Below are 57,671 nucleotides of genomic sequence, written 5' to 3'. Positions count from 1 at the left end.
TCGCCGTGGTTGGTCTTCAGGGTGGCGTAAAGCTGCTCAGCCACGATGTGCCTTCCGTTGTCCTCTGTGACTCCCTGATCCTCGCACGGTACGCGCCCGGAGTCGTCCGGCCACCGCTTCTCGGCCCGCATCCGCGGTGTGTTCCCCCGGCACACCCCGGGCGGCTGAGCGCCCGGCCGGAAAGATCCGGAACCGGGCTCCGGGCCGCCACGGGCTCCGGCCCGGAGTCCGTGGGAGCGGAAATCAGGCCGGGTCCTCCCGTCACGGGGGCGCGGCACGGCGATCCGTGGCATTGTCGGGGACAAGCTCCTGTTGCCCCTATTCATCCGCTATCGCGCGTGATCAGCCGATGCACATGATCGCCCCGTCCGTCGTCGGTCCGGCACCGGCCCGAGGCGCCCCGTGTGGCTCCTCATGGGCCTTGTGACCCGGATGCCCGTCCTCGCATGCTCGGGAGTCCTTCGAGAGGCATGATCCGTAAAAGGCGGGAAAGTCGAATGACCGTACGCCACCGAGGAGGAGGAATCCCGTGACCCGCATCGACAGCGTGCGCGCCGCGACCGGTTCGGCGAAGGACAGCGTGCTGCATGCCGCGGAAGTGGTGGCGCCCTACGCCGACACGGCCAAGGACAAGGCAGCGCACTACGCACACGAGGCGCGCGTGCGACTCGCACCCCGGGTGTCGCAGGCCGCCGAGCAGGCTCGTATCCAGTACGGCGCCCACCTCGCCCCGCGACTGGAACAGGCCCGCACCCATGTGCCGCCCAAGGTGGACCATGCCGCGCAGGAAGCAGCCGCCTACACCCTCAAGGCCGCCCGCCAGGCAGCCGACTACTCCCGCCCGAGGATCGAGCAGGCGGTCGCGGTCGCCGGTCCTGTACGGGAGGAGGCGGCGGCCCGTGGAGCCGCGGCGCTGGCCGCGCTACGCGGTCAGGTCACGCCCCAGCAGGTCCAGAAGCTGGTGCGCCGGCAGCAGCGGCGGGCCAGGGTCGGCCGTGCCGTCAAGGGACTGGGGCTGCTGGGTCTGCTGACCGCCGGGGCCTTCGCCGCCTGGAAGTGGTGGGACAAGCAGGCGAACCCGGACTGGCTCGTGGAGCCGCCCGCCGCGACCGAGGTCCCGCAGGACGACCGTCTGACATCGGTGGACGGCACCGACGCGCTGGACCCGGAGGTACAGGCGAAGCAAGCCGAGGAGGATTCCCCGGACAACGACGACCGCCGCTGAATCCGGCCGGCTCCGCGCCGGATTGATCTCACCACCCTTGTGGGGCAGGAGACTTGAACGCCTCCTGCCCCACAGTGCCGCCCTGGCGATGTTTCACGTGGAACGGCGTGCGAACCCGCACACGTCCCGGAGACAGCGGAAGATTCCCTCTCACCCCGGCGGGCGTTCACACTTTCTCCGCGTGATGACGTTTGCAACGCCTCATGTGTGCACATTCCGTGGAGACTTCACTTACGGAGCGCATCCCCACGCTTACGCACCTCCGGGCACACCGGCCCCCACAAGATGTCTCAAACCACCCCGCACCACCCGCCGGCCCCACCGGCCCCTCACCCCCGGAGCCCGGATTTCAACACGGGCCGATATCGTTTGCGCAAAGAAATGCAATGCCTGCAAACGAGCGGGAGTGGTGCAGGTCACCCCCCAAAGCAGAACCGGCCAGCCGCCGCGAGGGAGTCTGACCGGTCCGAGACGTGGAGCCTAGGGGAGTCGAACCCCTGACATCTGCCATGCAAAGACAGCGCTCTACCAACTGAGCTAAGGCCCCGAGTACGCACGTCCGGCCGACGCGGACACACATCGCCGGGCGCTGCGCACCAGCGTACCGGGTCACCCCCGGAATCTCGCAAAAAAGTGGGGGGTCCCCGTGGACGACCACTCTCCGTAAGATGCTCGTCGTGGTTCGCGACAGCGAACCGCAGTACTTGGGGAAGCGATGGGGAGACGCAATGGACGCCGCACAGCAGGAAGCCACCGCAAGAGCGCGGGAGCTGCAGCGGAACTGGTACGGAGAGCCGTTGGGGGCGCTCTTCCGTAAGCTCATCGAGGATCTCGGCCTCAACCAGGCCCGTCTCGCCGGTGTACTGGGCCTGTCCGCGCCGATGCTGTCACAGCTGATGAGCGGTCAGCGCGCCAAGATCGGCAATCCCGCGGTGGTCCAGCGGGTGCAACTGCTGCAGGACCTGGCGGGGCAGGTCGCGGACGGCAGCGTGAGCGCGGCCGAGGCGACCGACCGGATGGACGAGATCAGAAAGTCGCAGGGGGGCTCCGTGCTCAACAACACCACGCAACCGACGAGCAGTTCCGGAGTGCCCACGGTCAAGCGGGTGGTCCGCGAGATCCAGTCACTGCTGCGTTCGGTGGCGGCGGCCGGCGACATCATCGAGGCGGCGGACACCCTCGCCCCGAGCCACCCGGAGCTGGCAGAGTTCCTCCGGGTGTACGGCGCCGGCCGCACTTCCGACGCGGTCGCCCACTACCAGTCCTACCAGAACTAGCCGAGACCTCGGCCGCCGGGGGCTCCCGCGCCGGGGGGTGCGCGGGAGTCCCCGACGCCGTCCGGAAGGGGGAGCGACGTACGACCATGGGTGAGGTCTTCGCCGGACGGTACGAACTGGTCGATCCCATCGGGCGCGGGGGAGTCGGCGCGGTCTGGCGCGCCTGGGACCACCGGCGGCGCCGCTATGTGGCCGCGAAGGTCCTGCAGCAGAGAGACGCCCACGCGCTGCTGCGCTTCGTGCGCGAGCAGGCGCTGCGCATCGACCATCCCCATGTGCTCGCCCCCGCCAGCTGGGCCGCGGACGACGACAAGGTCCTGTTCACCATGAACCTGGTCGCCGGGGGCTCGCTGGTCCATCTCGTCGGGGACTACGGCCCGCTGCCTCCCGCGTTCGTCTGCACCCTGCTCGACCAGCTGCTGTCCGGGCTCGCCGCCGTGCACGCGGAAGGGGTCGTGCACCGGGATATCAAGCCCGCCAACGTGCTTCTGGAGGCCACCGGCACCGCCCGGCCCCGGCTGCGGTTGTCCGACTTCGGCATCGCGATGCGCCTGGGAGAGCCGCGGCTGACGGAGACCGACTACGTGGTCGGGACCCCCGGCTATCTCGCACCCGAGCAACTGCTGGGCTCGGAACCGGACTTCCCGTCCGATCTGTTCGCCGTGGGCCTGGTCGCGCTGTATCTGCTCCAGGGCGCCAAACCGGACGCCAGGGCCCTGGTCGAGCACTTCGCCTCCCATGGCACCCCCGGGGCGCCGCGCGGCGTTCCCGCGCCCCTGTGGGAGGTCGTGGCGACGCTGCTGCAACCGGACCCGGCCGCGCGCTTCCGCACCGCCACGGGGGCACGCAAGGCCCTCGGCTCGGCCAGGGAGCTGCTGCCCGAGCCGGGCGACGACGACGAACGGGTCGAGATCTTCGACCAACTCGGGCCGCTCCCGGCGGGGTTCGGGCCCGAGGGACCGCTGGGTACGGCGTCGGGGGTGACGCAGGCGACGGGACGCGCGCGCACATCGGGGACCACGGCCGGGGCATCCGGCCCCGCACTCGACGCATCGGGCGGCGCGGCCGGTGGCACGGGAGCGAGCGACTCGCGGGCGAACGGCTCGGGAGCGAACGGCGCCGCTTGGACGGCGTCCGCCGGGACCGAGGGGGGACCGGCACGGCTCACGACCGGCGCGATCCCCCCACGCCCGACCACCGCACCCACAGCGTCCGGCACGCCCGTGCCCGCCGCCCCTCCCACGCCCCCTCCCCCCGGCCCCGGCACCCCCGCCGCGGCACCCGGGCCGCCTCCCCCCGCCGTACGCCCGCAGGCCGCGCCCGTCGGCGTACCGCCCAGGCCGGCCGCCGATCCGACGCCTCCCGCGCGGCCGTCCACGATGTCGGACACCGGGAGCTTCCCGCTGCCGCCGCCGCTGCCACGAACGGCACTCGGTGCGGTGCCGGGCCCACCCGGACAGCCGCCCGCGCCCCCCGCCACCGTCGTGGCCCCGGCTCCGGCGCCCGCGTACACGGCCCCCGCCCCGCATCACGAACCCACGTGCGTGCCCACCCCCGGCCCGCACACGGCCCCGGCGGCGGCCGCCGCCGGGCAGAGCGCCCACGCGAGCGCCGTGCCGTCGCCGTACGCCCCCACCCGGCCACAGCGGGTCGCGCGGCACGGCAGAAGAGCGGCTCCCCGGCCGGCGGGGCCGCCGGCGAAGGTCGCCGTGCCGGTCCTGCTCCTCGCGCTCGTCTGCTTCGCGGTGGGCTTCTGGGCCCTGACCCGCATCTGAGCGGCGCTCACCCCGCCCGGCGGCGCTCCCGCCGGCGGGCGGCCACGGTCCACAGGCCGAGCCACAGGACCAGCGCACTCCCGGTGCCGATCCCGCCCACGGCGACCATCGTCATCGCGCGGGGATCCGCCGCCGCCACCTTGCGGATGCGGGTCGGAGCGGTGCTGGGCGAGGACCCGCCCGAGCCGTCGCCCGGGCTCGCGTCGGACTGCGTCCCGGTGCCCGCCGTCGCCTCCTCCCGATCCGCGGACGTGACCAGGAACACATCGCGCGGCACGGACCGCCCGGCGTACACCGGCCCGGGCACCGGCTTCCCGCTCACCCGCACCCTCAGGGTCAGCCCGAACGGGCCGCTGCCGAACCGTTCCGCCGTGGGTGCCCCGAGGTGGACGGCCAGGTAGTACCAGCCCGCGAACCGCATGCCGCCCGAACGGCTGCCGACGGCCCCGCGGTTGGCGTAGTCGACGGGCGGCAGCGGATCCAGTACGGCCGAGGTCTGCGCGCCGCTGTACCCGGCGTCGGCGTCCTCGACGTAGGCCCGGACGGGGTTGTACAGCGACATGGCCAGAGCGGTGCCGACATAGCCGTCGCCGCCCCCGGAACTGCCCATCTCGACACTGGCGGAGAGCTGCTGTCCCCAGTCGACGGGCACCTTGTAGAAGAGGGTCTCTCCCGGCTTGATCGCGTCCTGCCAGACGCCCTGCCCCACCGCGCTCGCCGTGGCGAAGCCGACCCCTCCCGCGCGCCGCGCGGCCTCCCCGAGGAGGGGCTCCGGGGGCGCGGAGTTCCAGGTGCCGGGCGGGGTGACGGCCCCGGCCCGGCGCGGGGCCGGTTCGGAGACGTAGTCGAGCTCCAGGTCCCAGCCGACGGGCAGGGCGGCGGTCAGGTCGCGCCGTTCGACGACCACGTAGTACGGCCCCGCCCCCTTGCACCCGTAGGTCCCGGGGCCGGTCTCGCGCGAGGCCCAGGCGGCGATCGGGTGCGGGCTCTGGGTGGGGCCGAAGTGTGCGGTGTCCGAGGAGCAGGTGGTGCCGTCGGCGTCCTGCACGGACACCTTGAGTCCGTCGGAGGAGGTGACCCGTGCCCCCGCCCGCGGCACGGCCGTCGCGGAGACGTAGGCGTTGGCGGCGGCGTCGAGGTCGAGCCGGTAGTAGCGCTTGGAGCCCGGGGGCAGTGCGCTGCGGTAGAGGTGCCCGGGATCCAGGCGTACGGCGTCCGTGGTGCCCGTCGCACCGGTGATCGCGCGGGCGCCGGGGGCGAACGCGTACGGGGCGGGCGGGCCGTCGTCGGCCGCGGCGGCCGGTGCGGCCTGCGCGGGGGGCGCCGATGCGGTGCCGAGCATCATCGCCGCGCACAACGCCAGGGCCGCGTGCGCCGGCGTACGACCGCGCCGCGGGGATCCGCCTCCCGCTTCCGTACGCCGCTTCCTCACGCTGCACCCCCGCCGTGCTCCGCTGTCCCGGGCCCCCGCCCATCCTGCCCCGGGGGCCACGGCGGCATCCCGGTATTACGTACGAGCGGCCGAAACGCTCCCCCGAGGAGGCGGGGAAACACAAAACCCCGACCGCACCGGCGGTCGGGGCCTGCTCTGATGTCTGTTGTCCGTGAGGACTCACGAACCCGTGGGCACGGAGTCGGTCGCCTCCGTCCACAGATCCTGCTCGGCGCGATCCGCCTGGATCTGGCGGTACACGAGGAGCCCGCCGATGGCGGCCAGTGCGACCAGGAGAAGCTTCTTCACCGCGCGACCTCGTCTTTCCTTGACGTAGGGGACCTCTGGCGCCCGACTATACACACCGATCGATATCGATCGGTGACCTGAGCCGGTGCTCAACTCCGGTCCGGCAGACCCGAGTACGGCCGGGCGTCCCCTGTCACATCTCCGCGTGAGCACCCTTCACAGAGTGTGATGTTCGACGCCCTCCAGCGCCTTTCCTGACTTTTCCGGGTCTTGTGCGTCCATCCGAGTGGTGTTCATCCGAAGATCGACGCGCCACGGGCGTCGGTCCACCACTTCGCGACCCTCATACACATCATGAGGAAAGTACGCAAATCGCTCGACCCGAAAGTGAGAGGTCATGGCCCGTAACACGGTCTTGAAGCTGTGGACCGCCGTCGTCACCGCCTTCCTCGCGCTGTTCACCGCGCTGGGATTCATCACCACGACCACCGCCGCCGCGGAGGTACCCCAGCACCAGCCGGCCCGCAACACGGCCGACGCCCAGGTGACACCGGCGCGACCGGTCCACGCACGATGGCCCCGCGACCGGTCACTGCCCCCCACGATGAAACAACGGATCAGCGCCGAGGCCCACGGTTCCTCCCCGGCCTGCCGCGGCCGCCTGCCGGTCTCCGCCCCGACGCTCCGTCTGGCCCGCTGCGCGCTCAGAGCCCCCAGCCGGCCCGCCGACCCTCCCGAAACGACCGTGCGGCTCCAGCACTGACCTGACCTCTCCGACCGCGCGCCACCGTCCCCTCAAAAGCGTCGCGGCCCCACCCCGGGCGATCTTGCGTACAACAACACCCCCTGGGCGAACGGCCCGGCACCTGCTCCCAGGTGCCGGGCCGTTGACACATGCCGCGAACCAGATGCCGTCCTTTCCCACGGGAATGCCCGTGGGATCCCCGAGTGGACATCAAACCCTGCCCGTCCGCGGAACTCCGGATCCACCGGCACGAAATCGCGCACTCTCGGCCTCAGCACGACGTCGATCACCTCGCCGACTCCGGGCGGGAGGCATCAGAACAGGTAACAGGCGACGCGAGGCGGATTTCTCGATGCAAGCCGCGCCTCGGCCGATCGTTCAGTTGGGTCCGGTCTCGACCGCTGCCGTTCGCGCTTGTCGGTGTCAACCCAGGCCCGCCCCGGGGTCGGCTCTCACCCGGCCGTCGAGACTGCCTCCCGGCCTCAGATCTGTTCTCGTCCGATAGCGTCACGTGTCGTCTTCAGGGAACCACCAGGTCACGGAGGCAGCACATGGCACCAGTGATCTCGAACCGCGGTCCGTCACGGCCGGCGAACCCGGCCCAGCGGTCGGCGTTCTCTGTCCTGTTCGCGCTGATCGGGGCCGGGCTGACGACCTTCGGCCTCTACCAGGGAGGCCACGCCCTCGGCCTGCTGGGCGAGCCCGGCACGCTCACAGTCGCATCCTGCGCACGGGTCGGCCAGCCGAAGCCCGAGATCTGGTGCAGCGGCATCTTCCGGTCGGACGACGGCCGCTCCACCGACCCAGCGGCACGCTTCACCGCGAACCCGTCCTTGGCCCCAAGACAGATCGCCCGCCTGGACCGGGTCCCCCCCCGGCTCCTACGTGGGGATCAGCCCGGCCCGCGCTGAAGGGTACGCGGCACTGACGCTGTTCGGCATGGCGCTGCTCGCCTTCGGTGGCGCCGGACTCGCCGGCTGGACGAACTCCGCGGCCCGACCGGAGTTCCGCGTCGGCCGCGCCGGCCGTGCAGGGCTGCGAATCGGCCAGGCAGGAGTCCTCCTGCTGCTGGGCGCGGGGCTTTGCGTGATCATCGCGTTCTCCAGCTCGATGCTGGTCGGCTGACGCAGTCGCCCCAGGTGGCGCGCTGCCCGCTCCTTGGGCCGCAGCACGTCACGTTCCGCGCGACTGCCCAGCAACCCCCACTTTCCCCGGCTCCCGTCCCGTCCGCCGTCGACCACACCGTGGAGCGGGCGTGGTTCATGGCGTCCAGGTGGAGCGCGCCACTGGTCGCAGGAGCCGGACCATGACCTGATCTTCTCGTCGGAGTATGGCGGCATGATCGACACGGTGGGCTTCTCCCGGACCTTCGCCGAGCTGCTGGAAGATCCGCTCATCGGCCGACCATCGCTGTTGGTGTCAACCGTTCATGCCAAAAGACCCCCGGCCGTAATGGGCCGGGGGTCTTTTCGCTGGTGGGGCTAACAGGATTTGAACCTGTGGCCTCATCCTTATCAGGGATGCGCTCTAACCAACTGAGCTATAGCCCCGCCGCGCTTTGCGGTGTGTGTCCCGCGCGCTGACCCCTGAAGATTAGCGCACGACGTGGGAAGTCCCAAAATCGGTTACCCGGGGGCGGACGGCCGGGCCGTCACGCCCCTTCAGGTCCCGCTCACTCGTCCTCCGCCAGCGTCAGCTCGACGCCGCCCACGAAGCCCGCCGAGAGGTTGTAGATGAACGCGCCAAGCGTCGCGAGGGCGGTGGCCAGGATCACGTCGATGACCGCGATGACCGTCGTGAAGATGAGGACGTTCGGCAGGGACAGGAACGACTGGAGGTCGAAGCCGTTCGAATCGTTCGAGCCGGTGGCCTCCGAGATCGTCCCGCCGACCGTGGAGAAGACGCCCATGGCGTCCATGACCATCCACAGCACCGCGGCCGCCACGATCGTGCAGATGCCGAGCGCGAGGGAGAGCAGGAAGCTGACCTTCATCACCGACCACGGGTCGGCCTTCGCCACCCTGAGCCGCGCCTTGCGGGTGCGGGGAGTGGTGCTCGCGCCGGTCCGGGGACGGCGCACGGCGCCCGCCGCCGGCTGCTGCGCCTGGTAGGCCTGCGGCGGGTGGTAGGGCCCCGCGGCCTGCTGCGACCGGCGCTCCCCCGGCAGGGGCGAGGCGTCGGCCGGTGCCGCGGCCGGCTGTGCCTCCGGCGCGGCCTGCTGGCCGCCCGGAGCGGCCGGGCCCGCTCCAGCCTCGTACTGCTGGGTCTGCGGGCCTCGGGTGTCCGTCACAGTTCCCCCCTGGGATCCATGAGACTCATGGGAGTGCGTCGAGTCCGTGGCGGAGCCACGGCCGCCGCCGTCCGTGTCCGTGCCGGTCGATCCGGCGCCCGTGGCTCCGCTCACGCTGACTCACTCCTCGTGCTACTCGGCCGAGGGCGCCAGACCCTCGTCCGTGCCGGTGGCCGCGGCCTCGGCGGTCTCGTCCACGGCATCGTCACCGTCGACCTCCTCCGCCTCACGCCCCGCTTCGGCGTTACGTGCGATACCGACCACGGCATCGCGCTTGCCCAGGTTGATCAGTTGGACGCCCATGGTGTCACGGCCCGTCTCCCTGACCTCGTTGACTCGCGTACGAATCACACCGCCCGACAACGTGATGGCGAGGATCTCATCGGTCTCCTCGACCACCAGCGCGCCGACGAGCGAACCACGGTCCTCGACGATCTTGGCAGCCTTGATGCCGAGGCCGCCGCGACCCTGGACGCGGTACTCGTCGACGACGGTCCGCTTCGCGTACCCGCCGTCGGTGGCAGTGAACACGAACGTACCGGGTCGAACAACATTCATCGAGAGAAGCTCGTCCCCCTCGCGGAAGCTCATGCCCTTGACGCCCGAGGTGGCACGGCCCATCGGACGCAGGGAGTCATCGGTCGCGGTGAACCGGATCGACTGAGCCTTCTTGCTGATCAGAAGCAGATCATCATCGGGCGACACCAGCTCGGCCCCGATCAGTTCGTCATCGGAACCGTCCTCCATCTCGCGGAGATTGATCGCGATGACGCCGCCGGAGCGCGGCGAATCGTAATCCTTCAGAGGCGTCTTCTTGACCAGTCCGCCCTTGGTGGCGAGCACCAGGTACGGCGCGGCCTCGTAGTCGCGGATGGCGAGGATCTCGGCGATCGCCTCGTCGGGCTGGAAGGCCAGCAGGTTCGCGACGTGCTGGCCGCGGGCGTCCCGGCCGGCGTCCGGCAGCTCGTAGGCCTTGGCCCGGTAGACCCGGCCCTTGTTGGTGAAGAACAGCAGCCAGTGGTGCGTGGTGGACACGAAGAAGTGGTCGACGATGTCGTCCTCCTTCAGCTTCGTGCCGCGCACGCCCTTGCCGCCGCGCTTCTGGGCGCGGTAGTCGTCGGTCTTGGTGCGCTTGATGTAGCCGCCACGGCTGACCGTGACGACGATGTCCTCCTCGGCGATGAGGTCCTCGATGGACATGTCGCCGTCGAAGGGCACCAGCTGGCTGCGGCGGTCGTCGCCGAACTTCTCGACGATCGCGGCGAGCTCCTCGCTGATGATGCCGCGCTGGCGGACGGGCGAGGCGAGGATCTCGTTGTACTCGCGGATCTTCGCCTGGAGCTCGTCGTGCTCCTGGACGATCTTCTGGCGCTCCAGGGCCGCGAGGCGGCGCAGCTGCATCTCGAGGATGGCGTTGGCCTGGATGTCGTCGATCTCCAGCAGGCTCATCAGGCCGTCGCGGGCGATCTCGACGGTGTCGCTGCGCCGGATCAGCGCGATGACCTCGTCGATGGCGTCCAGGGCCTTCAGCAGACCGCGCAGGATGTGCGCGCGCTCCTCCGCCTTGCGCAGCCGGAAGCGCGTACGGCGGACGATGACCTCGATCTGGTGCGTCACCCAGTGGCGGATGAACGCGTCCAGGGACAGGGTGCGCGGCACGCCGTCGACCAGCGCCAGCATGTTGGCGCCGAAGTTCGTCTGCAGGTCGGTGTGCTTGTAGAGGTTGTTCAGCACGACCTTGGCGACCGCGTCGCGCTTCAGGACGATGACCAGGCGCTGGCCCGTGCGGGACGAGGTCTCGTCACGGACGTCCGCGATGCCGCCGATCTTGCCGTCCTTGACCAGGTCGGCGATCTTCTGCGCGAGGTTGTCCGGGTTGACCTGGTACGGCAGCTCGGTGACCACCAGGCACTGGCGGTTCTGGATCTCCTCGACCTCGACGACCGCGCGCATGGTGATCGAGCCGCGGCCGGTGCGGTAGGCCTCCTCGATGCCCTTGCGGCCCACCACCAGGGCGCCGGTCGGGAAGTCGGGGCCCTTGATGCGCTCGATGAGGGCATCGAGCAGCTCCTCGTGCGAGGCCTCGGGGTTCTCCAGGTACCACTGGGCGCCGGCCGCGACCTCGCGCAGGTTGTGCGGCGGGATGTTGGTCGCCATGCCGACCGCGATACCGGCGGAGCCGTTGATCAGCAGGTTCGGGAAGCGGGACGGAAGGACCGTCGGCTCCTGGGAGCGGCCGTCGTAGTTGTCCGTGAAGTCGACGGTGTCCTCGTCGATGTCGCGGACCATCTCCATCGACAGCGGCGCCATCTTGCACTCGGTGTAGCGCATGGCCGCGGCGGGGTCGTTGCCCGGGGAGCCGAAGTTGCCGTTGGAGTCCACCAGCGGCATCCGCATCGACCACGGCTGCGCGAGGCGGACCAGCGCGTCGTAGATGGAGGAGTCGCCGTGCGGGTGGTAGTTGCCCATGACGTCGCCGACGACGCGGGCGCACTTGTAGAAGCCCTTCTCGGGCCGGTAGCCGCCGTCGTACATCGCGTACAGGACGCGGCGGTGCACGGGCTTGAGGCCGTCCCGCACGTCGGGCAGCGCACGCGAGACGATGACGGACATCGCGTAGTCGAGGTACGAGCGCTGCATCTCCGTCTCGAGCCCGACAGGCTCGATGCGGAGGGTGTCGCCGCCCTCTTCAGGCGTCACGGGGGTGTTCTCGTCGGCCATTGCTGGTGAAGATCCTTCCTGGTGCGGTCAGCTGAGACCGACTCAGATGTCGAGGAAGCGGACGTCCTTGGCGTTGCGCTGGATGAACGCGCGGCGTGCCTCGACGTCCTCGCCCATCAGGACCGAGAAGAGGTCGTCGGCCTGGGCCGCGTCGTCGAGGGTGACCTGGCCGAGGACACGGTGGTCGATGTCCATGGTCGTCACCCGCAGCTCCTCGGCGTTCATCTCGCCGAGGCCCTTGAAGCGCTGCACCGAGTCGTCCTTGATCCGCTTGCCGTTGCGGCGGCCCAGCTCGATCAGCGCGTCCCGCTCGCGGTCCGAGTACGCGTACTCGAAGTCGTCCCGGCCCCACTTGATCTTGTAGAGCGGCGGACGGGAGAGGAACACGTGGCCGGCCTCGACCAGCGGCCGCATGAAGCGGAACAGGAAGGTCAGCAGCAGGGTGTTGATGTGCTGGCCGTCGACGTCGGCGTCCGCCATCAGGATGATCTTGTGATAGCGGAGCTTCTCGAGATCGAAGTCCTCGTGCACGCCGGTGCCGAACGCGGAGATCAGCGCCTGGATCTCCTGGTTCTGCAGGATCTTGTCGATCCTGGCCTTCTCGACGTTAAGGATCTTGCCCCGGATCGGGAGGATCGCCTGGTACTGCGGGTTGCGGCCGGACTTGGCCGAGCCGCCGGCGGAGTCTCCCTCGACGATGAAGATCTCGCACTTGGTCGGGTCGTTGGACTGGCAGTCCGAGAGCTTGCCCGGCAGGGACGCGCTCTCCAGCAGGCCCTTGCGGCGGGTGAGGTCACGCGCCTTGCGGGCCGCGACGCGCGCGGTGGCCGCCTGGATGCCCTTGCGGACGATGTCCGCCGCCTCGTTCGGGTTGCGGTCCAGCCAGTCGTTGAGGTGCTCGTAGACCGCCTTCTGGACGAACGTCTTCGCCTCGGTGTTGCCCAGCTTGGTCTTGGTCTGGCCCTCGAACTGCGGCTCGCTCAGCTTGACCGAGATGATCGCTGTCAGGCCCTCGCGGATGTCATCGCCCGTGAGGTTGTCGTCCTTCTCGCGGAGCATCTTCTTGTCGCGCGCGTACTTGTTGATCAGCGAGGTCAGCGCCGCACGGAAGCCCTCCTCGTGCGTACCGCCCTCGTGGGTGTGGATGATGTTGGCGAAGGAGTACACGCCCTCGCTGTATCCGCTGTTCCACTGCATCGCGACCTCGAGGGACAGGCTCTTGTCCTTGTCCTCGGCCTCGAGGTCGATCACCGTCGGGTGCACCACGTCTCCCTTGCGGGAGTTCAGGTACTTCACGAAGTCGACGATGCCGCCCTCGTAGTGGTACGTGACGGCCTTGACCTCGTCCTTCTCATCGGCACCGGCCTCGTCCGCCCCTGCGGTGGCCTTCGCCGACTCCCGCTCGTCGGTGAGCCTGATCGTCAGGCCCTTGTTGAGGAACGCCATCTCCTGGAAGCGCCGCGAGAGCGTCTCGAAGGAGTACTCGGTGGTCTCGAAGATGTCCGGGTCGGCCCAGAAGGTGACCGAGGTGCCGGTGTCGCCGGTCTCCTCGTGCTGGGCGAGCGGGGCCGTCGGGACGCCCATCTTGTAGTCCTGCGTCCAGCGATGGCCGTCGGTCCTGACCTCGACCGACACCTTGCTGGACAGGGCGTTCACGACGGAGACGCCGACGCCGTGCAGACCGCCGGAGACCGCGTAGCCGCCGCCGCCGAACTTGCCGCCCGCGTGCAGAACGGTCAGCACGACCTCGAGGGCCGGCTTGCCCTCGGAGGGGACGATGCCCACGGGGATGCCGCGGCCGTTGTCGACGACGCGCACGCCGCCGTCGGCCAGGATCGTCACGTCGATCGTGTCCGCGTGGCCGGCCAGGGCCTCGTCGACGGAGTTGTCCACGACCTCGTACACGAGGTGGTGCAGGCCACGCTCACCGGTCGAGCCGATGTACATGCCAGGTCGCTTGCGGACCGCGTCCAGACCCTCGAGGACGGTGATGGCGCTGGCGTCGTACGACGCGGTCACCTCGCCGTTCGCGCTGGTCGCCGCGCCGGCGTCGGTGGAGGGGATGTTCTCGTTGGGGTTGCCGGAATCGGCCACGAAGCGCCCTTTCTGGCACAGCACAAGCCAGGCTCGTCGGCGGTTGCCGGAGCGGCTGCGGCATGTTGCGTTGGTAAGCCTTGATCAGCGTTGCTCAGCGTTACCCGGACGGTCCCCACGATCGGGGCGGGATTGTCACCCAGTCTACCGGTAGCGCCGACAGTGATGGGGGTTTGCCGGTACCTGGATCCGCATGTGCCGCCCTCAACCGGTCTCGCCCGACTCCCCATATGCGGAACGGGTCCCCAAGGGGCTCTACGCGGCACTCAGCGCTTCCGGCTGTCAACCCTTGGCAACGTCGGAGTCCGGCGGGTGTTCGCAACCGCGCGCGGGCACAGTGAAAGGGCCGCCGGCGCATGCGTCCGACGGCCCGACGTGATGTCGGTCACCCGTAGGTGTCGCCGGGGCCCGTGCTCCCCGGGGCGCGCAGGGGGCCGAAGCGGCGGGCGGGGCCGCCGGGGCCATGAACCTTGATCAACCGGACCGTTCCGTGCCCGAGATCCTCGTTCAGCCGCGCGACCAGTTGCGGGGCCAGCAGCCGCAGCTGTGTGGCCCAGGCCGTGGAGTCGCAGCCTACGGTCAGGACGCGCTCGTCCTCGTCGTACCGCTGCGGGACGCAGTGCTTGGCCAGGTCGTCGCCGACGATCTGCGGCCAGCGGCCCATCACACCGCCCACCGCGGCCGGGGTCTCCCAGCCGCGCTCGGTGATCAGCCGGTTGATGGCCGCCCCGAGCGCCATGGGGTCGCGGCCGTCGGCGCGCGCGCCGGAGCGCAGGCCGCCGCGTCGCGCCTGCTTCTTCTGCTGCGCCGCGTCCCCCCGCGCGCGTGCCTGTTCCTTGGCCGCCCGGAGCGCCACGCGCGCGAGGTCCACGCCCGACAGCTCGGGGGTCTTCTTCGGTGCGGGTTCGCCGGTGCTCATGCGCGCTCCACGGTGCCGTCGGACACGGTGTACCGCGTCCCTGCCAGTACATGCGGTACGTCGTCGTCGACCGCGGCGGTCACCAGGACCTGCTCACCGGGCGCCACCAATTCGGCGAGGCGCTCGCGGCGGCGGGTGTCCAGCTCGGCGAAGACGTCGTCGAGGACGAGGACCGGCTCGTTGCCCTCCGCACGGAGGAGGTCGTACGACGCCAGGCGCAGCGCCAGCGCATAGGACCAGGACTCGCCGTGGGACGCGTACCCCTTGGCAGGCAGCTGACCGAGTTTGAGGAGCAGATCGTCGCGGTGGGGCCCCACCAGGGTGACGCCGCGCTCGATCTCCTGCTTGCGGGCCTCGGCGAGCGCGGCCGTCAGCTGCTCGTAGAGGGCCTCGCGGGTGTGGGCCTCGCCGGGCGCTGACGGCTTGTACTCCAGGGCGAGGGGGCCGCCGCCGGGGGCCAGGTGTTCGTACGCCTTGTCGGCGAGCGGCTGGAGCGCGGCGATCAGGTCCAGGCGCTGGGCGAGCAGCTCCGCGCCCGCGCGCGCGAGGTGCTGGTCCCAGACGTCCAGCGTGGACAGGTCCATGGAGCGTCCGCCGTGGCGGCGGGCCAGCACGGCCGACTTGAGGAGGGTGTTGCGCTGCTTGAGGACCCGGTCGTAGTCGGAGCGGACGGCCGCCATGCGCGGGGAGCGGGCGGTGATCAGCTCGTCCAGGAAGCGGCGGCGCTCGCCGGGGTCGCCCTTGACCAGCGCGAGGTCCTCGGGCGCGAACAGCACGCTGCGCACGATGCCGAGCACGTCGCGCGGTCTGACCTGCGAGGACCTGTTGATGCGGGCGCGGTTGGCCCGGCCGGGGTTCAGCTCCAGTTCGACCAGCTGCCGTCGGTCGCTCTGCCGGACCTGCGCCCGGATGATCGCCCGCTCGGCGCCCATCCGGACCAGGGGCGCATCGGAGGAGACGCGGTGGCTGCCGAGGGTGGCGAGATAGCCGACCGCTTCCACGAGGTTGGTCTTGCCCTGGCCGTTGGGGCCGACGAAGGCGGTGACGCCCGGGTCGAGCGGGACCTCGACCCGGGCGTACGAGCGGAAGTCGGCCAGCGACAGATGCGTGACGTGCATGGTCGTTCGCCGACCTCCCTCAGGGGTGTGGGGACCGCCGGGCGGTCCCGTGGATCACTTCTTCTCGACCGCGTGGCCGCCGAACTGGTTCCGCAGCGCCGCGATCATCTTCATCTGCGGGGAGTCGTCCTGACGGGAGCTGAAGCGCGCGAACAGCGAGGCGGTGATGGCCGGCAGCGGCACCGCGTTGTCGATGGCCGCCTCCACGGTCCAGCGGCCCTCGCCGGAGTCGGCCGCCCAGCCGCGCAGCTTGTCCAGGTGCTCGTCCTCGTCGAGGGCGTTGACCGCGAGGTCCAGCAGCCAGGAGCGGATGACCGTGCCCTCCTGCCAGGAGCGGAAGACCTCGCGGACGTTCTCCACGGAGTCGACCTTCTCCAGCAGCTCCCAGCCCTCAGCGTAGGCCTGCATCATCGCGTACTCGATGCCGTTGTGGACCATCTTCGCGAAGTGGCCCGCGCCGACCTTGCCCGCGTGCACCGCGCCGAAGGCGCCCTCGGGCTTGAGGGCGTCGAAGACCGGCTGCACCTTGGCGACGTTCGCGGCGTCGCCGCCGTACATCAGCGCGTAGCCGTTCTCCAGGCCCCAGACGCCGCCGGAGACACCGCAGTCGACGAAGCCGATGCCCTTGGCCGCGAGCTCCTCGGCGTGCTTCTCGTCGTCCGTCCAGCGGGAGTTGCCGCCGTCCACGACGACGTCACCGGGCTCCAGCAGCTTGGCCAGCTCGTCGATCGTGGACTGGGTCGGGCCACCGGCCGGGACCATCACCCACACCACCCGCGGGGTCTGCAGCTTGTCCACAAGCTCTTCGAGGCTGTGGACGTCGGCGAGGTCCGGGTTGCGGTCGTATCCGATGACGGTGTGGCCTGCGCGGCGGATCCGCTCGCGCATGTTGCCGCCCATCTTGCCGAGGCCGACGAGACCGAGCTCCATCAGTTGTTCCTTAGGTTGCGATGTGGCATGAGGGCACTTTCGTACCTGTGTCCGAGCCTAAACCCGGGTCCTCATGCACACCTGTGGGCCCACGCGCTCATGCGTAGCCCCTCTCACCTGCGGCTTTGCCCGGCGGGCCCGGTGATCCACCGGGCCCGGGGCGTCCTGTGGACAGCCGTCAGCCGCTGAGCCGCACCGGCATGATCAGGTACTTGTACGCGTCGTCCGCCTCGGCGTCCAGGGCCGGCTTGCCGCCGAGCAGCGCGGGCTTCGTGGACGTCGTGAAGGACAGCTGGGCCACCGGGGAGTCGATGGCGCTCAGACCGTCCAGCAGGAAGGTCGGGTTGAAGGCGATCGAGATGTCGTCGCCCTCCAGGTTGGCGTCGACCCTTTCCACAGCCTGTGCGTCGTCGCTGGAGCCGGCCTCCAGGATCAGCACGCCCTGCTCGAAGCTCAGCCGCACCGGGGTGTTGCGCTCGGCGACCAGGGCCACGCGCTTGACGGCCTCCACGAAGGGGGCGGTCTCGATGGTGGCGACCGAGTTGAACTCCGTCGGGAACAGCGTGCGGTACTTCGGGAGGTCGCCCTCCAGCAGACGGGTCGTCGTACGACGGCCGGCGCCCTCGAAACCGATGAGGCCCTCGCCCGCGCCCGAGCCGGACAGCGCCAGGATCACGGAGTCACCACTCGTCAGCGCCTTGGCGGTGTCCAGGAGGGTCTTGGCGGGCACCAGGGCGACCGCGGACGCCTCCGGGTTCTCCGGCTTCCACAGGAACTCGCGGACCGCGAAGCGGTAGCGGTCGGTGGAGGCCAGCGTGACCGTGTCGCCCTCGATCTCGATGCGGACACCGGTGAGCACGGGCAGGGTGTCGTCGCGGCCCGCGGCGATGGCGACCTGCTGCACGGCGGAGGCGAAGACCTCGCCCGGGACCGTGCCCGTCGCGTTCGGCATCTGGGGCAGCGCCGGGTACTCCTCCACAGGGAGTGTGTGGAGGGTGAACCGCGAGGAGCCGCAGACCACCGTCGCCCGTACACCGTCTGTGGAGATCTCCACCGGGCGGTTGGGGAGGGCGCGGGAGATGTCGGCGAGGAGGCGGCCGGACACGAGGACCGTGCCCTCCTCCTCGACCTCGGCCTCCACCGACACGCGCGCCGAGACCTCGTAGTCGAAGCTGGAGAGGCTGAGCTGACCGTCCTCGGCCTTCAGCAGCAAGCCGGCGAGGACAGGCGCCGGCGGACGGGCCGGGAGGCTGCGTGCCGCCCAGGCCACTGCCTCCGCGAGTACGTCGCGTTCCACCCGGATCTTCACCTAAGCCGCCTCCTGCTGTTGCCGGCGTTCTCGCCCTGCTGGCCTTCTCGTCTGTCTCGGTGTCGAGAGCCCCTGTGACGGGAAGGACACCGGGGACCAGTCTGACGCACACCGCTGACAGTCGGTGCCTCTCGCGGTCAAGTCGTGATGAGGCGCGGTCGGCGGCCGGAGAGCGAGTTGTGCACAGGACCCGCTTCCAGACGAATTCCCCGGACTCTCTGTGTAGGGGTAGTAGTAGGGCCTGTGGAAACCGTGGATAACTGTGTTTTCCCAGCTCAGCGGCCAGATTTTGTCCACGGACCCTGTGGGCGGCGGCGGTGGACAACCAGGCGTATCTGTGGAGAACGGAAAGTTCTGCACACCCCGTGCACAGCCGAGGGCCACTTCTCCCCAGTGCCGTCCCCAGCTTTACCCACCTTTCCCACAGCCCAACCAGGCATCTTGGTGTGACGCCTTTCACTCCGTCCGGTGAGAAGCCGCGTCACGTTGCCGAACAGTGGACAGGCATGTGGAGAAGCTGGGGAACACTGGGGACAACCGGCCACAGCCTGTGGGTCGTCGGTGGACAACTTCGTACACAGCCTGTGGATCTTCGTTTCGTCCACAGACTGTGGAGATCGTTCGTCCACCAATCCACAAGCGGCTGACCTGGCCGGACGGTCTTTCGACAGGCCGGCCTGTGGATGCGATCTGGACAACTCGGTAGTCCCCAGCATGTGGACGGAGGAAAGTCGCCGTATCTGTGGAGAGTGGCCGTAACCCGGCAGGTATTCGAACAGCAGGTTGCCGACGTGGTGCCCGCGGAAGGGCCCGCTTCCCCGGGAGCGGGCGGACACGGGGGCCTGAGGACGGGACGAGAGGGTGCCCGGAGGCGTCCGAAGACGTCCGGCCGGCGCCCCACAGGGTGCGCGGGAACGGCGGAGGGCGCCCCTGGGGAAGATTCCCGGGGGCGCCCTCGGCGGTGGTGCGCGGGTGCGGCCGTCAGCCGTTCTTGATGCGGTTCGTCAGCTCGGTGACCTGGTTGTAGATGGAGCGCCGCTCGGCCATCAGCGCGCGGATCTTGCGGTCGGCGTGCATCACCGTCGTATGGTCGCGGCCCCCGAACTGGGCGCCGATCTTCGGCAGCGACAGGTCCGTCAGCTCACGGCACAGATACATCGCGATCTGCCGGGCGGTCACCAGGGCGCGGCCGCGCGAGGTGCCGCACAGGTCCTCCACCGTCAGGCCGAAGTAGTCGGCGGTGGCGGCCATAATGGCCGTCGCGGTGATCTCGGGGGCCGAGTCCTCGCCGCCGGGGATCAGGTCCTTGAGCACGATCTCCGTCAGACCGAGGTCCACGGGCTGACGGTTGAGCGACGCGAACGCCGTCACCCGGATCAGCGCGCCCTCCAGCTCCCGGATGTTCCGCGAGATGCGGGAGGCGATGAACTCCAGTACCTCCGGCGGGGCGTTGAGCTGCTCCTGCACCGCCTTCTTGCGCAGGATCGCGATACGCGTCTCCAACTCGGGCGGCTGGACGTCGGTGATCAGGCCCCACTCGAAGCGGTTGCGCAGCCGGTCCTCAAGGGTGACCAGCTGCTTGGGAGGCCGGTCCGAGGACAGCACGATCTGCTTGTTGGCGTTGTGGAGCGTGTTGAAGGTGTGGAAGAACTCCTCCTGCGTCGACTCCTTCTGCGCCAGGAACTGGATGTCGTCGACCAGCAGGATGTCCATGTCGCGGTAGCGCTTGCGGAACGCGTCCGCCTTGCCGTCGCGGATCGAGTTGATGAACTCGTTGGTGAACTCCTCGGAGCTCACGTACCGCACCCGGGTGCCCGGGTAGAGGCTGCGCGCGTAGTGGCCGATGGCATGCAGCAGATGCGTCTTGCCGAGGCCCGACTCGCCGTAGATGAAGAGGGGGTTGTACGCCTTCGCCGGTGCCTCGGCGACGGCGACCGCGGCCGCGTGCGCGAACCGGTTCGAGGCGCCGATGACGAACGTGTCGAAGAGGTACTTCGGGTTGAGCCGCGCGGTCGGCTCGCCCGGTCCGGTCGCCGGCGCGGGCTGCGCGGCCAGCGGTCCGGGCGCGCCGGTGGGAGGCAGGCCCGGACCGCCCCGGTGTCCGTGGCCGCCGCCGGAGGGCGGCTCCGGCAGCTCGCGCCGGTCCGGGCGCGGCTGGCCGAAGTCGGAGCGCGCGCTGTCGTAGTCCGGGCGCTGCTGCTCGTACGGCGAGCGCTCCAGTGACTGCGTGCGGTAGTCGGGCGCCGGCGTCGCGTACGGGTCGCGCTCGGGAAAGCCGAGACGCTGCTGCTGCCAGCCGTAGTCGTCCTGCGACGAGCGCGGCCAGGCGCCGGGCTCGGGGCGCTGGTACTCCCCCGGATACGCGGGACGGGCGTGCGGCAGCTGGTCGGCGCGGGTGTGCGGGAGCTGGTCCGTGCGGGCGGCCGGGGACTGGTCCGCGGGGGCGGTGGGCAGCTGGTCGGGCCGGCCCGACCGGTGGTCGTCCGCACGGTGGCGGCCGTATCCCTCGTAGCCGCTCTGGGAGTCGTAGGGGTCGCGGCCGGGGAGCTCGGGCTCCTCGTAGCGCGACTGGGCGGGCGGGGCCGGTGCCGGGGGCTCGCCCGCGGAGTCGTCGACGGTGATCGCGATGCGGATGGGGCGGCCGCACTCACGGCTGAGCGTGTCGCTGACGATCGGCGCCAGCCGGCCTTCCAGGACACCCTTCGCGAACTCGTTCGGCACCGCGAGCAGGGCGGTGTCGGCGACCAGCGCCAGCGGCTGGCAGCGCCGGATCCAGTGCTCGTCCTTCGCCTCTACCCCCGGCCCACGCCCCTCACCGAGGAGCTGCTCGAGTACTCGTGGCCACACTGCGGCAAGATCGGCAGGTACGTCAGCCACAGGGCACGCTCTCTCACAGGTCCCACGCGCACGCGGTCGCGGGAAGGTCGGAATAAAGGTCGGGCTGGTCGGGCCCGGGACGAAACAGCTGGGTCGGCGGCAAGGGAACGAATCGGAGTCCAGTCACGGTAGTCAGGGCGACCGGCGTGGTTCAAGTTGTTGTCCCCAGCCTGTGGACAAGTGTCACTCATGGCTCGCTGGTTTGACCGAACGGCGCGGGCCCGCGTACCGTAACCAGGTCGAGTTGTCGATGGCTGCTGCCGCCTGCCTCCGATGGGCACAGATCACGTACCAGTTCCGACCAGGGAACATGTCGGTGATCGGGAAGCGGTGCACTCGGGCGTAATGCGAGCTACTCGTGGGCGCACGGTGACAGCCAGGCGACACCCCGCCAACCACCGAATCATTACTGGAGCCCCCGAGTGAGCAAGCGCACCTTCCAGCCGAACAACCGTCGTCGCGCGAAGACCCACGGCTTCCGGCTGCGTATGCGCACCCGTGCCGGCCGCGCCATCCTGGCGTCCCGCCGTAGCAAGGGTCGCGCCCGTCTGTCCGCCTGATCGCGCACAGGTCATGACGTGCTGCCTACCGAGCATCGGCTGAGGCGGCGCGAGGACTTCGCGACCGCGGTACGCCGAGGACGTCGGGCCGGACGCCCGCTTCTCGTCGTCCACCTTCGTAGCGGTGCCACGGACCCGCACGCGCCTGGGAAGAGCGCTCCCCCGACGCGTGCGGGTTTCGTCGTGAGCAAGGCCGTGGGCGGAGCGGTCATACGTAACAAGGTGAAGCGCAGGCTTCGCCATCTCATGCGAGACCGAGTGGCCCTGTTGCCCCCCGGTAGCCTGGTAGTCGTACGAGCGCTGCCCGGATCGGGTGACGCCGACCCTGCACAGCTGGCCCGAGACCTGGATGCCGCCCTGCAGCGGCTGCTGGGAGGAGGGGGCGCGCGATGAAGTACCCACTGCTGGCCCTGATCAAGATCTACCAGTGGACGATCAGTCCACTGCTGGGGCCGGTGTGCAAGTACTACCCCTCGTGTTCTCACTACGGCTACACAGCCATCGACCGGCACGGTGCGATCAAGGGAACGGCACTGACCGCCTGGCGCATCCTGCGATGCAATCCGTGGTCGCTCGGCGGTGTGGACCATGTCCCGCCGCGCAAGCGCCCACGGTGGCACGAAATGCTGCGCGACGCCTGGCGCGCACGCAAGGGCGGGCCCTCCGCCGCCGAACCGGCCACCGAGGGGACTCTCTCCTCGAGCCCGGCCGCAGAGACCTCGTCCCATGCCCAAGGAGCATGATTAGTGGACACGATTGCCAGCCTCTTCAGCTTCATCACGACACCTGTCTCCTGGGTCATCGTCCAGTTCCACACGGTGTACGGCGCGATCTTCGGCGCTGACACGGGTTGGGCCTGGGGCCTGTCCATCGTGTCCCTGGTGATTCTGATCCGTATCTGCCTGGTCCCGCTCTTCGTGAAGCAGATCAAGGCGACTCGGGCGATGCAGACGCTGCAGCCCGAGATGAAGAAGATCCAGGAGCGCTACAAGAACGACAAGCAGCGCCAGTCCGAAGAGATGATGAAGCTGTACAAGGAGTCGGGTACCAACCCGCTCTCCTCGTGCCTTCCCATCCTGGCGCAGTCCCCGTTCTTCTTCGCCCTCTACCACGTGCTCAACGGCATCGCGACGGGCAAGACGATCGGCGTCATCAACGAGCCGCTGCTCGCCAGCGCCCGTAAGGCGCACATCGTCGGTGCCCCGCTGGCCGCGAAGTTCACCGACGGTGCGGACAAAGTCGCCGCCCTCGGTGCCTCGCTGACCGACGTGCGGGTCGTCACCGCGATCATGATCGTCCTGATGTCGGCGTCGCAGTTCTACACGCAGCGCCAGCTGATGACGAAGAACGTCGACACCACGGTGAAGACGCCGTTCATGCAGCAGCAGAAGATGCTGATGTACGTCTTCCCGGTCATGTTCGCCGTCTTCGGTATCAACTTCCCGGTCGGTGTCCTCGTCTACTGGCTGACCACCAACGTGTGGACCATGGGCCAGCAGATGTACGTCATCCACAACAACCCGACCCCGGGTTCCAAGGCTCAGGCCGCCTACCTGGAGCGTCTGACCAAGCACGTCACGCACCACGGCAAGATCCGCAGGCGGAGCGAGAAGGCCATCATCAAGGCGATCGTCGCCAAGGGCCGTGACCGCAACGAGTTCGAGCGCAAGTTCATCAACGGTCTCACCAAGGCGGGCCTCGCGGCCCAGGCCGACGGCACCGTGGAGAAGAGCGAGGCCGTGGCCGTCGCCACCGTCGAGGACGGTACGCCGAGCACCGGGGCCCCCAAGCGCCAGCAGCCCAAGCGGCAGACCAAGTCCCAGCGCCAGTCCGGTGGGCCCAGGGCGGCGGATGACTCCGAGGAGTCGGCCTCGTCGCCGTCACTGACCAAGTCCGACGAGCCGCAGGACGCCAAGCCGGACGACGCTGCCAAGAAGAAGCAGCCCGGCTCCAGTACCCGCAGCAGGGCTCAGTCCGGTCAGCGCAAGGGGCCGCAGCGGCCCAAGTCCCCGTCCAAGAAGTAAGAAGGAGTCCATCCCGTGACGGAAGGCACCACCTCCGCGGCTGCCGAGGGTGCAGACACCCTGACCCGCCTGGAGCAGGAGGGCGAGATCGCGGCGGACTACCTCGAGGGTCTGCTGGACATCGCCGATCTCGACGGCGACATCGACATGGACGTCGAGGCCGACCGCGCGTCCGTGTCGATCATCAGCGACACGGCCAGCCGGGACCTGCAGAAGCTGGTCGGTCGTGACGGCGAGGTGCTGGAGGCCCTCCAGGAGCTGACGCGCCTGGCCGTGCACCGGGAGACCGGCGACCGGAGCCGGCTGATGCTGGACGTCGCCGGCTACCGCGCCAAGAAGCGTGCGGAGCTCTCGGAACTCGGCGCCAAGGCGGTGGCCGAGGTCAAGAGCTCCGGCGAGCCCGTCAAGCTCAAGCCGATGACGCCCTTCGAGCGCAAGGTCGTCCATGACGCGGTCAAGGCCGCGGGCCTGCGCAGCGAGTCCGAGGGCGAGGAGCCGCAGCGCTTCGTTGTCGTGCTGCCCGCCTGAATCGGTTCGCAGCTTTTTCCGGCCCCGTCTGTTGAGCAGGCGGGGCCGAACTTTGTCAGCCTGGTAGTTCCTGGCGGCTGCGTGCCCGACAGCCGGCAGTCCCTGATAGTTCTGGTGGTCTGCGCTCAGTGCGCTCGTGCGGTACGGAAGGACGGTCCCCGTGACGGAGGCAGCAGCGCTTCCCCCTGCGCCGGAGCAGGCGCGCGAGGTGTTCGGCGATCGCTTCGCGGACGCGGTCCGCTATGCGGAACTGCTCGCGGAAGCGGGTGTGCAGCGCGGTCTCATCGGCCCGAGGGAAGTGCCCCGGCTGTGGGAGCGCCATCTGCTGAACTGCGCGGTGCTCTCGGAGGTCGTGCCCGACGGGGTCACCGTGTGCGATGTGGGCTCCGGTGCCGGACTGCCCGGCATTCCCCTCGCACTCGTCCGGGAGGACCTGAAGATCACGCTGCTGGAGCCCTTGCTGCGGCGCACCAACTTCCTCAGCGAGGTCGTCGAGCTGCTGGGGCTGGACCATGTGACCGTCGTCCGTGGCCGCGCCGAGGAGGTCATGGGCAAGATCCAGCCGGTTCATGTGGTCACCGCCCGTGCCGTTGCCCCGCTGGACCGTCTGGCCACCTGGGGCATCCCCCTGCTGCGCCCCTACGGGGAGATGCTCGCCCTGAAGGGTGACACGGCCGAGGAGGAGCTGAAGAGCGCCGCCACCGCCCTGACGAAGCTCGGTGCAGTGGAGACGTCCATCCTCCATGTCGGTGAGGGCATTGTGGAGCCGCTGTCGACCGTGGTGCGCGTGGAGGTGGGGGAAAGTCCCGGCGGCGTGCGCTTCGCGGCCAAGCGGGCGAAGGCGGCCCGTACAGGGCGGACGCGACGGCGTCGCTGATCGGGCGCGCAATCTCGATGAGCCGTCGTACTCCACACAAGCTGCCCCGTCTACGCATCTCGGAGTGTCGCGGAGGTCCGGTCAGGGCCGCTGTGCATCGTGTTTCACGTGAAACGTCGCTCACTCCTGCACGGCATCATCAGTCGCGGCCGGGCTGCGGCCGAACCCCGCGACCGCAAACCACTCGGAACCCTCGGAGAGGTGTCCACCTCGAGGGCTTCGTCCCCCGGGAAGGGCATGGAGTTGTCCACAGAGGTGGATTTCTCCACAGAAGGCCAGACCTCACTGGTTCACGACCCCGAAGGCATGGGAGGCTCTGTTCATTGCGAGCCTGTAGTCGAGGAGAGTGAATCCTTGCGGTCCGACGCCAACATCGCGGGACCGATGACCGATCCGGTCCCCGGTCCCCGTACCGAGTCGATGGGGGAGGATGTTTCACGTGAAACACCGCCCCCGATGGACGACACTCCCATCGGTCGTGCTGCCCAACTGGCGGTGGAGGCACTGGGTCGTGCCGGTGAGGGCCTGCCGCGACCCGAGCAGACCCGGGTCATCGTGGTCGCCAACCAGAAGGGCGGGGTGGGTAAGACCACGACGACGGTCAACCTCGCCGCGTCGCTTGCGCTCCACGGTGGCCGTGTCCTGGTGATCGACCTCGACCCACAGGGCAATGCATCCACTGCGCTGGGGATCGACCACCACGCAGAAGTTCCTTCCATCTACGACGTCTTGGTCGAGAGCAAGCCTCTCGCTGAGGTGGTCCAGCCCGTTCCCGATGTCGAGGGCCTCTTCTGTGCTCCCGCCACCATCGATCTCGCCGGTGCGGAGATCGAGTTGGTATCTCTCGTGGCACGGGAGAGCCGGCTGGAGCGGGCGATCCAGGCCTATGAGCAGCCGCTGGACTACATCCTCATCGACTGTCCGCCCTCGCTCGGCCTCTTGACGGTCAACGCGTTGGTGGCCGGGCAGGAAGTCCTCATCCCGATCCAGTGCGAGTACTACGCCCTGGAGGGCCTGGGACAGCTCCTGCGCAATGTCGACCTGGTGCGGGGGCACCTCAACCCCGCCCTGCATGTGTCGACCATTCTGCTCACCATGTACGACGGCCGGACGCGTCTCGCGTCCCAGGTCGCGGAAGAGGTGCGCAGCCACTTCGGCGACGAGGTGCTGAGGACGAGCATTCCCCGCTCGGTCCGTATCTCGGAGGCGCCGAGCTACGGACAGACGGTGTTGACCTACGATCCGGGTTCGAGCGGTGCTCTCTCGTATCTTGAGGCGGCACGGGAAATCGCGCTCAAGGGTGTCGGCGTCAGCTATGACGCGCAGCACGCCCACATGGGCGCCCAGACGGAACAGAGCATGGTGGAGGGGATCCAGTGAGCGAGCGACGGAGGGGGCTGGGCCGTGGTCTCGGCGCATTGATCCCTGCCGCCCCTACAGGGGAGAAGGCGGCGGCCCCGGCTGCGGCGGTGGGCGGTCCGTCCGGCGCGCCTGCGGCGGGGCCCGTACTGACCACGGACCGAGGAGTGGCGGCCGCGAAAGTGGCCACGCTTCCGTCTGTTTCACATGAAACCGAGGAGCTGACGGTCGGCACCACGGAGACCGTCGTGTCTCCGCTGGGTGCCCACTTCGCCGAGCTGCCCCTCGACTCGATCACGCCGAACCCCCGGCAGCCCCGTGAGGTGTTCGACGAGGACGCGCTCGCCGAGCTCGTCACCTCCATCAAGGAGGTCGGGCTGCTCCAGCCCATCGTGGTGCGGCAGCTGGCGTCCTCGCGCTATGAGCTCATCATGGGCGAGCGGCGCTGGCGGGCCTGCCGTGAGGCCGGTCTGGAGGCCATCCCGGCGATCGTGCGTGCCACGGACGACGAGAAGCTCCTCCTGGACGCCCTTCTGGAGAACCTGCACCGGGCTCAGCTGAATCCGCTGGAGGAGGCTGCCGCCTACGACCAGCTCCTCAAGGACTTCAACTGCACCCACGACCAACTGGCCGACCGCATCGGCCGGTCGCGTCCGCAGGTGTCCAACACCCTGCGGCTGCTGAAGCTGTCGCCGGCCGTGCAGCGCCGGGTGGCCGCCGGGGTGCTGTCCGCTGGACATGCCCGAGCCCTGCTGTCCGTGGAGGACTCGGAGGAGCAGGACCGGCTGGCTCACCGCATCGTGGCCGAGGGGCTGTCCGTGCGGGCCGTCGAGGAGATCGTCACGCTCATGGGGTCCCGGCCGCAGAGCGCGCCGCGCTCCAAGGGGCCGCGTGCCGGTGCTCGTGTCTCTCCCGCGCTCAGCGACCTGGCGGGCCGGCTCTCGGATCGTTTCGAGACCCGGGTGAAGGTCGACCTCGGTCAGAAGAAAGGCAAGATCACCGTCGAGTTCGCCTCGATGGACGATCTCGAGCGGATCCTGAGCACCCTCGCTCCGGGTGAGGGACCGGTCCTTCAGCGGAGCCTGGTGGACGACGACATCGAGGAGCCAGAGGACTGAGTCTCCCGGTGGCGTCGACTCGTGACGTCGGCCGGGGACGATCGGTCCATGGGGAGAAGGCGGGCTGTGTCCGGTGTGTACCGGAACACGGCCCGCTCTTTGTTTTCAGGCAGTATCGAGGGAATCGCATCAGGGATACGATGCGATCGGGTATGGCGCATCCACCTGGCAATACCTTCAGTGGGGAGGCGGGGGCCATGCGAGCTATGAGCCGTACCGGACTGGTGACCGCGGGCTTGAGCCTGGGGGCGGTCGGCGGGTTCGTCGGCAGCCTGCTCAGGGAGCGGGGTGCTCTGACAGCCGCCCGTGGCGCTGCGGGCGAAGGAAGCGAGGAACTGCCTTCATGGGGCGTCGGCTCGTACCGCTTACGCTGGACAACCTTCCGGACCTTCCCAAGCGCTGTCGCGCGTGTGTCTTCTGGGAGTTGGACCCCGTCAGTGGTGAGGCAGCGGTAAAGACCGGAACCTCCGGACTGGAGAAGGAGGCGTGGATCTCCGCCGTTCTGCTGGACTGGGGTTCCTGCGGGCGGGTGGTCTATGTCGACGACGTCCCGGTGGGCTTCGTCCTCTACGCGCCGCCTGCCTATGTCCCGCGTTCCACGGCGTTCCCCACGAGTCCGGTCTCCCCGGACGCGGTCCAGTTGATGACCGCCTTCATCATGCCGGGGTACCAGGGCCAGGGGCTCGGACGTGTCATGGTGCAGACGGTCGCCAAAGATCTGCTGCGGCGTGGCTTCAGAGCGATCGAGGCCTTCGGTGACGCCCGCTGGAAGGAGCCGGCCTGTCTCCTCCCTGCCGACCATCTTCTGGCTGTGGGCTTCAAGACGGTGCGCCCGCACCCCACATACCCCCGGCTGCGGCTGGAGCTGCGTTCGACGCTCTCCTGGAAGGAAGACGTCGAGATGGCCCTGGACCGGCTTCTGGGAGCCGTACAGAAGGAGCCGGCGCTGCGGCCACTGTAAGGAGCCACTCATACGAATGGGCCAGCCCTGGCGGGCTGGCCCATTCGTGTTTCACGTGAAACATCGCCGCTTCGGCTCAGCGGCGGTGCCGCTTACTTCTCGGCGATGAAGTCCTCGAGGTCGCGAACGATCGCAGCCTTCGGCTTGGCACCGACGATGGTCTTGGCGACCTCGCCACCCTGGTAGACGTTCAGGGTCGGGATCGACATGACACCGTACTTGGCCGCCGTGGCCGGGTTCTCGTCGATGTTGAGCTTGACGACCTCGATCTTGTCGCCGTACTCGGAGGCGATCGCCTCCAGCGAGGGCGCGATCTGGCGGCACGGACCGCACCAGGCGGCCCAGAAGTCCACCAGGACGGGCTTGTCGCTCTTGAGCACGTCCTGCTCAAAAGAGTCGTCGGTCACGTTCTTCAGGGTGCCGGCCACAGTGGGCTCCTTAACTCGGTGGTGCGGTGGGGCGGGAGGGGTCAGACGGTGGTCTTCTCGGGCTCCGCCTGCTGCTCGCTGTCCGCGAGAGCGGCGAGGAAGCGCTCGGCGTCGAGGGCGGCGGAGCAGCCGGTGCCGGCCGCGGTGATTGCCTGACGGTAGGTGTGGTCGACGACGTCTCCGGCGCCGAAGACACCTGTCAGGTTGGTCCGGGTCGAGGGGGCGTCCACCTTCAGGTAGCCCTCCTCGTCGAGGTCCAGCTGCCCCTTGAAGAGCTCGGTGCGCGGGTCGTGGCCGATCGCGATGAACAGACCGGTCACCGGCAGCTCCGACAGCTCGCCGGTCTTCAGGTTACGCAGCGTCAGGCTTTCCAGCTTCGGGCGGCCCTTGATCTCGGCGACCTCGCTGTCCCAGACGAACTTGATCTTCGGGTCGGCGAACGCACGGTCCTGCATAGCCTTGGAAGCGCGCAGGGTGTCACGGCGGTGGACGATCGTGACCGACTTGGCAAAGCGCGACAGGAAGGTGGCCTCCTCCATCGCGGTGTCGCCGCCGCCGATCACGGCGATGTCCTGGTCCTTGAAGAAGAACCCGTCACAGGTGGCGCACCAGGAGACGCCGCGGCCGGAGAGGGCGTCCTCGTTCGGCAGACCCAGCTTGCGGTGCTGGGAGCCGGTGGTGACGATGACGGCCTTCGCCTTGTGGACTGTGCCGGCAGTGTCCGTAACCGTCTTGATCTCACCGCTGAGGTCGACAGAGACGACATCGTCCGGGATCAGTTCGGCACCGAAGCGCTCGGCCTGCGCGCGCATGTTGTCCATGAGCTCGGGGCCCATGATGCCGTCCTGGAAGCCCGGGAAGTTCTCCACCTCGGTCGTGTTCATCAGGGCACCGCCCGCGGTGACGGCGCCCTCGAACACCAGCGGCTTCAGGGAAGCGCGGGCGGTGTAGAGCGCCGCCGTGTAGCCGGCGGGCCCGGAGCCGATGATGATCACGTTACGGACGTCGCTCACGGCTTCATTCCTCGTCTCTGGAGACTGCTGCTGCTTCTGCCGGTGGGAGCATCTCTCAGTACTCTCACCCCACCCAACGGATCCTAAGGGGCCCGCATTCCCGGTGTGTCCGGGCACACGCAGTACCCTGCACCGCACACAGATGCCAACCGAATCCCGGGCAGGGACTGTCCGACGAGGGAACCCTCAGCGGCGTGCGTACGAACGCGTCAGCAGCACCGTGCCGGGCGTGACCGATGCCTTCTTCACGCAGGCGGCATCGACGATATAGGCCGTGACCCTGGTGGGGGCGGAGGCGTCGGGGGCGACGAGCAGATAGACGAAGGTTCCCTGGTACACGCCCTTGTCGGAGGCGAGAACGGGCTGGTCGGTGTGGATGGCCTGCTCGACGCAGCTCGGGATGCTGCCGGTGGTGTCCTGGAAGGTCCTGTTGGACTCCATGCCCGAGGACCCCGTCGTGTCACCTTGGGACTCGACGCCCCAGGGCTTGCTGCTGCCGGCCCGGCCCCCGCCCGTCTTCTGTCCGGCGAGCAGGTCGGTCACCTGCTTCTCCAGAGTTGCCCCGGCGTAGGTGTGGGCCGCATCGGTGTGCAGCGCGGTGGGCCTGTTCGGGGTCTTGGCCATGTCGCTGCCGCCCACGGTTTGCACCAACAGGGCGCCCAGGCCGAGGGCCGCTGTCGTGAAGACGGCTCCCAGAACGACGTGCCTGCGGCCGCCCCGGCGTGTGCGCTGTGCACGGCCGGGTCCCGTGGCCGCGGGACTGTGGCCCGAAGGGCGGTCGGTCGGAGAGGCGGTCGATGTTTCACGTGAAACATGCGGAACGGCCGACGTCGCGGAGGGCGTCTCGGTGACGCCGGGGGTCATCGCTCCCAGCGGGACTTCCGCGGCCAGTGCGGCGTCGATGCGGCTCGCCACATCGTCCGGCATCCGCTGCGGTACCGGCAGCGTGCCCAGGAGCCCACGGATCTCCTCGAGGGAGTCATACACATCGGCGCAGAGGGTGCAGTCCTCCAGATGCCGCCGTATGTCCGCGGTACGGGACGGCGCGAGGAGCCCCTCACTGAGGTCGGAGAGCTCTTCGACGTCCGGGTGTCCGGCCGTGCCGGTCGTGGATGTCACGCTCGCCCACCTCCGCCCTTCACAGCAGCTGAATCGCTCGACCCGGTGTCACGTGGTCCCGCTGCGGGTGGGACGGACGTCCCCTGCGTCCGGTTCCGCCCGCCACCCGACTTCTTGCCGTCCTGGCCGCCGCTCTCCGTCCGTAGATGGGTGAGCAGCGGCAGCAGTCTGGCTCTGCCGCGGGCGCAGCGGCTCTTCACCGTGCCGGTCGGCACGTCGAGGATGCGAGCGGCCTCCGCCACCGGGTAGCCCTGCATGTCCACCAGGACCAGGGCGGCCCGTTGGTCGGCCGGAAGAGTGCCCAGGGCTTCCACCAGCTCGCGGTGCAGATCGTTGCGCTCGGCCGGAGCGGAGGCCGACTCGTGCGGCTCCAGGAGCTGCTCCAGCCGCTCCGTGTCGTCGACGGGCGAGGTCTTCCTGGACGCCGCCTTGCGGGCACGGTCCAGGCAGGCGTTCACCGTGATCCGGTGCAGCCAGGTTGTGACGGCCGACTGCCCGCGAAAGGTATGGGCGGCCCGGTAGGCGGAGACAAGGGCGTCTTGGACGGCGTCAGCGGCCTCCTCGCGGTCCCCCAGCGTCCGCAGGGCCACGGCCCACAGCCGGTCGCGGTGCCGCCGCACCAGCTCCCCGAAGGCATCGGGGTCGCCCTCTGTATGACGGGCGAGGAGGTCCTGATCGCTTACATCACCGTATGCGGCATCGTCCGCCACCGGACCCCCTCCCCCTCGGTCTGCTCAGCTCGTGTACATCACGTCGGTGATCGCCTGCTTGTAGCCAGCACCGCTGTAGCCGTCGCTGGGCGCCTGTGGCACATCCGTGATCCATAGCAGCACATACTGCGTCTTCACCGACTTCGCCGCCTTCACCGTGAGAGAGGTGCCGCTCGTCGTCGCGGTTCCGATCTCCGTCATCCCGTCGACTCCGGTCGAGGGCGACAGCGAGTCCGTGGCATAGAGATGGACCGTTGTGTGGTCGCCGCCGTACCGGAGCCCTATCGACGCGGTCGAGATCTCCTTCGCGGAGCCCAGGTCGTAGACGATGCCCACGCCGGGCTTGTACGGCGCCAGCTTCGGACCCTCGTTGTAGCGCTTGGTCCGCCAGAAAGTGGAGCGGTTACCGTCGTACGTCTTCGCGACATCGTCGGGTGCCTGGGGGTCGCCGCTGGCGACATACTCCTGCGCGCCCTGGATCTTGATCTGCGTGGCGGGCTTGGGCTTGCCGCTGTTCTTGTCGTTCCCGTCGCTCGTCTGCGTCGGATGGGTGTTGTTGGACTTGTCGCCCTGGTCCATCAGAGCTTCGGCCAGCTGCCAGCTCCCCAGCCCCAGCGCGGCGATCAGCAGCGCGGACACGACCCACTTGAGGGCCTTGCCGGTGCGGCTCTGCAGCGGGGCCGGCGGGGTCGCCACGGGCTGGGTCATGCCGGGATGGCCCGAGGGACGGCCGTACGTGCCCTGCTGGTACGTGGTGCGCTGGTACTCCGGCGGGGCGGTGAACGCGGGCTCCGGGGGGCGGATGCGGGGCATCTCGCCGACCGCCTTCGCCAGTTCCTCGGGCGTGGTGCACGGGGTCTCGTGGCGGGAGGCGGTGGCGCCGTTGTTGGCCAGCGCCCGCATGGAGAGCTCGGACAGCCCACGGTGGACGCCGGCGCGCACCTGGTCGGGAGCGATCAGGCCGACGCCCTTGGGCAGCCCGGACAGGCCAAAGGCGTCCTCGTCGTAGGGCCAGCGCTGGGTGAGGGCGGCGTACAGGAGTGCGCCGAGGGCCTCCGTGTCGGTGCGCTGGGGGGTGTCGGAGGAGATGCCACGCAGGGCGGCGTTCACGGCGAGGCCCCGGATGCGCCACTGGCCGGAGGAGGTGCGCAGCACCGTGCCCGGGTTCAGACGCAGATGGGAGAGCCCCTCGCGATGCGCGGCCGCCATCGCCTGGGAGACATGGGTGACCATCTGGTAGGCGTCATGGGCCTCCAGGGGCCCCGACGTCAGCAGGGTGGTCAGCTCGGTGGCGTCGGGCAGCCACTCGTGCACGACATAGACGAGGTCGTTCTCCTCGACGGCATCCAGCACCTGCACGAAGCGGGGGTCGCCGAGCAGCGCCGACGAGCGGGCCGCGGCCAGCACGGAACGGGCCCGCGGGTGGTCCGACGGCAGCACATGCACACCGACGGCACGGCGGAGCTTCTCGTCCACCGCACGCCAGCTGCTGAAGCCGTCCAGACGGGTGAGACATTCTTCGAGTCGATAGCGTCTGGCGAGTTTGTGGCCGCTGTGCAGTTCGGGGGGTGAGGCCTTTCCGGGATGCTCGGTCCCGCCGCCCCCCGGCGACTCGTCGCCGTCCGTCTCCCGATTCCGCATCTGGGCCGCCCCGTCGGACGTGGACTGGTCCGCCTTCGCGGTCAGCGGCTCGTCACCGCTGTTGTCTGCCACGTCGACGGCAGCCGTGCTCCGTTCCGCCACCGTCGTTCCTGCCTCCCCATCCGTTGCGCGCTGTCCGACGCAGAAACCAATTGTGCCCACAGTCCGGCGCTATGCACGACACACAGCGACGCACGATGGTTGTGCGCGTACCCCCGCCTCAGCGCCCCAGGCGCCCGCGGACCATGCCGACCATTGAGTTGAGCTCCTCGATGCGCATCTTGCGTGCGGCCACGTAGAAGACACCGAGAAGAAGGGCACCACCGCCGATCAGGGCGACGAGCGAGCCGCCGACGCCCTGGCCCAGCGTGTGGCCGATTTCGTAGCAGGCCGCCCCGCTCAGCAGAGCGGCGGGCACCGAGGCGATCGCGAGCCGCGCGTACGTCCGCAGCACCCGGGCGCCGTCCAGGTCGCCGCCCAGCCGCTTGCGCAGCCGCGCCCAGGCCACTCCGACGCCGATCGCGTACGCGAGGCCGTAGGAGGCCGCCATGCCGACCACGGCCCAGCGGGCCGGGAGCAGGATGTAGCAGGCGGCCGAGGCGCCGGCGTTCACGGCGGCCACGATGACCGTGTTGTAGAAGGGGGTGCGGGTGTCCTCGTACGCGTAGAAGGCGCGGAGCACCACGTACTGCACCGAATAGGGGATCAGGCCGAGGGCGAAGGCCATCAGCATGTAGCCCATGTTGGTCGCCGAGCCGGTGCCCGAGGCGCCGAAGATCAGGGTGCACATCGGGATGCCGAGGGAGAGGAACCCGAAGGCGATCGGCACGATCGCGACGGCCGTCGTGCGCAGGCCCTGGGAGATGTCGTCCCGTACGGCTCCGCCGTCGCCCTCGGCGGCGGAGCGCGAGATGCGCGGCAGCAGGGCGGCCATCAGGGAGACGGTGATGATGGCCTGCGGGAGACCCCAGATCAGCTGGGCGTTCGCGTAGGCGGCGAAGCCGGTGCCGGCGAACTTCTTGCCGGCGTGCTCGCCCGCGGCGGTGGACAGCTGGCTGACGACCATGGCACCCGCCTGGTTCGCCAGGACGAAGAGCACGGTCCACTTGGCGAGCATGGCGGCCTTGCCCAGGCCGTGGCCCTTCCAGTCGAAGCGAAGCCGCAGCCGGAAACCGGTCTCGCGCAGATAGGGAATCATGGCGAGGGCCTGTACGACGAGACCCAGCAGGACTCCCACGCCGAGGAGCCGCTGGCCCTCCGGCGGGATGTTGTCCACCGTCATCCCGGAGTGCGCGGCGCTGCCGTAGACCCACAGGAACATGCCCAGCGTCACGATGATGACGATGTTGTTCAGGACCGGCGTCCACATCATCGCGCCGAACTTTCCACGGGCGTTGAGGATCTGCCCCATCACCACGTGGATGCCCATGAAGAAGATCGAGGGCAGGAAGTAGCGGGTGAAGGTGATGGCGACGCCGTCGGCCTGCGGGTTGGTCGCGACCGAGTTCGACAGCACCCGGACCAGCAGCGGCGCGGCGAACACCGCGACGGCCGTCAGCAGGCCCAGGGCCACCATCACCAGCGTGAGGAGGCGGTTCGCGTAGGCCTCGCCGCCGTCCTCGTCCTCCTTCATCGCGCGGACGAGCTGCGGCACGAAGACGGAGTTCAGGCCACCGCCCACGGTGAGGATGTAGATCATCGTCGGGAGCTGGTAGGCGACCTGGAAGGTGTCGCCGAGCACGCCGATGCCCAGGGCCGAGACGATCATCGCCGAGCGGATGAAGCCCGTGAGACGGGAGACCATCGTGCCCGCCGCCATCACGGCGCTGGACTTCAGCAGGCCAGAGGCGCGCCCGCCCTTCTTGGCGGGGGGCTCGGACACGGCGGGGGCCGGTGCGGCCATGGGAGCAGCCTCGGCGGCCGGTCCGGGCGTGGGCGCGTACGCCCCGGCCTGTGCGTAGGCGTGGACGGGCTGCTGGAAGTGCCCCGTGGGGCCCTGGCCCGGCGCGGAGGCGGGCACGGACGTCTGCTGCGGGTACGGCTGTCCGCCGCCCTGCTGCTGGTCGCGGAGGAGGTGGGCGAAGGCGTCCGGCTCGTGGCGTTCCTCGCCGGCCTGGATGACCAGGTCGTCGACGCCCACGTACTGGGTCGTGCGGGGGTCGTCGCCGTAGGGCAGGTACTGCGTCGGGCCTGACGGCTCGGGCGCGGGCGGCTGGGCCCACACCTGGGGGTCCGGGGCGTACTGCGGCGTGGGCGGCTGTCCGTAGAGCGGCTGCTGCGGCTGGTAGGTGCCCGGGGGCGGCGGAGGGTGCGCGGCGCGGTCGTAGAGGGCCTCGGTGACCGGATCCTGGGCGGAGAGGTCCTGCGCCCGGTAGGGGTCCTGCCGGTAGGCGTTCTGGAGGTACATGTCCGCTTGGGGGTGCGGCGGCACCTGGCCGGGCTCGTGCGGCGGCGGGCCCTCGGGGTGGCCCGAGCCGCCCTGGCCGCGGTCACCGTCGTACGGCGCGTTCATGGTTACCCCACCTCATTGTCCCCGGGCCGACCGGCCACGACGTCGCTCAACGGTCCACTCTCTCACCCGTGCTGGACGGGTCGGCGCTTTCGGGTGCGGTGTCCGGTACCGGGTCACTCGGCTGCTCCGGGTCGTCTGCCCCGTGTTCCGCGTCCGACTCCTGTTCGGGTCCCGTCGCGGGGCCTTCGGTGTCTTCAGTGTCTACGGTGCCGTCGGCCGAGTCGTTCAGACCCCCCTCCGACGTGGTGCCGTCCGGGTCGCCCTGCTCCTCCTCGGCCTGTCGTGCGGCCAGGCGCTTGCGCTGGGTGTACATGCGGAATCCGGCGAGGACCAGCAGCAGGACACCGCCCGCGATGACCAGCATCACCGTGGGCGTGATCTCGGTGACGTTCACGTCGAAGGTGACGGCGGGGCCGTACGCCTGGCCGTCCTCTGTGAAGAGCTGGGCGACCACGTCGGCGCGGCCGTTGGCGTTGGCCGTGGTGGTGAACTTCACCGACTGGCTGTGCCCGCCGGAGACGCTGATGGGCTGCTCCGTGTAGGGGCTGTTGCCGATCTTGAGACGCGTCGGCTGTTGCGAGGTGAGCCGCAGCACCAGGTGGTCGACCCCTTGCATGAGGTTGTTCTGCACCGTCACGGGGATCGTGGCGCTGCGACCCGAGAGCTTGGTCTCCGACTTGTCGATCAGCCGGACCTGGTCGGTGAGCCCGTCGAGGTACGACCCCACGTCCAGGCGGAAGTCCGCGGCCTTGATGGGGTGCCCTCGCCAGGAGGTGGACATGGCGCGGTCTATGGCTCGCCCGAAGGGGGTGACGACCCGCTCGCGGTCGGTGAGGATCACCTTGAAGTTGTCGAGCTTGTCCTGCGTGTCCTCGATCTCCTGGAACGCCGCCTGAGGCAGCTGCTCCTTGCGCAGCGACGAGGGGTACCGGGAGGTGGACGGCACGCGCGTTGTGGCCTGCGGGTCCGGCTTGGCGTCGGCGGCCGCGGACAGTCCGGCGGACTGCGACCAGTTGCTGCCCTGGAGGGTCTTCAGCGCCTGCGCCATCGCCTGGGCCTGGCTCGCGGACGGCATGCGCTGCGGGGCCACCACGATGCTGCGCTGCTTCTGCGGCTCCTCCAGGTTGGTCATCAGGCTCTGGGCCAGGAACCTCTGCACCGCCAGTGTGGAGGCGCCGGCCGAGGACATGTCGTCCTCGAACGCGGTCGACAGGCCGGCGTCCGCGACCACCGCCGTGGTGCCACCGCCGATGGGGCGCGCCGAGGTCGGGGTGTAGTCTAGACCGCTTGTCTCCTGGAGGCTGTCGCTGCGGGCGATGATCTCGTCGGCGCCGGCGGAGGTGGCGACCTTGACGATCGAAGGGTCGATCGCACCCTCCACCGGCCAGGCGAAGTCGGTCTCGGGCTTCACGTGGAGGATGGTCTCCACGGTGCTCCCGGCCACGTCGGTGGCGTCCTTGAGATGGCTCAGGGAGCCGGTGACGTTCTTGCCGTCGTGGGCGAGCGAGGCGAGGTCGGGGTCGGCGAAGGGGAGGGCCACGACCTCCTTGTCCTGGACCGCCTGCTCAAGCTCGGAGAGCCACTGCTTGGCGACCGCCTGGTTCTTGCCCGCCGTGACCGAGTCGCCGCTGCCCTTGATGCTGTAGCTGCCCGCCATGGCGTCCACGGAGGCGAGCAGGTCGGGATCGATCACCCAGGTGACGTTCAGGCCCCTGCCCAGCGACAGGAGCTGGGAGAGGCGGCCGCCCGGAGCGATCTCCTTGGCCAGTTCGTCGTTCTGGAAGACGGGGGTCTGCTGCTGGTTGGGAAGGGTCTCCGCGGTCATGTGGACAGAGGAGATCAGCGGCCAGAGGTACGTCGTCTTCGTCTTGGCGTCCGCGCCGTCCGGCTGCCAGGGCAGGAACGTCCGCTGGATGCCGAGGACCTGCTCGTACGGCTGCGCGGAGGTCTGGCCGGAGAGCGAGACGCCGAGCTGGTAGACCCCGTCGGAGCCCAGGTCGAGCGCCTTGACGGGCACGGAGAGGCTGAAGTCCTGTTGGCCGCCGGGAGTGATCTTGTCGAAGTCCTCGACGTACTTGCCGCCGAGTTCGGTGCCGTCGAGGCCGGGGGCGTAGCCGGTGCGCCGGGCGGCGCTGTCGATCGCCCCGCGGCTGTTCAGGGACGGGCCGACCCGCAGGCCCACATGCGCGTCCGTGACCGTCTCCTGGCCGTTGTTGGTGACCGTGCCGGAGACGGTCAGGGTGTCGTTGCCGGTCGGTGCGCTGGGGGTGACCGAGTCGAGGGAGACACTGACCGTGCCGGAACCGCTAGCTGCCACCGGGGCGCTCTTCTCGGCGGCGTGCGCCGCCGGCCCGGCGGGCAGCTGTAGCAGGCCCGCCAGCAGGGGCGCACCCGCGAGCAGTGCTCCGGTGCGCCGGAGCCACCGGCGGGCAGGTGAGGGACTCATCCCCTGGAAGTCTGCCGCCTCGGCCACGCGCTCGCCCGTCCCTCGTCGTCGTCAGTGGTCGTCGGAATGTGCGTCCAGGCATGGTAACGATGTGCGCGGAGGGGAAGTGCCGCGGTCCGCCTCCCAAGATCGGGAACGAGGGGCGGCCTGTCCTATATAAAGGCGTATCGACCGGGGAATCCGCACGGGGCGTTTATGCATGGTTACGCTAAAGCTTGTGGACGTTTAATCGAGGCGCCCCCGCTCGCGCGGGCCACGTACCCTTTTCTGTTGTGCCGAACGCCAACGAAGACAATCCCAGCGCCCTGAGTCAGGTGCAGCACCGCGCGGTGAGTGAACTACTGCGGGTGTCCCCTGTCGCCGACGAACTCGCCCGCCGCTTCCAGGAGGCCGGGTTCTCGCTCGCCCTGGTCGGCGGATCGGTGCGGGATGCCCTCCTCGGCCGGCTCGGTAACGATCTCGACTTCACGACCGACGCGCGCCCCGAGGACGTGCTGAAGATCGTGCGGCCGTGGGCGGACGCCACCTGGGACGTCGGTATCGCCTTCGGAACGGTCGGCGCCCAGAAGGACGCCCGTGTCGGCGACGCGGTACAGCGCTTTCAGATCGAGGTGACGACCTACCGGGCCGAGGCGTACGACCGCACCTCGCGCAAGCCCGAGGTCTCGTACGGCGACTCGATCGAGCAGGACCTGGTCCGCCGTGACTTCACCGTGAACGCCATGGCCGTCGCGCTGCCTGAGAAGGAGTTCATCGACCCCCATCACGGGCTCGACGACCTCGCTTTCCGGGTGCTGCGGACGCCGGGCACGCCGGAGGAGTCCTTCTCCGACGATCCGCTGCGGATGATGCGTGCGGCCCGGTTCGCGGCCCAGCTGGACTTCGAGGTCGCTCCCGAGGTCGTCACGGCGATGAAGGAGATGGCCGGGCGTATCGAGATCGTGTCCGCCGAACGCGTGCGGGACGAGCTGAACAAGCTGCTCCTGTCCGCGGAGCCGCGGAGCGGACTGAGGCTCCTCGTCGAGACGGGGCTCGCCGATCATGTTCTGCCGGAGCTGCCCGCGCTGCGGCTGGAGCGTGATGAGCACCACCGGCACAAGGACGTCTACGACCACACACTGATCGTCCTGGAACAGGCCATGGCGCTCGAGAACGAGGGCCCGGACCTTACCCTGCGGCTCGCTGCTCTGCTGCATGACATCGGCAAGCCGAGGACACGCCGCTTCGAGATGGATGGCCGCGTCTCCTTCCATCATCACGAGGTGGTGGGCGCCAAGATGACCAAGAAGCGAATGATGGCGCTCAAGTACCCGAACGACCTGGTGAAGGACGTCTCCCGGCTGGTCGAGCTCCATCTGCGCTTCCATGGCTACGGCACCGGAGAGTGGACCGACTCCGCGGTGCGCCGGTACGTCCGTGACGCGGGCCCGCTCCTCGAGCGTCTCCACAAGCTCACCCGGTCCGACTGCACCACCCGTAACAAGCGGAAGGCGGCTGCGCTCTCCCGCGCGTACGACGGGCTGGAGGAGCGCATCGCCCAGCTCCAGGAGCAGGAGGAGCTGGACTCGATCCGCCCCGATCTGGACGGCAACCAGATCATGGAGATCCTGGGTGTCCGCCCCGGTCCCACCGTCGGTCAGGCGTACAAATTCCTGCTGGAGCTGCGTCTGGAGAACGGGCCCATGGAGCACGACGCCGCAGTGGCGGCGCTCAAGGAGTGGGGGGCCGAGCACGGCTCCTGAGATGAAGTGGGGGCATGTTTCACGTGAAACATGCCCCTGGATGCGCGGAGGGGCGATGTTTCACGTGAAACTTCGCCCCTCTGGCCTGTCTGGACCGACGCGTTACTTGTTGCCCTTCAGGCAGAGCACCACATCGTGGCCGTTGCCGTACTGGACGTAGGAGATCGTCGCGTCCTGGACGGCCTCGCACTTGCTGTCATCGGTGGTGTCGTCAAACTTCTGGACGACCTTGTACTGGGCGTCGCTGGAGGAACAGTCGACCTCGTTCAGGTCTGCCTTGGAGTTCGTGCCGTCGTTGTGCATGCAGGCGCCCACCGACGTGGTCTCCGCGTCCGTCTGGCTGCTCCACCAGCCGATGCCGAACTTCACAGCCACGACGAGGGTGGCGACGACGATGGTTCCGACGATGCGCAGCGCCTTCTTCCCCGCACGCTTGCCGGGACCCGCCTGCGGCGGCATCGGGGCAGGTGCTCCCTGGTTCGGGAAGGGGGCGTAGGGGGCCTGCGGGGCTCCGGGGTAGCCGCCCTCCTGCGGCGGAACTCCGGGCTGACCGGGCTGCCGTCCCATGGGCGCCGGGGGCTGCTGGGCGTACGGGTTCGGGCCCTGGGGCGGCGGAGTGGTCACTATGGGGGTCCCCCTCGAACGTGAATGCGTTATGCATGAAAGTAAGACGCACGTAAGTTACCGGCCCCCACCGACAACCTTGAAGCTCAGAGGGGTTCCGTAGCCCTGATGTGACACTTACTGGTGTTCGAAGCGGGACATAGTCACAGCAACTGCCGCATAGATTACGGCGACCGTGACCACCAGGGCGGCTGAGCGGCCGTCAGGAGGCAGCATCAGAGCGGCGAGTCCCGCCGCGCCGACGAAAGCGGCGTTGAAGAGCACGTCGTACACCGAGAAGATCCGGCCTCGAAAGCCGTCCTCGACCGCCGACTGGACGATCGTGTCCGTGGAGATCTTGGCCCCCTGGGTGATCAGTCCCAGGACGAAGGCGGCGACCAGCAGGGGCCCGACGGCGAACGGAAGGCCGAGCGCGGGCTCCAGCACCGCGGCGGCCGCGGCGCACACGGCGATCCAGCGGCCGGGACCGAGCCGTCCCGCCGCCCACGGTGTCATCACGGCCGCGGCGAAGAAACCGGCGCCGGACACCGCCAGCGCCGTCCCCAGCAGGGCGAGCCCGTGCGCCGGGTCCGAGGCCAGGGCGTAGCGGCACAGCATGAGCAGCAGGACCAGCAGCGCGCCGTAGCAGAACCGCATCAGCGTCATCGCGGTGAGCGCCCAGACGGCCTCCCGGCGCGGAGGCTCGGCCAGATGACGTACGCCCGCCACCAGGGCGCGCAGGGTGCCGGCGAGCGCTGTGCCCAGCCGTGGTGGCGCCGCGGTCCGGTCGGGCCCCAGTTGGTCCGGTGCCAGGCTGAGCGAGACGAGGGCCGAGCCCAGATACAGGGCCGCGGCCAGCAGGACCACGGCCGCGTCGGATCCCGCGGCCACCATGCGCACCAGGAAGGCGAGTCCGCCGCCCACGGTCGCGGCGAGCGTGCCGGCCGTCGGGGAGAGCGAGTTGGCCATCACCAGGCGCTCGCCGTCGACCACGTGCGGCAGCGAGGCCGACAGTCCCGCGAGGACGAAGCGGTTGACCGCGGTGACACAGAGCGCGGAGGCGTAGAAGAGCCAGTCCGGGACGTGAGCCAGCATCAGAACGGCCGTACCGCAGGCCAGCAGGGTGCGCAGCAGATTGCCGTAGAGGAAGACCTGGCGCCGTCGCCAGCGGTCCAGCAGGACTCCCGCGAAGGGGCCGACGAGGGAGTAGGGAAGGAGCAGTACCGCCATCGTGGAGGCGATGGCCGTGGCCGAGGTCTGCTTCTCCGGGGAGAAGACGACGTACGCGGCGAGTGCGACCTGGTACACGCCGTCGGCCCCCTGGGAGAGCAGCCGCACGGCGAGCAGACGCCGGAAGTCCCGGAAGCGCAGGAGGACGCTCAGGTCGCGCACGACGGACATGGGGCCCAGCCTCACATACGCGCAGGGTCCCCGGGCACCTGCCCCGGGGACCCTGCACAGGTCGCAGACGAACGGGCGCCTTAGCGCTCGACCTCGCCCTTGATGAACTTCTCGACGTTCTCGCGGGCCTCGTCGTCGAAGTACTGGACCGGCGGGGACTTCATGAAATACGAGGACGCCGACAGGATCGGGCCGCCGATGCCGCGGTCCTTGGCGATCTTCGCGGCGCGCAGGGCATCGATGATGACACCCGCGGAGTTCGGGGAGTCCCAGACCTCGAGCTTGTACTCGAGGTTCAGCGGGACGTCGCCGAAGGCGCGGCCCTCGAGGCGCACGTAGGCCCACTTGCGGTCGTCCAGCCAGGCCACGTAGTCGGACGGGCCGATGTGGACGTTCTTCTCGCCGAGGTCCCGGTCGGGGATCTGGGAGGTGACGGCCTGCGTCTTGGAGATCTTCTTGGACTCCAGGCGCTCGCGCTCGAGCATGTTCTTGAAGTCCATGTTGCCGCCGACGTTCAGCTGCATCGTGCGGTCCAGGACGACACCCCGGTCCTCGAACAGCTTCGCCATGACGCGGTGCGTGATGGTGGCGCCGACCTGCGACTTGATGTCGTCACCGACGATCGGGACGCCCGCCTCGGTGAACTTGTCGGCCCACTCCTTGGTGCCGGCGATGAAGACCGGAAGGGCGTTGACGAAGGCGACCTTGGCGTCGATGGCGCACTGGGCGTAGAACTTCGCCGCGTCCTCGGAGCCGACGGGCAGGTAGCAGACCAGGACATCGACCTGCTTGTCCTTGAGGACCTGGACGATGTCGACCGGCTCCTCGGCGGACTCCTCGATGGTGGCGCGGTAGTACTTGCCGAGGCCGTCGAGGGTGTGGCCGCGCTGGACCGTCACGCCGGTGGTGGGGACGTCGCAGATCTTGATGGTGTTGTTCTCCGAGGCGCCGATGGCGTCCGCCAGGTCGAGACCGACCTTCTTGGCGTCCACGTCGAACGCGGCGACGAACTCGACGTCACGGACGTGGTAGTCGCCGAACTGGACGTGCATCAGGCCCGGGACCTTGGACGCCGGGTCGGCGTCCTTGTAGTACTCGACGCCCTGCACCAGCGATGCGGCGCAGTTGCCCACGCCGACGATGGCTACGCGAACCGAACCCATTCCGGTTGCTCCCTGTGTGTGCGAGGTGAAGCCCCGAATGGACCTCACGTGGTGGTGTCGTCGGACGGATCCGGCCGGGTGCTGTCCCGGTGCCGGGGCAGGCCGCCCGTCTCTCCAGATGTGCTGCCGTGAGCGGAGCCGTCGGCGGTGGAACCCCTGAGGTCCCGTCCGGCCCGCTCGCTCTCGATGAGCTCGTTCAGCCAGCGCACTTCGCGCTCCACGGACTCCATTCCGTGGCGCTGAAGCTCGAGGGTGTAGTCGTCGAGGCGCTCCCGGGTGCGCGCCAGGGAGGCCCGCATCTTCTCCAGGCGTTCCTCCAGCCGGCTACGGCGGCCCTCGAGCACGCGCATGCGCACGTCGCGGGACGTCTGCCCGAAGAAGGCGAAGCGAGCGGCGAAGTGCTCGTCCTCGTAGACGTCGGGGCCCGTCTGCGTGAGCAGCTCCTCGAAGTGCTCCTTACCTTCCGCCGTGAGCCGATAGACGATCTTGGCGCGGCGCCCCGCGAGCGGAGCGGCGTGGGCATCGTCGGCGGTACCGCCTGTCTCCTCGATCAACCAGCCGTTGGCGACCAGCGTCTTGAGGCACGGGTAGAGCGTCCCGTAGCTGAACGCACGGAATACACCCAGTGATGTATTGAGTCGTTTGCGCAGCTCGTAGCCGTGCATCGGGGACTCACGGAGCAGACCGAGGACGGCGAACTCAAGGATCCCGGAACGCCGGCTCATGTGCGCCTCCTCTCTGCCGCTGTCTCGTCCGCGCGGTCTTTATGCCGTGCTGATGTATCGACTCGATACATCAGCACGATAGAACGCCCCTCCGGGTGCGACAAGAGGGGGCAGGGTGAACGGGGTCACATCACCGATTCGTTGGATGCAAGTTGCCTGATTTGGGGTGAACTCCTGGGCTCGGTCGGTTTTGGCGGTGCGTAGTCTGTGCGGCATGCACACCTCCGGGAACCGAGTGACGCCCGGGGACGTCCTCGTCCCTGGTGCAGTACGGGTGAATGCACGAACGACCGCATCCGTACTTCGGGGGGACCGGAAACCAGCCGCCGTTTCCAGGCGCGACAGGATGCGCCTGCCCGAGGAGTAATCGTTCGATGAGCGAGCACCGTCGCAAACCGCCGCAGCCGCAGGGAGGCGGACGTGCCGCGGCCCGACGCGGCCAATCGGCGCCCTCCGGCCGCCGTGCGGCACCGCGAGGCGCCACCGGGTCCCCTTCCGACTCCTATGGAGCGGGAGGTGAGGAGCGCCCGTACGGCAGCCGTGCCGAGGCCAGACGGGCGGCCCAGAGAAATGGTGGAGGCCGACGCCGAGGGCCCGAGGGTCCGGGGCCCGGTCCCGGCCGGGGCAGAGGGCGGAACACCCCACCCGGCAGAAAACGCATCATCGACTACCCACGTGCCGGAAAGTACGGCGCCGCGCGCTGGGTGCCCTCGTGGAAGTTGGTCACGGGCCTGTTCATCGGCTTCATAGGGAGCCTGGTGGCGGTCGCGGGCGTCGGCTACGCACTCGTGAGCGTTCCGGACGTGGCCAAGACGGCGACGGCCCAGAACAACGTCTTCTACTGGGCCGACGGCAGCCAGATGGTGGCCACCGGCGGTGAGATGAACCGCCAGATCATCAACTACGCGCAGATCCCTAAGGCGATGCGGTACGCCGTCATCTCGCAGGAGAACAAGACCTTCGAGACGGACAGCGGCGTCGACCCCACGGGTATCGCGCGAGCCCTCTTCAACATGGCCAGGGGCGGCCAGACGCAGGGTGGATCCACCATCACCCAGCAGTACGTCAAGAACGCGATGCTGGACGACCAGTCGCAGACGGTCACCCGGAAGTTCAAAGAGATCTTCGTCGCGATCAAGGTGGGGGCCAACGTCCCCAAGGACCAGATCATGGCCGGTTATCTGAACTCCGGCTACTACGGGCGGGGCGCCTACGGACTTCAGGCAGCCTCGCGGGCGTACTTCAACAAGGACGCCACCTATCTGAACCCCGGTGAGTGCGCCTTCCTGGCGGCGATGCTCAAGGGCGCCACGTACTACGACCCGGCCGGTGCGACGTCCCTCGACCCGAACGCCACTCCGCAGGCGAACAGCAGGCGGGCCGAGGCCCAGATGCAGGACACCCTCAACAAGATGGTCCAGTACGGCCATCTGAGTGCCGAGGAGCGGGCCAAGTACACCAAGCTGCCCAAGGTCCAGAACCCGCGGTCGAACAGCCGGCTGAGCGGTCAGATCGGCTACCTCGTCGACCTCGCCAAGGCGTACCTGGTCAACAACACGAACATCTCGGCCAGCGACCTGCAGCGGGGCGGTTACTCGATCTACACGACGTTCGAGAGGAACAAGGTCGACGCGCTCGAGAAGGCCGTCAAGAACGTCCAGAACGCCAACATCAAGCCCAAGCTGCGCCCGAACACCGACAAGTTCGTCCAGTTCGGCGGGGCTTCCGTGGATCCCTCCAGCGGCGCCATCAAGGCGATCTACGGCGGCGAGGATGCGACCAAGCACTTCACCAACAACGCGGACCAGACCGGTGCGCAGGTGGGTTCGACGTTCAAGCCGTTCGTACTGGCGGCGGCCATGCAGGACGGCGTCCGCAATCCCGACGGGCCGGAGTCGCAAGCGCAGGACGAACGCACGCCGGTCTCGCCCAAGAGCCTGTACAGCGGCAAGAACAAGCTCAAGATCATGGAGTACAACAAGACGGTCTGGAAGAACGAGAAGGGCGAGGAGTGGCTGCAGACGAACGACGGCGGTGAGTCGGTGGGCAACGCGCCTGACTACAAGATCGACCTTCGTGAGGCGATGCGGCTCTCGGTCAACTCCGCCTACGTCCAGCTCGGCATGGATGTCGGTCTGGACAAGGTCAAGCAGGCGGCCCTGAGCGCGGGCATTCTCAAGTCCAGTCTCGCGAGCGCCAACTTCCCCTCGTTCTCGATCGGTACCTCCGACCCCAGCGCCATCCGTATGGCCGGCGCCTACGCCACCTTCGCGGCCAGCGGCCAGCAAAACGAACCGTTCTCGGTCACGAAGGTCACGAGCAAGGACGGCACGGTCTTCGAACACAAGGCCAAGCCCAACGACGCCTTCACCTCGAAGGTCGCCGACAACGTGACCGACGTCCTCAGGACCGTGGTCGAGAAGGGCACCGGTACCGCCGCGCAGCTGCCCGGCCGGGAGGTCGCGGGCAAGACCGGTACGACCGACGGCAACAAGTCCGCCTGGTTCGTCGGGTACACCCCGCAGCTGTCGACCTCGATCGGCATGTTCCGGTTGGACGACAACGAGAACAACAAGTCCCGCGAGTTCCTGAAGATGTACGGAACGGGCGGCCAGAAGAAGATCCACGGCGCCTCGTTCCCGGCCGAGATCTGGCACGACTACATGGCGCAGGCGCTCCAGGGCGAGCCGGTGAAGAACTTCCCGACGCCCCTGCCCATCGGTGAGATCGTGAACGACACCCCCAGCCCGAGCGTGACCCCCACGCCCACGCTGAGCAGCACGCCGAGCCCGACGCCGACCCCGACGCCGAGCGCGACGCTCACCTCTCCCTCGCCGTCGCCCAGTGACACATGCGGCCCCTTCAGCTGGAACTGTGGCAACGACAACGGTGGCGGCAACGGCAACGGCGGCGGTACCGACGCCGGCAGCACGGGTGGAGTGACCTCGAGCCCGACGGAGACCTCCGGGAACGGAAACACCCGGGGCAACGGCAACGGAGGAGGGTTCATCAGCGGCCCCAACGGGTGACCATCACTGAGTGTTCTCTCTGTGAAACTCTCTGTTTCACGTGAAACATCGGCCGAAGAGGGGCCGCCCCACCAGCGAGGTGGGGCGGCCCTCGGCTTTTTCCTAGGTGCATGCGGCAGGATGACCCCCATGCCCAGTGCAGAGACGACGCGAGCGAGCGTCCACGAGCCGGACGTGGTGCGGCCGACCCGGGAGGACGAGGTCGCCGCGGCCGGGAGCGAGCTGATCGGCGGCCCCATCGGGCGGCGCGCACTGCTCGGGACGTCCTGGTGGACTCCCGTACGGGTCGTGGCGCTCGTCGCGATCGGCCTGTTCGCCCTCGGTATGGTCCAGAAGCTGCCGTGCTACGACAGCGGCTGGTTCTTCGGCGCCAGCTCCCAGTACACCCACGCGTGCTACTCGGACATCCCGCACCTCTACCAGGGCCGAGGCTTCGCCGATGGGCTCGTGCCCTACTTCGACAAGCTCCCCGGCGACATGAACTACCTCGAGTACCCGGTGCTCACCGGTGTGTTCATGGAGGTCGCCTCCTGGCTGACGCCGAGCAGCGGCGATATCCAGTCCCGGGAGCAGATCTACTGGATGGTCAACGCCGGCATGCTGCTGGTGTGCGCCGTGGTCATCGCGGTGTGCACCGCCCGGATCCACCGCCGACGGCCCTGGGACGGCCTTCTGGTCGCCCTGGCGCCCGCCTTCGCGCTGACGGCGACCATCAACTGGGATCTGCTCGCCGTGGCCCTGCTGGCCGCCGCGATGCTGATGTGGTCACGCGGCCGCGCCCTGGCCTTCGGTATCCTCGTGGGGCTCGCGACGGCCGCCAAGTTCTATCCGTTCCTGGTGCTCGGACCGCTCCTCGTGCTGTGCTGGCGGGCCGGCAGATGGCGGGAGTTCTCGACCGCGGTGCTGGGCGCCGTGGGGGCGTGGCTCGTGGTCAACGTGCCGGTGATGTTCCTCGCGCCGCAGGGCTGGTCGAAGTTCTACAGCTTCAGCAAGGAGCGGGGGGTCGACTTCGGATCGATCTTCCTGTTCGTCTCGCGCTGGCTCAACGTCGGCATCCCTGCGGAAACGGCCAATGCCTGGGCGATGTTCCTGATGGTGGCCGCCTGCGCGGGCATCGCGGCCATCACGCTGACGGCGCCGCGCCGCCCGCGTTTCGCGCAGCTCGTCTTCCTGATCGTCGCGGTGTTCATCCTCACCAACAAGGTCTACTCGCCGCAGTACGTGCTGTGGCTGGTCCCCCTCGCCGCGCTGGCCCGGCCGCGCTGGCGGGACTTCCTGATCTGGCAGGCCTGCGAGGTGGGGTACTTCCTGGGGATCTGGATGTACCTCGCGTACACGAGCAGCGGAGACGCCCACAAGGGCCTGCCGTCGGACGGGTACCAGGTGGCCATAGCCGTCCATCTGCTGGGGACGCTGTATCTGTGTGCCGTCGTCGTGCGGGACATCCTCATGCCGGAGCGGGACATGGTGCGCCGGGCCGGTGACGACGACCCGTCCGGCGGTGTGCTGGACGGAGCGGAGGACGTCTTCGTGCTGGGGGCCGCGGCCCATCCGCCGCGGCACGCGGCGGCCTTCGAGGGGCCGCACGTGGAGTGGGGCAGCCGGGACGCGGAGCCCGCGGAGGGCAGTTCGCCCTGAGCGAACAGGCGTCGGGGCCGTCATGCACAAGGCCGTACACGGGCTTCCGTGTACGGCCTTGGTGCTGTCGGGCCCGGGATCAGCGGTCGACGGTCCGGTCGAACTGGGTGGTGGTGTGCCGCAGATGGGCCACCAGCTCGTCGCCCACCTTCGGCTCCGTGGCGTCCGAGGGGACGAACAGGATCGAGACCTGCATATGGGGCGGCTCGGCGAACCAGCGCTGCTTGCCCGCCCAGACGAACGGCGAGAGATTCCGGTTCACCGTCGCGAGGCCGGCCCGCGCGACGCCCTTGGCGCGCGGCATGACACCGTGCAGGGCCTTGGGAGCCTCCAGACCCACCCCGTGGGACGTTCCGCCCGCCACGACGACCAGGAAGCCGTCGGAGGCCGCCTTCTGCTGCCGGTAGCCGAAGCGCTCGCCCTTGGCGACCCGCGTGACGTCCAGGACCGCTCCGCGGTACTCGGTCGCCTCGTGGTCCCCCAGCCACAGCCGGGTGCCGATGCGGGCCCGGAAGCGGGTCTGCGGGAACTGCTGCTGCAGACGGGCCAGCTCCTCCGCCTTGAGGTGGCTGACGAACATCGTGTGCAGCGGCAGCCGGGCCGCGCGCAGCCGGTCCATCCAGCCGATGACCTCCTCGACGGCGTCCGAGCCATCGGTGCGGTCGAGCGGCAGGTGGATGGCGAAGCCCTCCAGCCGGACGTTCTCTATGGCCTGGTGCAGTTGCGGCAGCTCCTGCTCGCTCACCCCGTGCCGTTTCATCGAGGACATCACCTCGATGACCACACGGGCCCCCACGAGCCCGTAGACGCCGTCCACGGACGACACCGACCGGATGACGCGGTCCGGCAGCGGTACCGGCTCCTCGCCGCGCCTGAAGGGCGTCAGAACGAGCAGATCGCCACCGAACCAGTCCTTGATCCGGGCCGCCTCGTACGTCGTGCCCACGGCGAGGACGTCCGAGCCCAGCCGCGTGGCCTCTTCCGCCAGCCGCTCGTGGCCGAAGCCGTAGCCGTTGCCCTTGCAGACCGGGACGAGCCCCGGGAACTGCTCCTGGACGTGCTTGTGGTGTGCCCGCCATCGCGCGGTGTCGACGTAGAGCGTGAGCGCCATGGCCGGTCCCGGAACCTTTCTCGTGGCTGCGGTGTGTCAGAGGTCTGAGAGGGAATTGTGATGGATCCGTCGAGGCGACGTGACGCCGGACCGCCCGTGCGGTCCGGCGCGGGCTCCGGAATCAGCGGCGCGACATGTAGATGTCGAGCGCCTTGTGGAGCAGCTTGTTCAGCGGGAAGTCCCACTCGCCGAGGTATTCGGCGGCCTGACCGCCCGTGCCCACCTTGAACTGGATCAGGCCGAAGAGGTGGTCGGTCTCGTCCAGCGAGTCGGAGATGCCGCGCAGGTCATAGACCGTCGCGCCGAGCGCGTAGGCGTCCCGTAGCATCCGCCACTGCATCGCGTTGGAGGGACGGAACTCACGGCCGATGTTGTCGGAGGCACCGTAGGAGTACCAGACGTGCCCGCCGACGATCAGCATCGTCGCCGCCGACAGGTTCACCCCGTTGTGCCGGGCGAAGTAGAGCCGCATGCGGTTGGGGTCCTCGGTGTTGAGGGCCGTCCACATGCGCTGGAAGTACGACAGCGGGCGGGGCCGGAAGTGGTCGCGCAGGGCCGTGATCTCGTAGAGCCGCTGCCACTCCTCGAGGTCGTGGTAACCGCCCTGGACGACCTCGACACCGGCCTTCTCGGCCTTCTTGATGTTGCGGCGCCACAGCTGGTTGAAGTTCTTGTGGACCTCTTCCAGGGAACGGTTGGCGAGCGGCACCTGGTAGACGTAGCGCGGCTGCACGTCGCCGAAGCCGGCGCCGCCGTCCTCGCCCTGCTGCCAGCCCATGCGGCGCAGCTTGTCGGCCACCTCGAAGGCACGCGGCTCGATGAAGTCGGCCTCGATGTCGCGCAGGCGCTTCACGTCCGGGTCCTGGATGCCCTGCTTGATGGAGCCGGCCTCCCAGCGCCGGATGATGACCGGCGGACCCATCTTCACGGAGAACGCGCCCTGGTGCTTGAGGTGCGCCAGCATCGGCTGGAGCCAGTCGTCCAGGTTCGGCGCGTACCAATTGATGACCGGGCCCTCGGGAAGGTACGCGAGGTAGCGCTTGATCTTGGGCAGCTGGCGGTACAACACCAGGCCGACGCCAACCAGTTCGCCGCTCTTGTCGAACCAGCCGAGGCTCTCCGACCGCCACTCGGCCTTGACGTCTGCCCAGGCCGGGACCTGCATGTGGCTCGCCGCCGGCAGGCTCTGGATGTAGGCCAGATGTTGCTCGCGGCTGATCGTCCTCAGGGTCAGGCTCATACGGGGCGCTCCTCGGGCTGGGCTGTCCCCATGGGTACAGGGGCTCCGGCTCTCGCGCCGAAGCCTACTGCGCCTCGCGAGCGCCCCGTCTGGCCGTATGGAACCTGTGTGCCCATGAAGAAGCCGGCCGGCCCCGCGGCCCGGCCGGCGACCTCGCTCCTCAGCCGCCGATGAGCCCGCCGAAGAGACCGCCGTGGGCCATACCGAGGAAGAAGCCGATGGCCGCGGCACCGAGCCCCAGGATCAGTCCGAACCGCTGCCGGGTCGTGATGGAGATGAACTGGCCGTACGCGCCGGTGAAGATCCCCACCAGGCCGGTCCAGGAGCTGATCAGATGCAGGCTGTGGGACGCCAACGCCGTGATGAAGGCAGTGAGCCCGAGGGCCAGGGTCACCAGAACCAGAGTGTCCTGGACGGGATGGGCCTTACCGTCCGTGGCGAAGAGAGAGCCGGTGGTGTTGGGTCGCAATACCTGTGCCATGGGGCACCTCCTGCGGAAGGCGGCGCATCGTAGCGCCTTACACACCCGATGTGTACAGATTGACGGCCTTCGCGGCCGGATTTCAACCGGAAGCTCGTGTGCGGGTACTCTGTACCGTCTGCACCGGTGTCTGCCCAGACCGAGCCACGTCAATCGTCGGCTGACCCCCGATTGTCAGTGGCGGCTGATGTACTGACCTTCATCGTCAGTGCGGCTGAAGTACTGGCAGGCACTGTTGCGTACGCATCGCAACCCTCCTGCCACGGAACGACCGTGGCCGCTGAGTCCAAAGGAGGTGGGTTCCACATGCGTCACTACGAGGTGATGGTCATCCTCGACCCCGATCTCGAGGAGCGCGCTGTCTCCCCGCTGATCGAGAACTTCCTTTCTGTCGTCCGTGACGGCGGCGGAAAGGTCGAGAAGGTCGACACCTGGGGCCGTCGTCGTCTCTCGTACGAGATCAAGAAGAAGCCCGAGGGCATCTACTCGGTCATCGACCTGCAGGCCGAGCCTGCGGTCGTCAAGGAGCTCGACCGCCAGATGAACCTGAACGAGTCGGTCCTCCGGACCAAGGTCCTCCGCCCCGAGACCCACTGAGCTTCCGCTCAGCTGATCTCGGGATTCGAGTAGCAGCACCAGCAGCCAGCAGCAAACCCGCCGAGAGGTTCCCCCAATGGCAGGCGAGACCGTCATCACGGTCGTCGGCAATCTTGTCGACGACCCCGAGCTGCGCTTCACCCCGTCCGGTGCGGCGGTCGCGAAGTTCCGCGTCGCGTCCACTCCCCGCACCTTCGACCGCCAGACGAACGAGTGGAAGGACGGCGAGAGCCTCTTTCTGACCTGCTCGGTCTGGCGTCAGGCGGCGGAGAACGTCGCCGAGTCGCTCCAGCGAGGCATGCGCGTCATCGTGCAGGGCCGGCTGAAGCAGCGGTCCTACGAGGACCGTGAGGGCGTCAAGCGCACGGTCTACGAGCTCGACGTCGACGAGGTCGGCGCGAGCCTGCGCAACGCCACGGCCAAGGTCACCAAGGCCGCGGCCGGCGGTCGTGGTGGCCAGGGCGGTTACGGCGGCGGTGGCGGCCAGGGCGGTGGCCAGGGTGGCGCCGGCTGGGGCGGTGGCCCCGGTGGCGGCCAGCAGGGCGGCGCTCCGGCGGACGACCCCTGGGCGACCGGCACTCCCGCCGGTGGCCAGGGCGGTGGCGGCGGCTGGGGCGGTGGCTCCGGCGGCGGTGGCGGCTACTCGGACGAGCCCCCCTTCTAGGCCTTTGTGCCGGGTCCCCGGACCCGGACGGGGCGAGGGCGGGCCGTACCCCCCAACTTCTTGATCACACAGGAGAAACACCATGGCGAAGCCGCCTGTGCGCAAGCCTAAGAAGAAGGTCTGCGCATTCTGCAAGGACAAGGTCACGTACGTGGACTACAAGGACACGAACATGCTGCGGAAGTTCATTTCCGACCGCGGCAAGATCCGTGCCCGCCGCGTGACCGGCAACTGCACGCAGCACCAGCGTGACGTCGCCACGGCCGTCAAGAACAGCCGTGAGATGGCGCTGCTGCCCTACACGTCCACCGCGCGTTAAGGAAAGGGTGACCGACTCATGAAGATCATCCTGACCCACGAGGTGTCCGGCCTCGGCGCCGCCGGTGACGTCGTCGACGTCAAGGACGGTTACGCTCGCAACTACCTGATCCCGCGGAAGTTCGCTATCCGCTGGACCAAGGGTGGCGAGAAGGACGTCGAGCAGATCCGTCGTGCTCGCAAGATCCACGAGATCCAGACCATCGAGCAGGCCAACCAGATCAAGGCCCAGCTCGAGGGCGTGAAGGTCCGTCTGGCTGTCCGCTCCGGCGACTCCGGCCGTCTCTTCGGTTCCGTCACCCCGGCCGACGTCGCTTCCGCGATCAAGGCTTCCGGTGGCCCCGAGGTCGACAAGCGCCGCATCGAGCTGGGCACGCCGATCAAGACGCTGGGCGCCCACGAGACGTCCGTGCGTCTGCACCCCGAGGTTGCCGCCAAGGTCAGCATCGAGGTCGTCTCGGCCTGACGCCGCGCGCTCGCTTCGAGCAGATGAGAAAGGGCCGTACCCCGTGGGGTGCGGCCCTTTCCGCGTGACAGGCGGCTGCCCCGGTCCGGCGAACGCTCGGATGGCGTTGTTTCACGTGAAACGGCGCGAGGTGAGGTCGCGGCCTCGCTCAGCGGGCCGACCCCGTCACGACCCAGCGGCCCGAACGGGAACGCAGCCACAGCGTGAGCATCCGAACGGTCATCATCAGCGTCATCGCCGCCCACAGCGCGGTGAGCCCGCCGCCGAGGACCGGGACCAGCAGGGCCACGGGAGCGAAGACGGCCAGGGTCAGCAACATGGCCCAGGCGAGATAGGGGCCGTCGCCCGCACCCATCAGGACGCCGTCCAACACGAAGACGACGCCGCAGACGGGCTGGGAGACCGCCACGAGCACCAGGGCGGGCAGGGCCGTTCGGTGGACGGCCGCGTCGCTGGTGAACAACGGAAGAAAGAGCGGGCGCGCCGCGAGGACCAGCAGTCCGAGGGCCAGACCCGTGGAGATCCCCCACTGGACCATACGGCGGCAGGCTTCCCGGGCGCCCTGCGCGTCGCCCGCGCCGAGATACCGTCCGATGATGGCCTGCCCCGCGATGGCGATCGCGTCCAGGGCGAACGCGAGCAGACTCCACAGCGACAGGATGATCTGGTGTGCGGCGATGTCCGCGTCACCGAGCCGGGCGGCGACGGCAGTGGCGATCATCAGGATGGCCCGCAGCGAGAGGGTGCGCACCAGCAGGGGCACCCCCGCCTGTGCACTGGCTCGTATGCCCGCCGCATCCGGTCGCAGCGAGGTGCCGTGCCGGCGGGCGCCGCGGACGACGACATACAGATAGGCGGCGGCCATGCCGCACTGGGCGATGACGGTGCCCCAGGCGGAGCCGGCGATCCCCAGATCCGCCCCGTAGACGAGGCCGACATTGAGAACGGCGTTGGCGGCGAAGCCGCCGACCGCGACGTACAGCGGTGTCCTGGTGTCCTGCAGGCCCCGCAGTACGCCGGTCGAGGCGAGCACGACCAGCATGGCGGGGACGCCGAGCATGGAGATTCTCAGATACGTCGTCGCATAGGGGGCGGCCGTCTGCGAGGCGCCGAACAGCTCCACGATGCCGGGTGCGGTGGGAAGCACGACGGCGATGACGGCTGCCCCGATCAACAGGGCCAGCCAGATGCCGTCCATGCCCTGACGGATGGCGGAGCGTAGATCGCCCGCGCCGACGCGGCGGGCGACCGCGGCCGTGGTGGCGTAGGCGAGGAACACGAAGACGCTCACCGCGGTGGTCAGGAGCGCCGAGGCGACGCCGAGCCCGGCGAGCTGACCGGTGCCGAGATGGCCGACGATCGCGCTGTCCGCCATTACGAAGAGCGGCTCTGCGACGAGCGCGCCGAAGGCCGGAACGGCCAAGCCGATGATCTCCCGGTCATGCCGGCGTCGGGCGGCGCCGGGCGGCGCGGGAGTCTGTGTCATGGCCACCAATCTAACCGTCCACAGGTAAGAGATGCAAAGGGCTAGTGGTCCTTACTTCAGTGTGTGCGGGGTGTGGCCTCGTGTCCCCTTCGCGGTGATCTTGATCCTGCTGGGGAAGTTTTTCTTCTGCACAGCCGGTGGACGGGAAAGATACAGGTCAGACGCGGTTCTCTGGATCGGCTGAGGGCTTGTTCACAGGGCTGTCCACCGTGTCGTGCACAGGTTTTGCGGAGTTCTCCACAGCATCGGGGCCGTCGTCCACATGCCCTGTGGATAACCAGATTGGCTGACGCTGCCGACAGGCCTAACGTGGTGCGGCGCCCACTCCCCTCTCCACCTTGGGAAAGTACGCGAAAAGACGCGTCCGAACCGGAGCTGGGCTTCTCGCTTTGTCAGTGTCGTGCCCTAGAAATGAGGGGCACGGCGAGGTCCGCGTGGCGGACGGGAGGAGGCGGGCCGGTGAGCATTTCCGAGCCCTTGGACGATCCGTGGGCCGACAGCGGTCCCAGCGATCGTGTCCCCGCCTCCCGCCGGGGCCGTGACGGCGGCCGAGGCCGCGACGAGCAGCATGACCGCGGTGACGACGGCCGAGCCTGGGACGGCGGTGGCGCCTCCTTCGAGCGTGTCCCGCCGCAGGACCTGGATGCCGAGCAGTCCGTCCTCGGCGGCATGCTCCTGTCCAAGGACGCGATCGCCGATGTCGTCGAGGTCCTCAAGGGCCACGACTTCTACCGGCCCGCGCACGAGACGATCTACCAGGCGATCCTCGATCTGTACGCGAAGGGCGAGCCGGCCGACCCCATCACGGTGGGTGCCGAGCTGACCAAGCGGGGCGAGATCACCAAGGTCGGCGGCGCACCCTATCTCCACACCCTGGTGCAGACGGTGCCGACCGCGGCGAACGCCGAGTACTACGCGCAGATCGTGCACGAGCGCGCGGTCCTGCGTCGGCTGGTCGAGGCCGGCACTCGCATCACCCAGATGGGATACGCGGCCGACGGCGACATCGACGAGATCGTCAACACCGCCCAGGCCGAGATCTTCGCGGTCACCGAGCAGCGGACGGCCGAGGACTATCTGCCGCTCAGCGAGATCATGGAGGGCGCGCTCGACGAGATCGAGGCGATCGGTTCGCGCTCGGGGGAGATGACCGGTGTGCCCACCGGCTTCACCGACCTGGACCAGCTCACCAACGGTCTGCACCCGGGTCAGATGATCATCATCGCGGCCCGTCCCGCCATGGGTAAGTCGACGCTGGCGCTGGACTTCGCACGAGCGGCGTCCATCAAGCACAACCTGCCGAGCGTGATCTTCTCGCTCGAAATGGGCCGCAACGAGATCGCCATGCGTCTGCTGTCCGCCGAGGCACGCGTGGCCCTGCACCATATGCGGTCCGGCACGATGACGGACGAGGACTGGACCCGTCTCGCGCGCCGCATGCCGGACGTCTCGGCCGCACCCCTCTACATCGACGACTCGCCGAACCTGTCGATGATGGAGATCCGCGCCAAGTGCCGCCGCCTCAAGCAGCGCAACGACCTCAAGCTGGTCGTCATCGACTATCTCCAGCTGATGCAGTCCGGCTCCAAACGGTCCGAGAGCCGACAGCAGGAGGTCTCCGACATGTCGCGAAACCTGAAGCTGCTGGCCAAGGAGCTGGAGCTGCCGGTGATCGCGCTCTCCCAGCTCAACCGTGGCCCGGAGCAGCGGACGGACAAGAAGCCGATGGTCTCCGACCTGCGTGAGTCCGGCTCGATCGAGCAGGACGCCGACATGGTCATCCTGCTGCACCGCGAGGACGCGTACGAGAAGGAGTCGCCGCGCGCGGGCGAGGCGGACATCATCGTCGGCAAGCACCGTAACGGCCCGACGGCCACGATCACGGTCGCCTTCCAGGGCCATTACTCCCGCTTCGTGGACATGGCCCAGACCTGAGCCCCACGCATGTAGGGTCTCAAATCCAGCTTCATAATCTCAGGGTCAGCTGCATATAGATGGCATTTATGCAGCCATCGTGAGACTCGCAGCTCAGAGCGTTCACTCTTTTAGGTGACGCAAGGGGTGACCTCTCAACGCGGGAGCGAGCGCTGGCACCTTGGCTACACGGGCAGTCACTTGTGGGCTGGGGGTGTGGTGGACGTCGCTGCGACGGTGTGCGTGCGTCGTCAGAACGGGCAGATCGTCGAAGATCGCTCCTGGGGAACGGAGCCCATCAAATCTTTGGCTTCGGCCATACCCTGGCGGACGTTCCGTTGGTACAAGGGCCAGAAGTACTACTCGGGCACCTACTGGTCGGCGACGATGCGCGATCACGTGATCTACGAGTCGCGACTGGAGCTGTCGCGGTTGCTCTTCGCTGATTTCGATCCGTCCGTACGCGGCATCGTGGCCCAGCCCTTCTTGCTGAAGACGGTGCTGGAGGGGAAGGTCCGCAGGCACATCCCGGACTACCTTCTGCTTACCCGGCAGGTGCCGGTGGTCGTCGACGTCAAGCCGCTTCACCGGTTGTCCAAGCCAGAGGTGGCGTTCACCTTTGGCTGGACTAGGCAGGCGGTGGAATCACGGGGATGGACGTACGAGGTTTGGAGCGAGCCTTCGGCTGTGGAACTGGAAAACATTCGGTTCCTAGCGGGCTATCGAAGGCACTGGCTGTTCAGAAGCTGTTGTCTTTTCGATCTTGAGAGATGCGCTTCGAACGGGAGTCTCGATCGGGTGGTCGCTGACCGCTGGGCGCATGCGAGTGGGGCCTC

The 57,671-nt window shown here is 68.8% G+C and carries 50 protein-coding genes and 2 tRNA genes (1 of these 52 running past the window's edge); 24 read left to right on the top strand and 28 right to left on the bottom strand.

Annotated elements, in window-relative coordinates; genetic code table 11:
- Positions 1 to 44: the 5' portion of a peptidylprolyl isomerase gene (locus ACFYX0_RS31495; protein WP_311693760.1), read on the bottom strand. Its footprint begins 490 nt before the window's first position; 44 of the gene's 534 nt are visible here — the first part of the coding sequence; its start codon is at positions 42 to 44; its stop codon lies beyond the left edge, outside the window.
- Between the two features lie 485 nt (positions 45 to 529).
- Between ACFYX0_RS31495 and ACFYX0_RS31490 the strand changes: the two genes are divergently transcribed.
- On the top strand, positions 530 to 1,225 hold the full coding sequence (locus ACFYX0_RS31490; RefSeq protein ID WP_355906621.1) for a DUF5324 family protein: 696 nt from the start codon (positions 530 to 532) through the stop codon (positions 1,223 to 1,225).
- A 474-nt stretch (positions 1,226 to 1,699) separates the two neighbouring features.
- Here ACFYX0_RS31490 and ACFYX0_RS31485 read toward each other — a convergent pair.
- A tRNA-Ala gene (locus ACFYX0_RS31485) sits at positions 1,700 to 1,772 on the bottom strand.
- Positions 1,773 to 1,953: 181 nt separating this feature from the next.
- Between ACFYX0_RS31485 and ACFYX0_RS31480 the strand changes: the two genes are divergently transcribed.
- On the top strand, positions 1,954 to 2,502 hold the full coding sequence (locus ACFYX0_RS31480; protein WP_388975203.1) for a helix-turn-helix domain-containing protein: 549 nt from the start codon (positions 1,954 to 1,956) through the stop codon (positions 2,500 to 2,502).
- 86 nt (positions 2,503 to 2,588) lie between these two features.
- The gene (locus ACFYX0_RS31475) at positions 2,589 to 4,277 is read left to right on the top strand and encodes a serine/threonine-protein kinase (protein ID WP_388975200.1); all 1,689 of its coding nucleotides are present in this window, start codon (positions 2,589 to 2,591) and stop codon (positions 4,275 to 4,277) included.
- Positions 4,278 to 4,284: 7 nt separating this feature from the next.
- On the opposite strand, the gene ACFYX0_RS31470 is transcribed toward ACFYX0_RS31475, so the two are convergent.
- On the bottom strand, positions 4,285 to 5,709 hold the full coding sequence (locus ACFYX0_RS31470; protein ID WP_388975197.1) for a hypothetical protein: 1,425 nt from the start codon (positions 5,707 to 5,709) through the stop codon (positions 4,285 to 4,287).
- Between the two features lie 180 nt (positions 5,710 to 5,889).
- Positions 5,890 to 6,018: a DLW-39 family protein gene (locus tag ACFYX0_RS31465; RefSeq protein ID WP_003999697.1), complete on the bottom strand. Its 129-nt coding sequence runs from the start codon at positions 6,016 to 6,018 to the stop codon at positions 5,890 to 5,892.
- Between the two features lie 337 nt (positions 6,019 to 6,355).
- On the opposite strand from ACFYX0_RS31465, the gene ACFYX0_RS31460 reads away from it, so the two are divergent.
- The 3 genes from ACFYX0_RS31460 to ACFYX0_RS31450 all read left to right on the top strand — a co-directional run bounded on the left by ACFYX0_RS31460 (position 6,356) and on the right by ACFYX0_RS31450 (position 7,828).
- The gene (locus ACFYX0_RS31460; RefSeq protein WP_388975194.1) at positions 6,356 to 6,721 is read left to right on the top strand and encodes a DUF6344 domain-containing protein; all 366 of its coding nucleotides are present in this window, start codon (positions 6,356 to 6,358) and stop codon (positions 6,719 to 6,721) included.
- A 533-nt stretch (positions 6,722 to 7,254) separates the two neighbouring features.
- On the top strand, positions 7,255 to 7,614 hold the full coding sequence (locus tag ACFYX0_RS31455) for a hypothetical protein (RefSeq protein WP_388975191.1): 360 nt from the start codon (positions 7,255 to 7,257) through the stop codon (positions 7,612 to 7,614).
- Between the two features lie 28 nt (positions 7,615 to 7,642).
- Positions 7,643 to 7,828 (top strand): hypothetical protein, encoded by a 186-nt coding sequence (locus ACFYX0_RS31450; protein WP_388975188.1) that lies wholly within the window; start codon positions 7,643 to 7,645, stop codon positions 7,826 to 7,828.
- 348 nt (positions 7,829 to 8,176) lie between these two features.
- Here the strand turns inward: ACFYX0_RS31450 and ACFYX0_RS31445 are convergent.
- From ACFYX0_RS31445 to dnaA, 9 genes are all read right to left on the bottom strand, one after another.
- Positions 8,177 to 8,253, bottom strand: a tRNA-Ile gene (locus tag ACFYX0_RS31445).
- A gap of 122 nt (positions 8,254 to 8,375) precedes the next feature.
- Entirely contained in the window at positions 8,376 to 9,107 is a 732-nt protein-coding gene (locus ACFYX0_RS31440; protein WP_388975185.1) for a DUF3566 domain-containing protein, read from the bottom strand.
- 18 nt (positions 9,108 to 9,125) lie between these two features.
- Entirely contained in the window at positions 9,126 to 11,714 is a 2,589-nt protein-coding gene (gene gyrA / locus ACFYX0_RS31435) for a DNA gyrase subunit A (protein ID WP_388975183.1), read from the bottom strand.
- A gap of 42 nt (positions 11,715 to 11,756) precedes the next feature.
- A complete protein-coding gene (gyrB, locus tag ACFYX0_RS31430) occupies positions 11,757 to 13,832 on the bottom strand; it encodes a DNA topoisomerase (ATP-hydrolyzing) subunit B (protein WP_388975180.1) in 2,076 nt (691 codons plus the stop codon).
- 361 nt (positions 13,833 to 14,193) lie between these two features.
- Positions 14,194 to 14,727 (bottom strand): DciA family protein, encoded by a 534-nt coding sequence (locus ACFYX0_RS31425; protein ID WP_355906645.1) that lies wholly within the window; start codon positions 14,725 to 14,727, stop codon positions 14,194 to 14,196.
- A complete protein-coding gene (gene recF, locus ACFYX0_RS31420) occupies positions 14,724 to 15,845 on the bottom strand; it encodes a DNA replication/repair protein RecF (protein WP_388975177.1) in 1,122 nt (373 codons plus the stop codon). Before recF ends, ACFYX0_RS31425 begins: the two co-directional genes overlap by 4 nt.
- Positions 15,846 to 15,899: 54 nt before the next feature.
- Positions 15,900 to 16,775, bottom strand: a complete 876-nt coding sequence (gene gnd / locus ACFYX0_RS31415; protein ID WP_388975174.1) for a phosphogluconate dehydrogenase (NAD(+)-dependent, decarboxylating) — start codon at positions 16,773 to 16,775, stop codon at positions 15,900 to 15,902.
- 178 nt (positions 16,776 to 16,953) lie between these two features.
- Entirely contained in the window at positions 16,954 to 18,084 is a 1,131-nt protein-coding gene (gene dnaN / locus ACFYX0_RS31410) for a DNA polymerase III subunit beta (protein ID WP_311693786.1), read from the bottom strand.
- A 981-nt stretch (positions 18,085 to 19,065) separates the two neighbouring features.
- Positions 19,066 to 20,961, bottom strand: coding sequence for a chromosomal replication initiator protein DnaA (gene dnaA / locus ACFYX0_RS31405; RefSeq protein WP_388975171.1), 1,896 nt, complete (start codon positions 20,959 to 20,961; stop codon positions 19,066 to 19,068).
- A gap of 422 nt (positions 20,962 to 21,383) precedes the next feature.
- On the opposite strand from dnaA, the gene rpmH reads away from it, so the two are divergent.
- From rpmH to ACFYX0_RS31360, 9 genes are all read left to right on the top strand, one after another.
- The gene (gene rpmH / locus ACFYX0_RS31400) at positions 21,384 to 21,521 is read left to right on the top strand and encodes a 50S ribosomal protein L34 (RefSeq protein WP_003956500.1); all 138 of its coding nucleotides are present in this window, start codon (positions 21,384 to 21,386) and stop codon (positions 21,519 to 21,521) included.
- 18 nt (positions 21,522 to 21,539) lie between these two features.
- The gene (rnpA, locus tag ACFYX0_RS31395) at positions 21,540 to 21,914 is read left to right on the top strand and encodes a ribonuclease P protein component (RefSeq protein WP_388975168.1); all 375 of its coding nucleotides are present in this window, start codon (positions 21,540 to 21,542) and stop codon (positions 21,912 to 21,914) included.
- On the top strand, positions 21,911 to 22,264 hold the full coding sequence (gene yidD, locus ACFYX0_RS31390) for a membrane protein insertion efficiency factor YidD (RefSeq protein WP_388975165.1): 354 nt from the start codon (positions 21,911 to 21,913) through the stop codon (positions 22,262 to 22,264). Before rnpA ends, yidD begins: the two co-directional genes overlap by 4 nt.
- Before the next feature lie 3 nt (positions 22,265 to 22,267).
- Positions 22,268 to 23,545 (top strand): membrane protein insertase YidC, encoded by a 1,278-nt coding sequence (gene yidC / locus ACFYX0_RS31385; protein WP_388975162.1) that lies wholly within the window; start codon positions 22,268 to 22,270, stop codon positions 23,543 to 23,545.
- A 15-nt stretch (positions 23,546 to 23,560) separates the two neighbouring features.
- The gene (locus ACFYX0_RS31380; RefSeq protein ID WP_365158298.1) at positions 23,561 to 24,073 is read left to right on the top strand and encodes a R3H domain-containing nucleic acid-binding protein; all 513 of its coding nucleotides are present in this window, start codon (positions 23,561 to 23,563) and stop codon (positions 24,071 to 24,073) included.
- Positions 24,074 to 24,233: 160 nt separating this feature from the next.
- Positions 24,234 to 24,950: a 16S rRNA (guanine(527)-N(7))-methyltransferase RsmG gene (gene rsmG / locus ACFYX0_RS31375; protein ID WP_355906669.1), complete on the top strand. Its 717-nt coding sequence runs from the start codon at positions 24,234 to 24,236 to the stop codon at positions 24,948 to 24,950.
- Between the two features lie 306 nt (positions 24,951 to 25,256).
- Positions 25,257 to 26,330, top strand: a complete 1,074-nt coding sequence (locus ACFYX0_RS31370) for a ParA family protein (RefSeq protein WP_311693951.1) — start codon at positions 25,257 to 25,259, stop codon at positions 26,328 to 26,330.
- A complete protein-coding gene (locus ACFYX0_RS31365; protein ID WP_388975159.1) occupies positions 26,327 to 27,427 on the top strand; it encodes a ParB/RepB/Spo0J family partition protein in 1,101 nt (366 codons plus the stop codon). The genes ACFYX0_RS31370 and ACFYX0_RS31365 overlap by 4 nt, the downstream gene beginning before the upstream one ends.
- Positions 27,428 to 27,770: 343 nt before the next feature.
- The gene (locus ACFYX0_RS31360; RefSeq protein ID WP_311693802.1) at positions 27,771 to 28,388 is read left to right on the top strand and encodes a GNAT family N-acetyltransferase; all 618 of its coding nucleotides are present in this window, start codon (positions 27,771 to 27,773) and stop codon (positions 28,386 to 28,388) included.
- A 92-nt stretch (positions 28,389 to 28,480) separates the two neighbouring features.
- On the opposite strand, the gene trxA is transcribed toward ACFYX0_RS31360, so the two are convergent.
- From trxA to ACFYX0_RS31325, 7 genes are all read right to left on the bottom strand, one after another.
- Entirely contained in the window at positions 28,481 to 28,816 is a 336-nt protein-coding gene (gene trxA / locus ACFYX0_RS31355) for a thioredoxin (RefSeq protein ID WP_388975156.1), read from the bottom strand.
- A 41-nt stretch (positions 28,817 to 28,857) separates the two neighbouring features.
- Positions 28,858 to 29,829 carry a thioredoxin-disulfide reductase gene (trxB, locus tag ACFYX0_RS31350; RefSeq protein ID WP_388975153.1) on the bottom strand — a complete coding sequence of 324 codons (972 nt, stop codon included), beginning with the start codon at positions 29,827 to 29,829 and terminating at the stop codon, positions 28,858 to 28,860.
- A 186-nt stretch (positions 29,830 to 30,015) separates the two neighbouring features.
- The gene (locus ACFYX0_RS31345; protein WP_388975150.1) at positions 30,016 to 30,948 is read right to left on the bottom strand and encodes an anti-sigma factor family protein; all 933 of its coding nucleotides are present in this window, start codon (positions 30,946 to 30,948) and stop codon (positions 30,016 to 30,018) included.
- Positions 30,945 to 31,658 (bottom strand): RNA polymerase sigma factor SigM, encoded by a 714-nt coding sequence (gene sigM / locus ACFYX0_RS31340; protein WP_311693810.1) that lies wholly within the window; start codon positions 31,656 to 31,658, stop codon positions 30,945 to 30,947. The genes ACFYX0_RS31345 and sigM overlap by 4 nt, the downstream gene beginning before the upstream one ends.
- 24 nt (positions 31,659 to 31,682) lie before the next feature.
- Positions 31,683 to 33,401: a serine/threonine protein kinase gene (locus tag ACFYX0_RS31335; protein WP_388975148.1), complete on the bottom strand. Its 1,719-nt coding sequence runs from the start codon at positions 33,399 to 33,401 to the stop codon at positions 31,683 to 31,685.
- Between the two features lie 118 nt (positions 33,402 to 33,519).
- The gene (gene murJ, locus ACFYX0_RS31330) at positions 33,520 to 35,811 is read right to left on the bottom strand and encodes a murein biosynthesis integral membrane protein MurJ (protein ID WP_388975145.1); all 2,292 of its coding nucleotides are present in this window, start codon (positions 35,809 to 35,811) and stop codon (positions 33,520 to 33,522) included.
- 46 nt (positions 35,812 to 35,857) lie between these two features.
- Positions 35,858 to 38,284, bottom strand: coding sequence for a DUF6049 family protein (locus tag ACFYX0_RS31325; RefSeq protein ID WP_388975142.1), 2,427 nt, complete (start codon positions 38,282 to 38,284; stop codon positions 35,858 to 35,860).
- 245 nt (positions 38,285 to 38,529) lie between these two features.
- Between ACFYX0_RS31325 and ACFYX0_RS31320 the strand changes: the two genes are divergently transcribed.
- On the top strand, positions 38,530 to 39,999 hold the full coding sequence (locus ACFYX0_RS31320) for a CCA tRNA nucleotidyltransferase (protein ID WP_388975139.1): 1,470 nt from the start codon (positions 38,530 to 38,532) through the stop codon (positions 39,997 to 39,999).
- Positions 40,000 to 40,101: 102 nt separating this feature from the next.
- On the opposite strand, the gene ACFYX0_RS31315 is transcribed toward ACFYX0_RS31320, so the two are convergent.
- The 4 genes from ACFYX0_RS31315 to ACFYX0_RS31300 all read right to left on the bottom strand — a co-directional run bounded on the left by ACFYX0_RS31315 (position 40,102) and on the right by ACFYX0_RS31300 (position 43,891).
- Entirely contained in the window at positions 40,102 to 40,623 is a 522-nt protein-coding gene (locus ACFYX0_RS31315; RefSeq protein ID WP_388975136.1) for a hypothetical protein, read from the bottom strand.
- A 117-nt stretch (positions 40,624 to 40,740) separates the two neighbouring features.
- A complete protein-coding gene (locus ACFYX0_RS31310) occupies positions 40,741 to 42,003 on the bottom strand; it encodes an MFS transporter (protein WP_388975133.1) in 1,263 nt (420 codons plus the stop codon).
- 80 nt (positions 42,004 to 42,083) lie between these two features.
- Positions 42,084 to 43,166, bottom strand: a complete 1,083-nt coding sequence (locus ACFYX0_RS31305) for an inositol-3-phosphate synthase (RefSeq protein WP_355906702.1) — start codon at positions 43,164 to 43,166, stop codon at positions 42,084 to 42,086.
- A 44-nt stretch (positions 43,167 to 43,210) separates the two neighbouring features.
- On the bottom strand, positions 43,211 to 43,891 hold the full coding sequence (locus ACFYX0_RS31300; protein WP_311693825.1) for a helix-turn-helix transcriptional regulator: 681 nt from the start codon (positions 43,889 to 43,891) through the stop codon (positions 43,211 to 43,213).
- A 374-nt stretch (positions 43,892 to 44,265) separates the two neighbouring features.
- On the opposite strand from ACFYX0_RS31300, the gene ACFYX0_RS31295 reads away from it, so the two are divergent.
- Entirely contained in the window at positions 44,266 to 46,920 is a 2,655-nt protein-coding gene (locus ACFYX0_RS31295) for a transglycosylase domain-containing protein (RefSeq protein WP_388975130.1), read from the top strand.
- Between the two features lie 129 nt (positions 46,921 to 47,049).
- Entirely contained in the window at positions 47,050 to 48,558 is a 1,509-nt protein-coding gene (locus ACFYX0_RS31290; RefSeq protein WP_355906708.1) for a glycosyltransferase 87 family protein, read from the top strand.
- 79 nt (positions 48,559 to 48,637) lie between these two features.
- Here the strand turns inward: ACFYX0_RS31290 and ACFYX0_RS31285 are convergent, their stop codons facing one another.
- The 3 genes from ACFYX0_RS31285 to ACFYX0_RS31275 form a co-directional block, all read right to left on the bottom strand.
- On the bottom strand, positions 48,638 to 49,669 hold the full coding sequence (locus ACFYX0_RS31285) for an alanine racemase (RefSeq protein ID WP_388975127.1): 1,032 nt from the start codon (positions 49,667 to 49,669) through the stop codon (positions 48,638 to 48,640).
- Between the two features lie 121 nt (positions 49,670 to 49,790).
- Positions 49,791 to 50,909, bottom strand: coding sequence for a lipid II:glycine glycyltransferase FemX (locus ACFYX0_RS31280; RefSeq protein WP_388975125.1), 1,119 nt, complete (start codon positions 50,907 to 50,909; stop codon positions 49,791 to 49,793).
- Positions 50,910 to 51,069: 160 nt separating this feature from the next.
- Positions 51,070 to 51,390, bottom strand: coding sequence for a hypothetical protein (locus ACFYX0_RS31275; RefSeq protein WP_355906714.1), 321 nt, complete (start codon positions 51,388 to 51,390; stop codon positions 51,070 to 51,072).
- 306 nt (positions 51,391 to 51,696) lie between these two features.
- Between ACFYX0_RS31275 and rpsF the strand changes: the two genes are divergently transcribed.
- The 4 genes from rpsF (at position 51,697) to rplI (ending at position 53,435) form a co-directional block, all read left to right on the top strand.
- A complete protein-coding gene (rpsF, locus tag ACFYX0_RS31270; RefSeq protein ID WP_004985983.1) occupies positions 51,697 to 51,987 on the top strand; it encodes a 30S ribosomal protein S6 in 291 nt (96 codons plus the stop codon).
- Between the two features lie 76 nt (positions 51,988 to 52,063).
- Positions 52,064 to 52,651, top strand: a complete 588-nt coding sequence (locus ACFYX0_RS31265) for a single-stranded DNA-binding protein (protein ID WP_388975122.1) — start codon at positions 52,064 to 52,066, stop codon at positions 52,649 to 52,651.
- A gap of 82 nt (positions 52,652 to 52,733) precedes the next feature.
- Positions 52,734 to 52,970, top strand: a complete 237-nt coding sequence (gene rpsR, locus ACFYX0_RS31260) for a 30S ribosomal protein S18 (protein WP_003949403.1) — start codon at positions 52,734 to 52,736, stop codon at positions 52,968 to 52,970.
- An 18-nt stretch (positions 52,971 to 52,988) separates the two neighbouring features.
- The gene (gene rplI, locus ACFYX0_RS31255) at positions 52,989 to 53,435 is read left to right on the top strand and encodes a 50S ribosomal protein L9 (protein ID WP_311693837.1); all 447 of its coding nucleotides are present in this window, start codon (positions 52,989 to 52,991) and stop codon (positions 53,433 to 53,435) included.
- 148 nt (positions 53,436 to 53,583) lie between these two features.
- On the opposite strand, the gene ACFYX0_RS31250 is transcribed toward rplI, so the two are convergent.
- On the bottom strand, positions 53,584 to 54,921 hold the full coding sequence (locus tag ACFYX0_RS31250) for an MATE family efflux transporter (protein WP_388975119.1): 1,338 nt from the start codon (positions 54,919 to 54,921) through the stop codon (positions 53,584 to 53,586).
- Positions 54,922 to 55,380: 459 nt separating this feature from the next.
- On the opposite strand from ACFYX0_RS31250, the gene dnaB reads away from it, so the two are divergent.
- Together dnaB and ACFYX0_RS31240 are read left to right on the top strand one after the other, a co-directional pair.
- Positions 55,381 to 56,856 carry a replicative DNA helicase gene (dnaB, locus tag ACFYX0_RS31245; protein ID WP_355906723.1) on the top strand — a complete coding sequence of 492 codons (1,476 nt, stop codon included), beginning with the start codon at positions 55,381 to 55,383 and terminating at the stop codon, positions 56,854 to 56,856.
- A 195-nt stretch (positions 56,857 to 57,051) separates the two neighbouring features.
- A partial coding sequence (locus ACFYX0_RS31240) for a TnsA-like heteromeric transposase endonuclease subunit (protein ID WP_388975116.1) occupies positions 57,052 to 57,671 on the top strand: 620 nt, incomplete at its 3' end.

It is taken from the genome of Streptomyces sp. NPDC002573 (assembly GCF_042889625.1).
In the GTDB taxonomy this organism is placed as follows: Bacteria; Actinomycetota; Actinomycetes; order Streptomycetales; family Streptomycetaceae; genus Streptomyces; species Streptomyces gibsoniae.
The sequence above is the reverse complement of the archived record's forward strand: the minus strand, read 5'-3'. Positions and strand labels throughout refer to the sequence as shown.

Coding starts and splice junctions, on each gene's coding strand:
- ACFYX0_RS31480 (WP_388975203.1), top strand. CDS start 1,954: ATGGACGCCGCACAGCAGGAAGCCACCGCAAGAGCGCGGGAGCTGCAG.
- ACFYX0_RS31475 (WP_388975200.1), top strand. CDS start 2,589: ATGGGTGAGGTCTTCGCCGGACGGTACGAACTGGTCGATCCCATCGGG.
- ACFYX0_RS31460 (WP_388975194.1), top strand. CDS start 6,356: ATGGCCCGTAACACGGTCTTGAAGCTGTGGACCGCCGTCGTCACCGCC.
- ACFYX0_RS31455 (WP_388975191.1), top strand. CDS start 7,255: ATGGCACCAGTGATCTCGAACCGCGGTCCGTCACGGCCGGCGAACCCG.
- ACFYX0_RS31450 (WP_388975188.1), top strand. CDS start 7,643: ATGGCGCTGCTCGCCTTCGGTGGCGCCGGACTCGCCGGCTGGACGAAC.
- gyrA (WP_388975183.1), bottom strand. CDS start 11,714: ATGGCCGACGAGAACACCCCCGTGACGCCTGAAGAGGGCGGCGACACC.
- ACFYX0_RS31425 (WP_355906645.1), bottom strand. CDS start 14,727: ATGAGCACCGGCGAACCCGCACCGAAGAAGACCCCCGAGCTGTCGGGC.
- recF (WP_388975177.1), bottom strand. CDS start 15,845: ATGCACGTCACGCATCTGTCGCTGGCCGACTTCCGCTCGTACGCCCGG.
- gnd (WP_388975174.1), bottom strand. CDS start 16,775: ATGGAGCTCGGTCTCGTCGGCCTCGGCAAGATGGGCGGCAACATGCGC.
- yidD (WP_388975165.1), top strand. CDS start 21,911: ATGAAGTACCCACTGCTGGCCCTGATCAAGATCTACCAGTGGACGATC.
- ACFYX0_RS31370 (WP_311693951.1), top strand. CDS start 25,257: ATGGGAGGCTCTGTTCATTGCGAGCCTGTAGTCGAGGAGAGTGAATCC.
- ACFYX0_RS31360 (WP_311693802.1), top strand. CDS start 27,771: ATGGGGCGTCGGCTCGTACCGCTTACGCTGGACAACCTTCCGGACCTT.
- murJ (WP_388975145.1), bottom strand. CDS start 35,811: ATGAACGCGCCGTACGACGGTGACCGCGGCCAGGGCGGCTCGGGCCAC.
- ACFYX0_RS31310 (WP_388975133.1), bottom strand. CDS start 42,003: ATGTCCGTCGTGCGCGACCTGAGCGTCCTCCTGCGCTTCCGGGACTTC.
- ACFYX0_RS31305 (WP_355906702.1), bottom strand. CDS start 43,166: ATGGGTTCGGTTCGCGTAGCCATCGTCGGCGTGGGCAACTGCGCCGCA.
- ACFYX0_RS31300 (WP_311693825.1), bottom strand. CDS start 43,891: ATGAGCCGGCGTTCCGGGATCCTTGAGTTCGCCGTCCTCGGTCTGCTC.
- ACFYX0_RS31295 (WP_388975130.1), top strand. CDS start 44,266: ATGAGCGAGCACCGTCGCAAACCGCCGCAGCCGCAGGGAGGCGGACGT.
- ACFYX0_RS31290 (WP_355906708.1), top strand. CDS start 47,050: ATGCCCAGTGCAGAGACGACGCGAGCGAGCGTCCACGAGCCGGACGTG.
- ACFYX0_RS31285 (WP_388975127.1), bottom strand. CDS start 49,669: ATGGCGCTCACGCTCTACGTCGACACCGCGCGATGGCGGGCACACCAC.
- ACFYX0_RS31280 (WP_388975125.1), bottom strand. CDS start 50,909: ATGAGCCTGACCCTGAGGACGATCAGCCGCGAGCAACATCTGGCCTAC.
- ACFYX0_RS31275 (WP_355906714.1), bottom strand. CDS start 51,390: ATGGCACAGGTATTGCGACCCAACACCACCGGCTCTCTCTTCGCCACG.
- rpsF (WP_004985983.1), top strand. CDS start 51,697: ATGCGTCACTACGAGGTGATGGTCATCCTCGACCCCGATCTCGAGGAG.
- ACFYX0_RS31265 (WP_388975122.1), top strand. CDS start 52,064: ATGGCAGGCGAGACCGTCATCACGGTCGTCGGCAATCTTGTCGACGAC.
- rpsR (WP_003949403.1), top strand. CDS start 52,734: ATGGCGAAGCCGCCTGTGCGCAAGCCTAAGAAGAAGGTCTGCGCATTC.
- rplI (WP_311693837.1), top strand. CDS start 52,989: ATGAAGATCATCCTGACCCACGAGGTGTCCGGCCTCGGCGCCGCCGGT.
- ACFYX0_RS31250 (WP_388975119.1), bottom strand. CDS start 54,921: ATGACACAGACTCCCGCGCCGCCCGGCGCCGCCCGACGCCGGCATGAC.